Below are 55279 nucleotides of genomic sequence, written 5' to 3'. Positions count from 1 at the left end.
CTGTTCACCGGATGCCGGTGGGCCGAAGGACCGGCCTGGTTTGCGGCCGGCCGTTATGTGGTCTGGTCCGACATTCCCAACAACCGAATGCTGCGCTACGACGAGACCGACGGCAGCGTCAGCGTGTTCCGGCAGCCGTCGGGCAATTCCAACGGCAACACCGTCGACCGGCAGGGCCGGCTGGTCACTTGCGAGCATTCGGGCCGCCGCGTCAGCCGCACCGAGCATGACGGCTCGATCACCACCATAGCCGACAAATGGCGCGGCAAGCGGCTGAACTCGCCCAACGATGCGGTGGTCAAGTCAGATGGTTCGATCTGGTTCACCGACCCGACCTACGGCATCGATACGGATTATGAGGGCGACAAGGCCGAGAGCGAGATCGGCGCCTGCCATGTCTACCGGGCCGACCCCGGCACCGGCGAGATCGAAGCGGTGATCACCGACATGATCAGGCCCAACGGGCTTGCCTTCTCGCTCGACGAGAGCGAGCTCTACGTCGTCGATACCGGCCGCACGCATGGCGCGCAGAATCCGGCGCATATGCGCGTGTTCGATGTCGGCGAGGGCGGCAAGAAGGTCTCAGGCGGAAAGGTCTTCGCCGATTGCACGGCCGGCCTGTTCGATGGTTTCAGGCTAGACGACCAGGGGCGGATCTGGACCAGTGCCGCCGACGGCATCCATTGCTACGATCCGGACGGGACGCTGATCGGCAAGATCAAGGTGCCGGAAGTCGTCGCCAATTGCGTGTTCGGCGGCAACAAGCTGAACTGCCTCTACATCGCCGGCACGACCTCGCTCTACATGGTCCGGCTGATGGTCAACGGCGCAAAGACATTTTGAGCGGCCCTGGGGTCTTCGAAGAGGTCGCTGCGCGCGACTGGTTCGGCGGCGAGACCAATGTCGAGACGTTGAGACGGAAGGAAGTTTGCGAGAGGCTGCGGGACAGCGCCCCCCCTCTGCCCTGCCGGGCATCTCCCCCACGTGGGGGGAGATCGGCAGCTTTGTCGCCGACGCCCTTAGCGTTCGCTCCGCCCGGGATAACGAAAGCACGGTGGCCGCCGCTTAACGCGACCGGATGAAATCGGCGAATTCCGAAATGGCGTTGTGCATTGCCAGTTGGCTTGCCGGCTCCGACAGGATTTTGTCCACCTCCGGTGGCCTCTTGCCGAGCAGGGCGATTTCGAGCGCGGTGTCTTCAAAAAGCGCGAAAGACATGGTGCGCATGATCTCGGCCAGAGCCGCGCGGGCAAACAGCGAGCGCGGCGAGGCGTGCACCAGCATGGCCGGCTTGGCGACAGCGGCGTCGCGCGACACCAGCCAGTCGAGCGCGTTCTTCAGCCCGCCCGGTACGCCATGGGCATACTCAGGGCAGGAGACGATCACGCCGTCAGCGGCGGTGACCGCGTCGATCAGCGCGGATGCTTGCGGTGGCGTCCGCTCGCCTTCGTCATCCGGATTGAAAATCGGCAGCCGGCCAAGCCCGTCATAGACGGATACGCGACAGTCCGGCGGCGCGTTTTGCGCGAGCGCCGCGACCAGGGCCGAATTGGTCGAGGCGGCGCGCAGGCTGCCGGAAATGGCGAGGATGTTCAGCAAAGGCTTAGAGGCGGGCTCGGGCGATTCGTGGTCGGGCACACTACCACATGGTGTGTTTGTATTCTTCGTCCAGCCAGCGGTCGGTCGCCTCGGCCGAATCGGCGAGCGCCAGCTGGTCGCGCAGGATCTGGCCGAGCGTCGGCAGCGTCGCGCGGTCGTACCAGGTTTCCGGCTTCCACAGATCGGAGCGCATGAAAGCCTTGGCGCAATGCATGTAGGCGGCCTTGACCGTCACCAGGACGACGCTTTGCGGTTCCTTGCCGTCGACGGCGAGCCGCTCGCGCAGGCCCGCATCGACGGTGATGCGGGCGTCGCCATTGACGCGCAGCGTCTCGTTCATGCCCGGGATGAGGAAGAGCAGCCCGACCGAAGGGTTGAGAAGAATGTTCTCCAGCGTGTCGAGCCGGTTGTTGCCGGGCCGGTCGGGGATGGCGATGGTCTTCTCGTCGAGCACGGCGGCAAAGCCCGGCCTGTCGCCCTTCGGCGTCACATCGGCATTGCCGGCGCCGTCGGAGGAGCCGATCAGCACGAAGGGGCTTTTGCCGATAAAGGAACGGCTGTGGCCATCCAGCGCCTTCAGTTCCTTGCGGATCGAGCCGTCGGTCGGCCGAGGCGTCTTGTAGATCGTTCTCAGCTCTTCGCGCGTGGTGACGAATTCCATGCCGTCTCCTTGATCGTTACTTGCCGGGCCCTTCCGTTCCGGTCTTGCCTTCAAGCGAATGGCGCATGATCAGCGGCATCTGGCTGAAGGTGAAGAGAAGGGTAATGGGCATGATGCCCCAGACCTTGAAGGTAACCCAGGCGTCAGTGGAAAAATTCCGCCAGACGACTTCGTTGACAAGGGCCAGGAACAGGAAAAACAGGCCCCAGCGGAAAGTGAGTTTCTTCCAGCCCTCGGCATCGAGGCTGAAGGCCGAATCGAAGACGTAGCCGAGCAGCGACTTGCCGAAGAACAGGCCGCCGAGCAGCACGCCGCCGAACAGCATGTTGACGATTGTCGGCTTCATCTTGATGAAGATGTCGTCCTGCAGGTAGAGCGTCAGGGCGCCGAAGACGAAGACGACGACGCCCGACACCATCGGCATGATCGGCAAGGTGCGGGTGAGCAGCCAGGACGCGGCCAGCGCGATCGCGGTCGCGGCCATGAACAGGCCGGTGGCGACGAAGATCGGTCCGCCGAATTCGGCCAGCACCGGAAATTTCTGCGACAGCCATGCGCCACGGGCGTTGGCGAAGAAGAACACCATCAACGGGCCGAGCTCCAGCACCAGCTTGAGCAGCGGATTGACGCCTTCCTTCTTCTGTTTCTGCGGGTCGGACGGGTCGCGTTCGAGGATGCGCGGGTTCATAGGCTTTCCTTCTTGCGCATGATCCTGTCCAAAAAGTCTGCAACTTTTTGGGATCAAGCTTGTTATGCCACTCCAGCGATCGCCCTGGCGAACTCGCTTGCGGAGAATGGTTCGAGGTCGTCGACCTGTTCGCCGACGCCGATGAAATAAACCGGCAATTTGTGCTTTGCCGCAATCGCGACCAGAATACCGCCGCGTGCCGTGCCGTCCAGCTTGGTCATCACCAGGCCGTTGACGCCGGCGATATTGCGGAAGATCTCGACCTGGTTGAGCGCGTTCTGGCCGGTGGTGGCGTCGACCGTCTGCAGCACGGTGTGCGGCGCCTCCGGATCGAGCTTGCCCAGCACCCGGACGATCTTTTCGAGTTCCGCCATCAGCTCGGTCTTGTTCTGCAGCCGCCCGGCGGTGTCGATGATCAGCACGTCGGAGCCGGCTTGCCTGGCCTGTTCGAAGGCATCGTAGGCGAGGCCGGCGGCGTCGGCGCCAAGCTTCGAGGCGATGACCGGCGACCTGGTGCGCTCGCCCCAGATCTTCAATTGCTCGATCGCCGCGGCACGGAACGTGTCGCCGGCGGCGAGCATCACCGACAGGCCGCCGTGGGTGAGCTTTGCCGCCAGCTTGCCGATGGTCGTGGTCTTGCCGGTGCCGTTGACGCCGACGACAAGGATGACATGCGGCTTGTGGCTGAGGTCGAGCTCCAGCGGCAAGGCGACATGGGTCAGCACCTTCTCCACCTCGGTCGCCATGATGGCGCGCACTTCCGTCTCGGAGACGTCCTTGCCGTAGCGGCTGGCAGCCAGCGAATCGGTGATGCGCAAAGCCGTCTCCATGCCGAGATCGGCGCGGATCAGCACGTCCTCCAGATCCTGCAGCGTGTCCTCGTCGAGCTTGCGCTTGGTGAAGACGCCGGCGATGTTGCCCGACAGTTCCCGGGAAGAGCGGGCGAGCCCCTCCTTCATGCGCTGGAACCACGAGCGTTTCGGCGCCGGTTCCGGCGCCTTCTGCGGCTCGGCTCTCTGCTCGACCTTCCTGGTGACGGTGACCTTGCCGGGAGCCGGCTTTGGCTCCGGTGGCGGTTGCGGAACGGGCTCGCGCTTTACCTCCCCATCGAGGGGAGGGTGGGGCGCTGGAATGGCTTCAGGTTCGGGCGCAATCTCCGCAAGGACCGGCTTTGCCTCGACTGGCGCCGGCTGGCGAATCGGGGGCGGGATTTCGGCCGCCGGCGTCTCAGGCTCGGGCGCAGTTAAGGGGGTCCCGGCTGGCGGTGCGGCATCTTGCGCAGGTCCGCGCTGCCCCTCACCCTTACCCTCTCCCGGTGAAGGACGGGGAGAGAGGGGCGTCAGCGCAGGCGCTTCTTCTTTGCCGCTTGCAAAAGGAAGCTCGGCGAAACGATCCGCCCCCTCCTCCCCATCACTATACGGGGAGAAGGTGCCGGCAGGCGGATGAGGGGCAGCGCCAGCCTCTGATGCCTGAGGCTCAGTCTGCACGATTTCTGGCTGCGTCAGCTCTGGTTCGGGAGCCGCCGGAATCTCCTCTGGCGCCGGCTCCTCGGCAGGCGGCTGCAACTCCTCGACCGGACCAGGCTCCGGCTGGACGTCCGGCGCGGGGGGAATGATCGGGGCGGGCTCGGCCGCTTCAACAGGCGTCGGTTGCGGCGCGGAAGGTGCCTCTGGTTCGATTGGGGGCGCAGCTTCTGCTTCGGGCCGGGGCTCTTCGCGTTTCAAAAATTCCGGAACGGCCTGCTCCGCCGCCGGTTTCAGCGCCTCGAGCGCGTCCCATTTGATCGGCGGCAGCGGTGCGGTCTCGTCGATCCGCTCCTCGACCACTTCCTTCTTGCCGAACGAAAATATCTTCTTGAAAAAACCAGCCATGTTCTTGCGTCTCAGGCGGCGCGGGCGGCAAACGGCGCCGCGATCAGTCTGACACCGTCATCGCCGGCGATAGCGGCGTCAACGATTTCGCCCGGCGCGCCGGCGGAGACCGCAGCGAGCGTGAACCCTTCGGTGCGGCCGAGCCCGTCGCGCTCGACCAGGATCGACTGGCGTGTTCCGGCGAGCGAGGAAAGGTGGCTGCGATAGGCGGTGTCACCGGCGGCGCGCAGCCGTGCCGCACGCTGCTTGACCAGTTCGCGGCGAAGCTGCGGCATGCGCGCGGCGGGGGTGCCTTCGCGCGGCGAAAACGGAAAGACGTGGAGATGCGTCAGGCCGCATTCCTCGACGATCTCCAGCGATTTTTCGAACATGGCGTCCGTCTCGGTCGGGAAGCCGGCGATGATGTCGGCGCCGAAGACGATGCCGGGACGCAATTTGCGCAAATCCTGGCAAAAACGGATCGACTGATCCCGGTTGTGCCGGCGCTTCATCCGTTTCAGGATCATGTCGTCACCGGACTGCAGCGACAGATGCAGATGCGGCATCAGCCGGGGCTCGGTGGCGATGGCGTCGAGCAGATCGTCGTCAGCCTCGATCGAATCGATCGAGGAAAGGCGCAGGCGTTTCACGTCAGGCACCTGCTTCAGGATTGTCTTGACCAATTTGCCGAGTTTCGGGCTGCCCGGCAGATCGGCGCCGAAACTGGTCATGTCGACGCCGGTCAGCACGATCTCGGCATAGCCATTGCCGCTCAGCCGCTTGACCTGCTCGACCACGGCGCCCATCGGCACCGAGCGCGAATTGCCGCGGCCATAGGGGATGATGCAGAAGGTGCAGCGGTGGTCGCAGCCGTTCTGAACCTGGACGAACGCCCGCGCCCGGCCTTCGATGGCGTCGACCATGTGGCCGGCCGTCTCGCGCACCGAAAAGATATCGTTGACGCGAGCCTTCTCGGTGTCGTTGACGCCGAAATCCGGCAGCGCGCGATAGGAATGCGCCTTCAGCTTTTCCTCATTGCCAAGGACGAGATCGACCTCGTCCATGGCGACGAAATTCTGCGGCTCGGTTTGCGCGGCGCAGCCGGTGACGATGATGCGGGCCTGCGGGTTCTCGCGGCGGGCCTTGCGGATCGACTGTTTTGCCTGGCGCACCGCCTCGCCGGTGACGGCGCAGGTGTTGAAGATGATGGCGCCGCCTTCCAGCGCGCCAAGGCCGGCGCTTTCCGCCTCTCGCCGCATCACCTCGGATTCATAGGTGTTCAGCCGGCAGCCGAAGGTGACGACGTCAACACTTTTGGGAAGAGCGGGACCCTTCTTGGCAAGTGCGGCCATCAGGCGGCGCTTTCGGTGTCGCGGGCCCACACGCCGGTCGCCGGCTCGAAGCTGCCGGAAAATTCCCATTCGGCGGCGCCGGTGAGGATGACGTGGTCGTCGCCGCGCCACTCGACATGCAAGGAGCCACCTCCGGGCGTCACCAGGGAGACGCTGCGTCCGGTCCGCCTGGTGCGCGCGGCAGCGACGGCGGCGGCACAGGCCGCTGTGCCGCATGCCTTGGTCAGGCCGGCGCCGCGCTCCCAGGTGCGGATGACCATCGTCTCGGTCGAGGTCACCCGCGCGATGGTGATGTTGGCGCGTTCGGGGAAGATCGGGTGGTTTTCGAGCAGCGGACCGAAGCGGTCGAGCTCATAGGACCAGACGTCGCGATCGACCCAGAAGATGGCGTGCGGATTGCCCATCGACACCACCGAGGGCGAGTGCAGCACCGGCGCGTCGATCGGGCCGACCTGCAGCTCGATCATGCGGGTATCGCGGAATTCCTCGGCGAGCGGAATATCCTGCCAGCCGAAATGCGGCTTGCCCATGTCGACCGAGATCAGCCCGTCGGCATGTTCTTCAGCGTTGAGAATGCCGGCGACGGTCTCGAAGGCGAATGTCTTCTGGCCGGTCACGGCGGCAAGCGCCTGCACCACGCAGCGCATGCCGTTGCCGCAGGCCTGCGCGCCGGTTCCGTCGGAATTCAGGATGTCGATGAAAAAGGCAGTGCCCGGCGTTCTGGCGTCGTGGATCGCCATGATCTGATCGAACTTCGTCGCGGCATCGGCATTGAGCGCAAGGGCGGCAGCCGGCGCCACCCGGTCGGCGCGACCGCGCATGTCGGCAACGATGATTTCGTTGCCAATGCCGTTCATCTTGGCGAAGGGGGCAGTGCTTGCCATGGATCGAAGGTCTCATGCCGGTTTGGCGCCTATATGGCGGATAGCGGCCGGAATTACCAGTGCGAGACGCCAGCGCGCCGTGCATCGACTTGGACGCACAAAGTACGCTCTGACATTTTTAAACCTGCGCATCGTGCTTTCTGAAAATCGATTCCGATTTTCGGGCCGATGCGGCTAAAGCGCGTCGCGTTTGAGCCGATTCATGCAACGCGCTTTAGGTTCTTGTTTTATCCATGTCGTTATCGCAATACCGCTACGCACTTTTGCGCGACATGCATTACGCCACCGCCAAGACGCCAAGCATGACCAGCAGGAAGATGATCAGCACGATGCCGATGAGAATGCGGGCGCCGGTGGCGGCGGCTCCGGCCAATGCCGGCATGCCGAGCAGGCTGGCCGCGGCCGCGATTATCAGAAGAATGACAATCCATTTGATCATGGGAAATCCCTCGCAGCCGACGGTTGTGGACCACCACCAACGCGTTTACGACGTCCCGAGTTCCCCCGGGGGTCTCTGGGGTCGCCAGCCTAGAGCGCCGGCACGTCCCAGACTTCGCCGGGACGCAGGGCGCGAAAGCGTTCTTGCGGGACACCTTGATCGTCGAGGGCCTCGCCAAGCTTTCTTGCCGGCTCGTCGATCGGCTCGTTGGTGAGCCGGAACGTGCCCCAATGGCAGCCGGCGGCATAGGCGGCGTCGCACAACAGCATGCCTTGCACCGCCTCCTCCGGGTTCTGGTGGTGTGGCGCCATGAACCAGCGCGGCTCGTAGGCGCCGATCGGCAGGATGGCGATGCGGAAGCCGCCGTGCCTTTCGGCCATCAACCGGTAGTTGATGCCATCATGGAAACCGGTGTCGCCGGCGAAATAGACTTTTCCGCCCGGCGTCTCGACCACAAAGCCCGCCCACAGGGCCATGCGCCGATCTCGGGTGCCGCGTGCCGACCAATGGTGCACCGGCTCGACATGGACGGCGACGTCGTTGCCGATCTCGACCCGTTCGCCCCAGTCGTGCACGGAAAGCCGCATGCCGGGAACGCCGACATCGATGATGGCGTCGTTGCCGAGCGGCGTCAGCACCAGCGGGTCGTGCTTTGTCTTCAGCCGCTTCAGCGTGGCGAGGTCGAGATGATCGTAGTGGTTGTGGCTGACCAGCACGAGGTCGATCGGCGGCAGGTTGGAGAAGGCGATGCCCGGCGGATTGACCCGTTTCGGCCCGGCAAAGGCGAGCGGCGAGGCGCGCCGCGACCAGACCGGGTCGGTGAGGATGTTCAGGCCGGCTGTCTGGATGAGCAGCGTGGAATGGCCGACCATGGTCAGCCTCAGTTCGGAGCCGTCGATCCGTTTGGCCGGTGTCGCCTGATGAAACGGACTTGGATTCGCCGACGGCCATTTCGAGCGTTCGCCGCCCAGCTGCCACTTCAAAAGATCGGAAAAGCGGGCAGGCAACTTGCCGTTGGGATTGAAGAACAAGGTGCCGTCGAAATGATCGCTGGGCGGCCCGCTATAGTAGCGGTTGGCCGCCCTTTTCCTCGCAGCCAAGATTTCGCCTCCGGCAAGGTTCGGTTTCATCAGAGATAGGACCGAAGCGGGCTGGCGCAAGCATTTGGCGGCCGGACGCCAAGGGCAGGCCTGTCCTGGCAAACCGCTGCGCAGTCTCGCGTCAGACCCCCAGGGCAGGTTTTCGGGCGGCACGCATTTGTGGCAAAGTTGCAACAGGTGCCGCCGCAAATGCTATTTTAACCATACAGGGTTGAAATTTTGCCACCTTCTCCGTCTTGGTAAAGGAGATATTGTGCGGACGGCAGCCCGGCCGGATCCGACGGAGGTTTGAAATGAATTTTTCGAAAACCGGTCTGCTGGCCGTATCGCTGGCCGCGCTCTTTGCGAGCGGCTGTTCAACGTCACGGTTCTCGCCGATGGACCAGCAGCCGGCGCCGCTGCAAGCCGCGCCCTCCGGCAAGGTGACCGCAAACCAGCTGCCGCCGCCGGCGTCTCCTGGCACCGCCGACCCGTCGAAATTTCCGACGGCGCCGCAAGGCACGCCCCAGGTCGCCTCGCTGCCGCCGGACGGAACGGCTCCGGCCGGAGCCCCGGATCTTACCGCAAGCAGCGTCGCCGGCGTGTGGAAGGCCAGCGTGTCCGGCCAGAGCTGCCAGGTGGCGACGCCGCAAACCAAATTCGGCTCCGGCTATCGGGCTGGACCACTGCATTGCCCGGCACCGATCGACGGCATCAAATCCTGGAACGTCGCCGGCAAGCAGCTGACGCTGTACGACGCGAATGGCGGCACGCTGGCACGGCTCTATTCCTCGGGCGGAGAGAAATTCGACGGCCAGACTTCCAACGGCCTGCCGATCTCGCTTACAAGAGGCTGACCCGCCCGCCCCTATTGTTTTTACGCGATTCCGGGCCGAAAACCGCTACACGCTTTTCCCGGAATTGCTCTCTTTTGTTTTTACGCAATTCCGGACAGAAAACCGCTACACATTTTTCTTGGAATTGCTCCGGAACGACGTGATCGATGCATCTGCGCGACGGCCTTCAGACCCATGCGACCGTCCGGCAGCGCTACGACCATCTGGTTGTGTCAGGCGTGATCGACCGCGATCGGGCGCAGGAGCGGGTCGTTGCGGCACTCGACCGGCTGATCGACGAGATTTCGGCAAAACGGCTGGCGCACAAATCGAGCGCGCTGGGCTGGCTGTTCGCTCGCAAGCGCGAGACGCGCGAGGCCGTCAAGGGCCTCTATATCCACGGCGGCGTCGGCCGCGGCAAGACCATGCTGATGGACATGTTCTTCGAACTGGTGCCGGTCCGGCGCAAGCGGCGTGTGCATTTCAACGATTTTATGGCCGATGTGCAGGACCGCATCCAGAAGCACCGGCAGGCGCGTAAAGAGGGCACCGTCAGGGAAGACGACCCGATCGCGCCGGTGGCCCGCGCGTTGGCCGAGGAAGCCTGGGTGCTGTGCTTCGACGAGTTTTCCGTCACCGACATCGCCGATGCGATGGTCCTGTCGCGGCTGTTCTCGGCGCTGTTTGCCAACGGCGTCGTGCTGGTCGCCACGTCCAATGTCGCGCCGCAGGATCTCTACGGCGACGGCTTGAACCGCAAGCTTTTCCTTCCCTTCATCGGCATCCTGGAGCGGCATGCGCAGGTGATTGCCCTCGATGCCGACAAGGACTATCGGCTGGACAAGCTCAGCCGCCTGCCGGTCTATGTCACCCCTGCCGATGCCGCCGCCGATGCCGTCCTCGACGAGGCCTGGAACGTGATGACGCATGGCAGGCCGACGCAGGCAGCGGCCCTGACGGTAAAGGGCCGGCAGGTCGTCGTGCCGCGCGCCGCCGGCGACGCGGCGCGGTTTTCCTTTGCCGATCTCTGCGAAAACCCGCTCGGCGCCCGCGATTTCCTGGCGATTGCCGGCCGCTTCTCGACCGTCTTTATCGATCATGTGCCGGTGCTTGGCGAAGGCATGCGCAACGAGGCGAAGCGCTTCATCCTGCTGGTAGACACGCTCTACGACCATCATGTGCGGCTGGTGGTGAGCGCCGCCGCACCGCCAGCGGAGCTTTATACGGCCAGGCGCGGCAACGAGGTCTTCGAGTTCGAGCGCACCGCGTCGCGGCTGATCGAGATGCAGAGCCACGAATGGCTGGAAGACTGGGTGGAGCGGCAGAAGGCGACGTTGACCGAAGCGCAGCAGGCTCGGGCCTGAAGATGGTCTCCGGAAGGTCGCGATCCTTCGCGCCCCCCTCCCTCCCGCCGGCAATGGCCATGAGGCAAAATAATCCAGCCTGACCCGGTTCATAGAACACATCTTCGGCGACCCGCATCACAAGCGCGTCATCGCCGGGAAACAGCCTTCTTATTTCCATCTTCATTGCGTAATTTTCCCCAAGTCGGCTTACGAACTTTGACGTTTACGTAAATCCCATCTCATCTAACCGATTGAAAAATCTCACTCCAAAATAATCGTTTGAATATTCTATGCGCCGGGGCTATTGGGTGCGGCGAAATCTTCGCGGCTTCCCCGCCGCATTCCGGCCTCCTTCCTCCGACGCCGTCATCCAATTCGTTAAGGGATTTGGGCGCCGTCACAGTCTAAAGGGAAAACATCCTGACATGGCACGCAACAAGATAGCGCTCATCGGCTCGGGCATGATCGGCGGCACGCTCGCCCACATGATCGGCCTCAAGGATCTCGGCGACGTTGTGCTGTTCGATATCGCCGAGGGCATTCCGCAAGGCAAAGGGCTGGATATCGCGCAGTCGTCGCCGGTCGATGGCTTCGATTCGAGGCTGACCGGCGTCAACGATTATGCCGGCATCGAGGGTGCCGACGTCTGCATCGTCACCGCCGGCGTGCCGCGCAAGCCCGGCATGAGCCGCGACGACCTTTTGGGCATCAATCTGAAGGTCATGGAGCAGGTTGGCGCGGGTCTCAAGAAATACGCGCCGAAAGCCTTCGTCATCTGCATCACCAACCCGCTCGACGCCATGGTCTGGGCGCTGCAGAAGTTCTCCGGCCTGCCGAAGAGCCATGTCGTGGGCATGGCCGGCGTGCTCGACAGTTCGCGCTTTCGCTATTTCCTGGCCGAAGAATTCAAGGTGTCGGTCGAGGATGTCACCGCCTTCGTGCTCGGCGGCCATGGCGATTCCATGGTGCCGATGATCCGCTATTCGACGGTCGCCGGCATCCCGCTGCCCGACCTCATCAAGATGGGCTGGACCTCGAAGGAAAAGCTCGACCAGATCGTGCAGCGCACCCGCGACGGCGGCGCCGAGATCGTCGGCCTGCTCAAGACCGGCTCGGCCTTCTACGCACCGGCCGCCTCGGCGATCGCCATGGCCGAAGCCTATCTCAAGGACAAGAAGCGCGTGCTGCCCTGTGCTGCGCATCTCTCCGGCCAGTATGGTGTCAAGAACACCTATGTCGGCGTGCCGGTGGTGATCGGCGCCGGCGGTGTCGAGCGCGTCATCGAGATCGAGCTCGGCAAAGCCGAGCAGAAGATGTTCGACAATTCGGTGGCGGCGGTGCAGGGCCTGTGCGAGGCTTGCGTCAAGATCGCTCCGCAACTCGCCGCCAAATGATCCGCCGCCAAGTGACCCGCCAGTAAAGTGATCTGGAGACAACGCGCATGAACATCCATGAATATCAGGGCAAGGCGCTGCTGAAGGGCTTTGGCGCACCGGTGGCCGAAGGCGTGCCGGTGTTTAGGGCAAGCGAGGCGGAAGCCGCCGCCAAGGCACTGCCCGGCCCGCTCTATGTGGTGAAAAGCCAGCTCCATGCCGGCGGCCGCGGCAAGGGCAAGTTCAGGGAGCTTGGCCCCGACGCCAAGGGCGGCGTCAGGCTGGCGAAATCGGTGGCCGAGGTCGTCGCCAACGCCAAGGAAATGCTTGGCCACACGCTGGTCACCAAGCAGACCGGCCCCTCGGGCAAGCAGGTCAACCGCCTCTACATCGAGGATGGCGCCGACATCGAGCGCGAGCTCTATCTGTCGCTGCTGGTCGATCGCTCCGTCGGCCGCATCGCTTTCGTCGTTTCGACCGAGGGCGGCATGGACATCGAGGCGGTCGCCCACGACACGCCGGAAAAGATCATCACCGTCGCCATCGACCCGGAAAAAGGCATAACGGCGGATGATTTGAAAGAACTCAACGGCGCGCTGAAGCTCGACGGCGACGCCGCCAGGGACGGCGAGACGTTGTTCCCGATCCTCTACAAAGCCTTCGTCGAAAAGGACATGAGCCTGCTCGAGGTCAATCCGCTGATCGTCATGAAGAATGGCCGGTTGCGCGTGCTCGACGCAAAAGTGTCGTTCGACAACAACGCGCTGTTCCGCCATCCCGACGTGATGGAGCTGCGCGACATCACCGAAGAGGACGAGAAGGAGATCGAGGCGTCGAAATACGACCTCGCCTACGTCGCGCTCGACGGCAATATCGGCTGCATGGTCAACGGCGCCGGCCTCGCCATGGCGACGATGGATATCATCAAGCTCTACGGCGCCGAGCCCGCAAACTTCCTCGACGTCGGCGGCGGTGCGTCGAAGGAGAAGGTGACGGCGGCATTCAAGATCATCACCAAGGACCCGGCGGTCAAAGGCATCCTGATCAACATCTTTGGCGGCATCATGAAGTGCGACATCATCGCCGAAGGCGTTATCGCGGCGGTCAAGGAAGTCGGCCTGCAAGTGCCGCTGGTGGTGCGGCTGGAAGGCACCAATGCCGAACTCGGCAAGAAGATCATCAACGACAGCGGGCTCAACGTCGTCTCGGCCGACGACCTCGACGACGCGGCCAAGAAAATCGTGGCGGCGGTGAAGGGCTGAAGGGCAGTCGATGATCTCGACCCGACTTCTGTGTGCAATTGGACTCGGCTGCTTCGCCATGCCGGCGCACGCGGAAGAGATTACGGATGCAATGGTGCTCTATAAAAACATCTGTATCGCATCAAACGGCGATTTGACCAAAGCGGAGCAGTTGACGACGGAGAATGGATTTTCGATCGATTCTGACGACCATGGCAGGAAGACTTTCGACCGAACGACTGGAACTCTCCTAGCGCCGTTTGTCATACTCCAGTCGGCCGGATCTAAAGGGAATGAGTCTTTGCTCGATATCTGTGCGATCTTCGGAACTACGATTCGAATGGCAGAGTTTGATGGCTACGCTCGCTCGCGGGCTTTGATCGAGGTGCCAAAGGAGGAGGTTCTTGGCGATCTAGCGGACCTAAACTATGTCCGGATTTACGCAAACAAGGAGTGCCAGGCTGCTGGGGACGGCAGCGCCGCATGCATTGTTATCGGGACCATCTGCGACAAGCCGGTAGGCGAAAAGTTCACAGGGGTTTTCCGTTTTGGAACCCCTCGGCCTCGAGTGGGGAATCCTCTATGACCTTACCTCCATCCACAAGCGTGAAGGGCTGATCTGGTGCCTCCGCACAAGATAAACCTGGTCGAGGCGGCGGATCAGAAGATCAAAAAGGTCTTCGATCCGCATATCGCCGGCGACGTCAACGACGCCCAGGTCAAGATCGCCAAATTCGGTGACGTCTTCGACTGGCACGCGCATGACGACGAGGACGAAGCCTTCCTGGTGCTGCGCGGCCGCATCGCCATCGACTTTCGCGACGGCACGGTGGAGCTTGGCAGCGGCGAGTTCATCGTCGTGCCGCGTTCCGTCGAGCACCGGCCGCGCTCGCTGAGCGAGCAGCCGGTGGTGCTGATGTTCGAGCCGGCGACGACACTTAACACCGGCAACGCCAAGAGCGACCTCACCGTCGCCGATCTCAAGCGTCTCTAGACTATGGCGGCTCTGACGATGACCGCGCAGCCTTCCCCGATCAACGGTTTGTAAAAAGGACCACCATGTCCATTCTCGTCGACAAGAACACCAAGGTGTTGGTGCAAGGCCTGACCGGCAAGACCGGCACGTTCCATACCGAACAGGCTCTGGCCTATCACGGGACAAAGATGGTCGGCGGCATCCACCCCAAGAAGGGTGGCGAGACGTGGACCGGCGCCACGGCCGAGAGCTTGCCGATCTTTTCCACCGTCGCTGAAGGCAAGGCGAAGACCGGCGCCAATGCATCTGTCGTCTATGTGCCGCCGGCGGGCGCCGCCGAGGCGATCCTGGAAGCGATCGAAGCAGAGATCCCGCTGATCATCTGCATCACCGAGGGCATCCCGGTGATCGACATGATCAAGGTCAAGGCGCGGCTCGACCGCTCGACATCGCGGCTCATCGGCCCCAACTGTCCCGGCGTTCTGACCCCCAACGAATGCAAGATCGGCATCATGCCCGGCAACATCTTCCGCAAGGGCTCGGTCGGCGTTGTTTCCCGCTCGGGAACGCTTACCTATGAGGCAGTGTTCCAGACCACCAATGTCGGTCTCGGCCAGACCACCGCCGTCGGCATCGGTGGCGACCCCGTCAAAGGCACGGAGTTCATCGACGTGCTGGAGATGTTCCTCGCCGACGACGAGACACAGTCGATCATCATGATCGGCGAGATCGGCGGCTCGGCCGAGGAAGACGCCGCGCAGTTCCTCAAGGACGAAGCCAAGCGTGGCCGCAAGAAGCCGATGGCCGGTTTCATCGCCGGGCGCACGGCCCCGGCCGGCCGCACCATGGGTCACGCAGGCGCGGTGATCTCCGGCGGCAAGGGCGGCGCCGAGGACAAGATCGCGGCGATGGAATCGGCCGGAATAAAGGTTTCGCCGTCGCCGGCTCGGCTCGGCACGACGCTGGTCGAAGCGATAAAAGGTTAAGGCAGTAAGGGAGTAGGGCAGTATGGGAGTAGGGGAATAGGAAGAACGGGACGAACGATGGCTAGTGCCTGGTTTTCCCTACTGCCCTACTCCCTTACTGCCCTACTCCCCTCCAAAACAGGAGACGGAGCCAGGCTCCGCGGAAAAAATGGCAAGACAAGATCAGGCCAACGACCAATTTTCGCTTACCTCTTTCCTCTATGGCGGCAATGCCGATTACATCGACGCGCTCTACGCCGCCTATGAGGACGATCCCGCTTCGGTCGACCCCGAATGGCAGGATTTCTTCGCGGCGCTGAAGGATGACGCCGGCGATGTCCGCAAGAATGCCAAGGGCGCCTCATGGGCCAAGCCCTCGTGGCCGCTGCAGGCCAATGGCGAACTGGTCTCGGCGCTCGACGGCGATTGGGGCATCGTCGAGAAGCACATCGAGAAGAAGGTCCAGAACAAGGCGGTGATGAACGGGGTCACCCTGTCCGACGCCGACGTCCATCAGGCGACGCGCGATTCCGTCCGCGCCATCATGATGATCCGCGCCTACCGCATGCGTGGCCATTTGCACGCCAATCTCGACCCGCTCGGCATCGCCAAGCTCGAGGATTACAACGAGCTGTCGCCGGAAAACTACGGCTTCACATCAGCCGACTACGACCGCCCGATCTTCCTCGACAATGTGCTCGGGCTCGAATTCGGCACCATCCGGCAGATGCTCGACATCCTGACCCGCACCTATTGCTCGACGCTCGGCGTCGAGTTCATGCATATTTCCGATCCCGAGGAGAAGGCCTGGATCCAGGCGCGCATCGAGGGCACCGACAAGGAGATCTCCTTCACCGCCGCCGGCAAGAAGGCGATCCTGCAGAAGCTGGTCGAGGCCGAAGGCTTCGAGCAGTTCATCGACGTCAAGTACAAGGGCACCAAGCGCTTCGGCCTCGACGGCGCCGAGGCGCTGATCCCGGCGCTGGAGCAGATCGTCAAGCGCGGCGGCCAGCTCGGCATGAAGGAGATCGTGCTCGGCATGGCGCATCGCGGCCGGCTGAACGTGCTCTCCCAGGTGATGGCCAAGCCGCACCGCGCCATCTTCCACGAGTTCAAGGGCGGCTCGGCCGCGCCCGACGAGGTCGAGGGCTCGGGCGACGTGAAGTACCATCTCGGTGCTTCGTCGGACCGCGAGTTCGACGGCAACAAGGTGCACCTGTCGCTGACCGCCAATCCATCGCACCTGGAAATCGTCGATCCGGTGGTGATGGGCAAGGCGCGGGCCAAGCAGGACTCTCTGTTCGGCCGCAGCCGCGAAGAGATCGTGCCGCTGGAAGAGCGCGCCAAGGTGCTGCCGCTGCTCCTGCATGGTGACGCCGCCTTTGCCGGCCAGGGCGTGATTGCCGAAATCCTCGGCTTGTCCGGCTTGCGCGGCCACCGCGTCGCCGGCACGCTGCACTTCATCATCAACAACCAGATCGGCTTCACCACCAACCCGCGCTTTTCGCGCTCGTCGCCCTATCCGTCGGATGTCGCCAAGATGATCGAGGCGCCGATCTTCCACGTCAATGGCGACGATCCGGAAGCCGTGGTCCATGCCACCAAGGTGGCGATCGAATTCCGCATGAGGTTCCACAAGCCTGTCGTGGTCGACATGTTCTGCTACCGCCGCTTCGGCCACAATGAGGGCGACGAACCGGCCTTCACCCAGCCGATCATGTATCGCAACATCCGCAACCATAAGACGACGGTGCAGATCTATGCCGACCGGCTGATCGCCGAAGGCCATATCAGCCAGGCCGAATTCGACAAGCTGAAGGCCGACTGGCGGGCACATCTCGAGCAGGAATTCGAGGTCGGCCAGCACTATAAGCCCAACAAGGCCGACTGGCTGGATGGCGCCTGGTCGGGCCTGCGCACAGCCGACAACCAGGACGAACAGCGGCGCGGCAAGACCGCCGTGCCGGTCAAGACGCTGAAGGAAATCGGCAAGAAGCTGACCGAGGTGCCGAAGGAATTCGAGGCGCACAGGACGATCATGCGGTTTCTCGAGAACCGCCGCCAGGCGATCGAGTCGGGCGAAGGCATCGACTGGTCGACGGCCGAGGCGCTGGCCTTCGGCGCCATCCTGCTCGACGGCAATCCGGTCCGGCTGTCTGGACAGGATTCGGAGCGCGGCACGTTCTCGCAACGCCACTCCGTGCTCTACGACCAGCGCGACGAGACACGCTACATCCCGCTCAACAATCTGTCGGCGGCGCAGGCCGGTTTCGAGGTCATCAACTCGATGCTGTCGGAAGAGGCCGTGCTCGGCTTCGAATATGGCTACAGCCTGGCCGAGCCGAAGGCGCTGACGCTTTGGGAAGCGCAGTTCGGCGATTTCGCCAACGGCGCCCAGGTGGTGTTCGACCAGTTCATCTCGTCGGGCGAGCGCAAGTGGCTCAGAATGTCGGGCCTCGTCTGCCTGTTGCCGCATGGCTATGAAGGCCAGGGGCCGGAACATTCGTCGGCCAGGCTCGAGCGATTCCTGCAGCTTTGCGCCGAAGACAACATGCAAGTGGCCTACTGCACGACGCCGGCCAACTACTTCCACATCCTGCGCCGGCAGTTGAAGCGGGATTTCCGCAAGCCGCTGATCCTGATGACGCCGAAGTCGCTGCTGCGCCACAAGCGGGCGGTGTCGACGCTGCCGGAGATGTCGGGCGAAAGCGCATTCCACCGGCTGTTGTGGGACGATGCCCAGCAGCTCCCCGGCCAGGCGATAAAGCTCACCAAGGATTCGAAGATCCGCCGCGTCGTGCTCTGCTCGGGCAAGGTCTATTACGACCTCTACGAGGAGCGCGAGAAGCGCGGCATCAACGACATCTATCTGCTGCGCGTCGAACAGCTCTATCCGTTCCCGGCCAAGGCGCTGATCACCGAACTGTCACGCTTCCGCAACGCCGAGATGGTGTGGTGCCAGGAGGAGCCCAAGAACATGGGCGCCTGGTCGTTCATCGATCCCTATCTGGAATGGGTGCTGGCGCATATCGACGCCAAGCACCAGCGGGTGCGCTATACCGGCCGGCCGGCCGCCGCGTCGCCGGCGACCGGGCTGATGTCGAAGCATCTCGCCCAGCTTGCCGCCTTGCTCGAAGACGCGCTCGGTGAATAGAACAGAGTTCGGCGAATAGAACAGAACCGACAGAAAACGGACAGGCACAATGGCTACCGAAATCCGCGTCCCCACTCTTGGCGAATCCGTCACCGAGGCGACCATCGGCAAATGGTTCAAGAAGGTGGGCGACGCGATCGCCACCGACGAGCCGCTGGTCGAACTCGAAACCGACAAGGTCACGGTCGAAGTGCCGGCCGCGGCCGCAGGAACGCTCAGCGAGATCGCCGTCAAGGAAGGCGAGACGGTCGAAGTCGGTGCTTTGCTCGGCATGATTTCGGCGGGCAATGGGGCGAAGGCGGCAGCACCCGAAGCCGCGAAGCCGTCAACGTCCGAAGCGAAGCAGGACGCGGTATCGCAGGCCTCGGCGCCGACCGCCGCAGCCACCGTCAAGCAAGCCGCGGCCGAGACCGCCAAGATCGCCGGCGATGCCGGGCCGATCGAGGCGCGCGCGATGCCGCCGGCGCCAGCGGCGGCGAAGCTGCTGGCCGAGAGCAATCTCGCGGTCGACCAGATCTCGGGTTCCGGCAAGCGCGGCCAGGTGCTCAAGGGCGACGTGCTCGACGCGATCGCCAGGGGCGCTCCGTCGCAGCCTTCCGAGACGCCGAAGGCCCCTGCACCGGTCGCCGCCCGTGCGCCGTCCTCGGCCGACGACGCGTCGCGCGAAGAGCGGGTGCGCATGACCAAGCTGCGGCAGACCATCGCCCGCCGCCTCAAGGAAGCGCAGTCGACCGCCGCCATGCTGACCACCTTCAACGAGGTGGACATGAGCGCGGTGATGGCGCTCAGAACCAAATACAAGGACGTGTTCGAGAAGAAGCACGGCGTGAAGCTGGGCTTCATGGGCTTCTTCACCAAGGCCGTCACCCACGCGCTGAAGGAAATCCCTTCCGTCAATGCCGAGATCGACGGCACCGACATCATCTTCAAGAACTACGCCCATATCGGCGTCGCCGTCGGCACCGAAAAAGGCCTCGTTGTGCCTGTCGTGCGCGATGCCGATCAGATGGGAATAGCCGAGATCGAGAAGGAGATCGGCCGGCTGGGCATTGCTGCGCGTGACGGCAAGCTTTCCGTGGCCGATATGCAAGGCGGAACGTTTACGATTTCCAACGGCGGCGTTTACGGCTCGCTGATGTCGACGCCGATCCTCAATGCGCCGCAGTCGGGCATCCTGGGCATGCACAAGATCCAGGAGCGGCCGGTGGTGGTCGGCGGCCAGATCGTGATCCGGCCGATGATGTATCTGGCGCTCTCCTACGATCACCGCATCGTCGACGGCAAGGAAGCGGTGACCTTCCTGGTGCGGGTCAAGGAAAGCCTGGAGGATCCGGAACGGCTGGTGCTCGATCTCTAGGCCCGGTCGAGGTGAGCCGGAGAATGGATCTGCGCCACCGAATGAGTTCCTCTCCTTTGCACTCCGGAATGTTTTTCGCAGCTGTGCTCGCGGCCGGCATTGCGCAGACGGGATCGGCAGCCTTTGCCGCATGCCCGCTCGAACTCGCCGTCTATGGCGATGCCGAAAGTGCGGCCGAGATCGATTTCAGGCCGACCGGGGGATCGGCTGTCGTCACCAACACCTTCAAGATGGTGCTCGATAACGATGTCGTTCTCGACGGGATCGTCATGTGGACGCAAGGCGTGGCGCGGCCGCATGGTTCGCTGATGTACAAATGCCCGACAGGCGACGTCACCGGCGACGAGCTCGCCGCCTGCACGCTGTGGGAGGGGGTCGTCTACAGTGCGGATGACAAGGGCAACATCGCTCTGTTGCCGGCCGAAGGGGTAGATGCTCCGAAGACCCTGATCTTTCCCGACCTCGGACCGTCGCTGCAGAGGTCGACCGCCTATGGCGCCAACGGGTTTTCAAAGGTGCCGTGGGATGTTTTTTCGTTGAAGGGCTGTCAGGAATGAGCGCGGCCAAAAAAGTGCTGCTGGTGACCGGCGGCGGCCGCGGCATCGGCGCTGCCACATCCAGGCTTGCCGTCACGGCTGGATACCGTGTTGCGATCAACTACGCATCGAATGAGGCTGCTGCCACGGCGCTTGTCGAGGCAATCGAACAGGCCGGCGGCGAAGCGCTGGCCATCAAGGGCGACGTTGGCAGCGAGGCCGATATCCAGGCGATGTTCGAGAGGATCGATCATGTCTTCGGGCCGCTCGATGCGCTCGTCAACAACGCTGGCGTGGTCGACCAGAGGGCGCGTGTCGACGAAATGAGCGGAGCACGGCTGGAGCGCATGATGCGCATCAACGTCATTGGCCCCATGCTCTGTGCCCGCGAAGCGGTGAAGCGCATGTCGACCAGCCATGGCGGCAACGGCGGCGCCATCGTCAATGTCTCCTCGATTGCAGCGAGAATTGGCGGGCCGGGCGAATATGTCGACTACGCTGCCTCGAAGGGCGCGATCGATTCTTTCACGATCGGCCTGGCGCGCGAGGTAGCCGGCGAAGGCATTCGCGTCAACGCGGTCAGTCCAGGGATTGTCGATACCGAAATTCATGCCTCCGGCGGACAGCCGGATCGCGTCGAGAGGATGCGTCACGGCGTGCCGATGCAAAGGGCGGGGACCACCGAAGAGGTCGCCGCGGCAATTCTCTGGCTCCTGTCGGACGGGGCGTCCTATACGACAGGGGCGAATTTGGAAGTGGGCGGCGGCCGCTAATCCCAGCCAAGGCTGAGTGCAGACCAGAAGGACAAATCATGGCTTATGACGTCGTTATCATCGGATCGGGACCAGGCGGCTATGTCTGCGCCATCAAGGCGGCGCAGCTCGGCCTGAAAACGGCGGTGGTCGAGAAGAACCCGACCTTCGGCGGCACCTGCCTCAATATCGGCTGCATCCCGTCCAAGGCGCTGCTGCATGCCTCCGAGATTTTTTCTGAGGCCGGCCACTCCTTTGATACGCTGGGCGTCGAGATCGGCGCGCCGAAGCTCAATCTGGAAAAGATGATGGCGCACAAGGACGCGACAGTGGCGTCCAACGTCAACGGCGTCGCCTTCCTGTTCAAGAAGAACAAGATCGACAGCTTTCGCGGCACCGGCAAGGTCCTGTCTGCCGAAAAAGTGTCGGTGACCGGCGAGGACGGCAAGGTCGAGGAGATCGAGACCAGGAACATCGTCATCGCCACCGGCTCCGACGTCGCCGGCATTCCGGGGGTCAAGGTCGACATCGACGAGAAGGTAATCATATCGTCGACCGGCGCGTTGTCGCTGGACAAGGTGCCGGGCCACCTGGTGGTGGTCGGCGGCGGCGTCATCGGGCTGGAGCTCGGCTCGGTATGGGCGCGGCTCGGCGCCAAGGTGAGCGTCGTCGAGTTCCTCGACACCATTCTCGGCGGCATGGACGGCGAGGTCGCCAAACAGTTCCAGCGCATGCTGTCCAAGCAAGGCATCGAATTCAGGCTCGGCGCCAAGGTGACCGGTGTCGCCAAGGCCAAGAAGGGCGCCACCGTCACCTTCGAGCCGGTCAAGGGCGGCGCGGCCGAGACGATCGAGGCGGACGCGGTGCTGATCGCGACCGGACGCCGGGCCTATTCGGACAGTCTCGGGCTGAAGGAGGCCGGGGTCGAGATCGACGAGCGCGGCCGAGTCAAGACCGACGGCCATCTCACGACCAATGTCCCTGGCATCTACGCCATCGGCGACGTCATCGCCGGGCCGATGCTCGCCCACAAGGCCGAGGACGAGGGCGTGGCGGTGGCCGAGATCATTGCCGGCCAAGCCGGCCATGTGAATTACGGAGTGATCCCGAACGTCGTTTACACCAGTCCGGAAATCGCCTCGGTGGGCAAGACAGAGGAAGAGCTGAAGTCGGCCGGCATCGACTACAAGGCCGGCAAGTTTCCGTTCAGCGCCAATGGCCGGGCGCGCGCCATGCTGCACACCGACGGCTTCGTGAAGATCCTGGCGGACAAGCAGAGCGATCGCGTGCTCGGCGTCCACATCGTCGGCTTCGGCGCCGGCGAGATGATCCACGAGGCGGCGGTGCTGATGGAGTTCGGCGGCTCGTCGGAAGATCTTGCCCGCACCTGCCACGCCCATCCGACGATGTCGGAAGCGGTGAAGGAAGCGGCACTGGCGACCTTCTTTAAGCCGATCCACATGTAGGCCTTCCCAAGGAACTCCGGCAGCCATCTGACGGCTCAAACAAAAACGGCCCGCTTTTCAGCGGGCCGTTCGTATTTGAAGTCAGCAGCCGATCACTGCGGGGCTGGTGCGGGCGCCGGGGCTGGTGCTGGCTCTGCGGGTGCCGGAGCCGGAGCCGGCGCCGGAGCAGGCGCTGGTTCTGCTGGCGCCGGGGCAGGTGCAGGCTCTGCAGGCGCCGGGGCAGGCGTCGGTTCAGCGGGCGCTGGCGCCGGGGCCGGCGTGGTTGCAGCCGGCGGTTCACCAGGCTCTGGCGCCTCACCGGTTGTTCCAAAAATATAATAAGCGACAATAGCCAGGATAACGACAACCAGGGCAATCAGCCAGCCGGTGCTGCTGCCACCCGACCTGGGAGGGGGTGTCGGGGTGGTGTGCGGGTCGTTTGGATTCGCCATAAAAGTGTCCTCCGTGGATGAAAAGCATCAATCAACACACATCAACGCGCAATCGTTGAACAGGTTTCACGCTAGGGATCGAAAACGCCGAAAACAGGGCATTCTTCGCCGGGAATCGTTTGTCTGCAAGCACTTTATTCGCAAAACCCGCAGTGATCGAGCCAAATTAAACCTTTCGACCGTCCTGTACTGAGACAAACCTCCGGCGACTCGGGCAAAGCCTCGCCTCGAATCACGCCTTGCCGGGCCCGCAACTCAACCGTGCAACTAGTCGACGGCGGTGACAGCGTAGCCGGCCTTGCGGAAATCCTCGACCAGGCCCTCCGCGCCAGGGAGGTGCAGGGCGCCGACCGCCATGAACACGTTGCCCTTGGCGAGGATCGGCCTGGCATGGTCGATCATCACCTTGTTGCGGCTGGTGATCATGATTTCTTCGAAGGCGGCATAGCTTGCCGAATCGTCCTCGTCGCCGGGAAGGACGGCACGAAACAGCGGCCAGAGCATGCCGGTGTCGCCGCGCTGGTAAAGCACGATCATGGTTTCATTGACGTCGTTCACCCTGTCGCCGAGCTTCAGCGTGTCGACGAGGCCCTTCATGTGAAACGCCAGCGGCAGCGAGGCCATGGCGCGAAGCTGGTCGGCGACGGTCTCCAACCCATCGACGGCCTTGCCTGAGGCTTTGGCGTCCTCTGCAAGCTTGATGTCGAGCACCGGCGTGCCGCCGGCCTGGCGGGCCAGTTCACAGGCCGGGAGCGCGACCATGGTCGACAGCATCCACGGCTTCATCTTGGCGACGCTCGCCGGTGGAATGCCGCGCGCGTCGAGCGCCTTGTTCACCGCCGCCGCATCGTCTGGCGACAGCAGCGAGGACAGCGTGGTGCTGTCGGTGAACATCATCAGCTCCGGCTCTTTCAGGAACGCCGCCATCATCTTCTGCTTGTCGAGCACCTCCGTGGTCTCGATGACGACAGTGTCGGCGCCGTCAAAGGCCTTTTGCGCGGCGGGCGGCAGCGTGGTCACGCGCGGGTCGGTCATGTGCATGGTGCCGAACAGGAAGGACGGTCTTTCGCCCGCCTTTTCCAGTTTCCACAACAGGCCCTTGCCGTTCGGTGTCGCGGCCGCTTCCGTCTCGATCTTGCGGTAGGCGGCCGGGTCGTCCTTCTGCAGGGCCGACAGCATGTCGGCGCCGGCGCAGACCTGGGTTTCAGTCCTTGGGGTTTCAGCGCGTGCCTTGCCGGCGGCGAGCAGCGCGATGACGAGGAAAGAGAGGAAAAACAGGACGTTCAGCGCGACGAGCAGCTTCAGCGAAGCAAAGGCCGTCCGGTCGGCGATGGCAAGGACGCGTTTCATGGCTCGCTTTGTAGAGACAAAGAACGGCGAAACGGTTAACCGGCGCGGCAAAATTGTCTCGGACATCGTTCCACGGCGCATATCCTGGCTGCAACTTTGCGAAATCATGCGTCGGTCACGCCCGCGGATGGGCCGCTTCATAGATTTCGAGCAGCCTCGCGGTGTCGACGCCGGTATAGATTTGCGTCGTCGACAGGCTGGCGTGGCCCAAAAGTTCCTGGATGGTGCGCAGGTCGCCGCCGCGCCCAAGCAGATGTGTGGCGAAGGAATGGCGCAACGCATGCGGCGTGGCGGTGTCCGGCAGATTGAGCGCCGAGCGCAGCTTGGCCATGTCGCGCTGGACGATGGCCGGGTTGAGTGGGCCGCCGCGGGCGCCGCGAAACAGCAAACCCTTCGGATCGAGATGATAGGGGCAGAGCCGGCGGTATTGGGCGATCGCCCGCAACGCGATCGGCAGCACCGGCACCAGCCGCGTCTTGCCGCCCTTGCCGGTGACGCGCAGCACCGTTTCATCAGGCGACGACAGATCGCCGCCGGACAGGCCGAGCGCCTCGGAAATGCGCAGGCCCGAGCCGTAGAGCAGCGTCAGCACGGCGGCGTTGCGGGCGGCGATCCACGGTTGCTCCGCCAGCTGGCCTTCCACCGAAACGACGTGTTTCGCATCGCTTGCCGTCAGCGGCTTGGGCAGCGACTTCGGCTGCCGCGGCGCGCGCAGTGCCGCAGCACCCGCCGCATTGACGAGGCCGCGCCGCTCCAGAAAGCGCAGCAGCGAGCGGATGCCGGCAAGCCCCCGCCCGAGCGTGCGGGCGCCGGCGCCTCCGGCGCGGCGGGTCGCCAGAAAGCCGCGCAGATCGGCCGGGCGCAGATCGGCTATATCCGAAATGCCGGGCGAGCCGCCGCAATGGCCGGTCAGGAAGTGCAGGAACTGGCGCGTGTCGCGCTCATAGGCTTCCACGGTTTCCGGCGACAGCCGGCGCTCGCGCGCCAGCATCTTGAGCCAGCTTTCGCGGGCCGCCTGAAGGTCTCGCTCGGCCGGGATGAGGAATTCCTGCATTGCGCTCTTCCGATATGCCGCTCTTCCATTTTCCGGGCGATCTTCCGGCAGCCGGGTTAGGAAGCGGTGAAGAGCCGCGTCATTGAAATGACAAGAGCGTGGAGCTAGAGCAAGGCAAAGGATTTTTCCACCGATGACCAAACCGCAAAACCCTGTCCAGATGGCCGTGATCGGCGCCGCCCATGGCATCAAGGGCGAATTGCGCGTGAAAACCTTCACCGGCGATCCGCTGGCGCTGGCCGACTACGGGCCGCTCTATGCCAGGGACGGCCGCGCCTTCCAGATCGTCGACATCAGGCCGGCCAATAACGTCGTGGTGGTGCGCTTCAAAGGTATCAGCGACCGAAACGCTGCCGAGGCGCTCGCCGGCACGGAATTATTCGTCGACCGCTCGATGCTGCCGGACGACGGCGAAGAGGACGAGTTCTATCATGCCGATCTCGTCGGGCTGGCGGTCCGGGACGATACCGGTGCTGACATCGGCAAGGTCGTCGCCGTGCACAATTTCGGCGGTGGCGATATCCTCGACGTGATATTGGCGGGGCGCAAAGGCGTGCTGGTCCCGTTCACGCAGGCTGCCGTTCCTGACGTGTCGATCAAGGACGGTTTCGTCCGCATCGATCCGGCGGCGGCGGGCTTGATCGATGACGAAGACAGCGATGCTCCTGGCAGCGATGGTTTCGACCCGAAGGGCAGGCCGCGCGGGCCGAAGGACGCCGGGGGCAACCGGTGAGTTTTTCCGCCTCGGTGCTGACGCTCTATCCCGAAATGTTTCCCGGTGCACTCGGCGTGTCGCTGGCCGGCCGGGCGCTGGAGGCCGGCACATGGTCGCTGGAAGCAATCCAGATCCGCGATTTCGCCACCGATCGCCATCGCACCGTCGACGACACGCCGGCCGGCGGCGGCGCCGGCATGGTGATGCGCGCCGACGTTCTGGCCAAGGCGATCGACCATAGCTCGCCACCGGGCGATCCACGGCCACGGCTGCTGATGAGCCCGCGTGGAAAACCGCTGACGCAGGTGCGTGTGCGCGAACTGGCCGCGGGGCCGGGCGCGGTGATCGTCTGCGGACGCTTCGAAGGCGTCGACCAGCGGGTGATTGATGCGCGGGGGCTGGAGGAGGTCTCGGTCGGCGACTTCATCCTCTCCGGCGGCGAGCCGGCAGCGCTGGTGCTGCTCGACGCCGTGGTGCGGCTGTTGCCCGGCGTGATGGGCAATACGGTGTCGGGCGATGAAGAGAGCTTTGAAAACGGCCTGCTCGAACATCCGCACTACACGCGTCCGCAGGAATTCGAGGGCCGGCAAATCCCCGAGGTTCTCACCTCGGGCAATCATCAGAAGATCGCCGCGTGGCGACGCGCCGAATCGGAAAGATTGACGAAAGAGCGGCGGCCGGACCTGTTAGCCGCTCAGCCCTTGGTGAAGTAATAGAAGGCAAGAAACACGCCGACCCCGACGACGAAGCCACGCACGGCAATTTGCGGCACGCGCTTGGCGATCCAGACGCCGGCATAGCCGCCCAGCGCGCCGCCCGGTATCATGACGATCGCCTGCCGCCAGGCGATGACGTCGCCGGAGACGAAGACCAGGATGGCTACTGCCGCGATGACCACGGCCAGCAGGTTCTTCAGCGCGTTGAGGCGGTGATAGTCGCCGGCCTGGGTGAGGCCGAGCGTCGCCAGCATCATGACGCCCATGCCGGCGCCGAAGAAGCCGCCATAGACGGCGGTGGCGAACTGCGCCAGGGAACCGACCAGCGAACCCACCGCGGCCTGACGGCCCGGCTTGGGCGCCGGCTTCAGCCACGGCCCGGCGGCGAACAGCGCGGTTGCCGCGAGCAGCAGCCAGGGCACCAGGACGCGGAACGACGGATTGTCGAGCGCCAGAAGGATGAGCGCACCGGCCAGCGCGCCAAAAGCCGAGATAAGGCCGAGCAGCAACGCGGTGCGCCAGAAATGCTTGATGTCGGACCAGTAGGCCAGCGTCGAGGTGATGTAGCCGGGAAATTGCGTCAGCGACGAGGTGGCGTTGGCGACGATCGGCGGCAAGCCGACCAGCGACATGGCGCCGAAGGTTATGAATGTCCCGCCGCCGGCTATGGCGTTGACGGCACCTGACAGAAAGCCCGCGAAAAAGAGCAGGGCCGCATCGAGAACTGGCATGGAGGGTGTTGCCGCCGGAGGAAAGTCACGTTCTGCCCGGCTTAAAAAGCTTGGGCCTTCAACGCAACCCCTGTGCCGGAAGATTGCGACGTTGACCAACGACCAAAAAAGAACGTGGCAAAGGCGTGACAAAGCGTCGAAATAGCTGTATGTGCGCGCCGAACCGGGAGAAAATCTGCCGGACCCGTCAACAATGACGGTGTAGTCGCCCCTGCCCGATGTTCTCGAACCCAGATGTTCTCGAACAAAGGGCATAGCCGAGCGGTTAATGGAACTGCAAGGCGAGTGTCGGACGCTCTGACTGTCGGAAGAACAAGAAGTGGATTTGTAGAGATGGATATCCTCCGTCAGCTCGAGGCCGAACAGGCCGCCAAGATCGAAGCCAAGCGCAAGCTTCCCGAATTCCAGCCCGGCGACACCGTACGCGTCCAGGTCCGCGTGACCGAAGGCACCCGCACCCGCGTCCAGGCCTATGAGGGCGTCGTCATCGCCCGCGCCGGCGCCGGTTTCCAGGAGAATTTCACCGTTCGCAAGATTTCCTACGGCGAAGGCGTGGAGCGCGTGTTCCCGGTCTTTTCGCCGATGGTCGAGGGCGTCGAGATCGTGCGCCGCGGCAAGGTGCGCCGCGCCAAGCTCTATTACCTGCGCGATCGTCGCGGCAAGTCGGCCCGCATTTCGGAAAACACCGGCGTGCGCGCCCGCAAGCTGAACGATGAGGAGCGCGATGCGCTGAACGCCGAGAAGGCCCGCATCGAGGCCGAGAAGGTGGCAGCCGCCCAGGCGCTTGCCGCCGAGAAGGCCGCGCAGGAAGCCGCCGAGAAGAAGGCCGCCGACGAGGCCGCCAAGGCCGAGGAAGCCGCTGCCGCCGAATAAGGCGAATTCAACAACCATGTTTCGGAAAGGCGGCTTCGGCCGCCTTTTTTTGCCTCGCGGAATGGGTTTCGATTTTGCCGGGCCGCGTTCGGTGCGCAATCGAAACGGACCGTTCCGTAACGTTCTGAATGCATCGAATCCATTTTCGCGCGAAGCCGCATCAAGCCGGCTTGCAAGGCGCCTGCGGAAAGCTAAAGTCGGCGCCGGATTTCCTGCAAGCCTCGACAATGTCGAGGCCGTTCAAATGCACGGGGTGTACCATGATCAAATCGAAACTGCTGTTGGCCGGCCTGTTGGCTCTGGTACTTGCGCCCGTCGCCGCCCTGGCGCAGGCGCTGCCCGATCTGGGCGGCAAGAAGGTGGTGGTGGTGACGGAAAACGCCTATCCGCCGCTGCAGTTCATCGACGCCAAGACCGGCAAGCAAATCGGCTGGGAATATGACGCGATGAACGAGATCGCCAAGCGGCTGAATTTCCAGGTCGAATACCAGAACACCTCCTGGGACGCGATGATCCAGGCAGTTTCCGACAACCAGTACAACATCGGCATGACCGGCATCACCATCAAGGACGATCGCAAGCAGAAGGTCGATTTCTCCGACCCCTATATGCGCTCGGAACAGTTCATGCTGGTGCGCGGCGACGAGAAGCGCTTCACCGACGCCAAGACGCTCGGCGCCTTCAAGGACGGGCTGATCGGCGCGCAAGCCGGCACCACGCCGTTCTACACCGCTGTCTACAGCGTGCTCGACGGCAACGAGCAGAACCCGCGCATAAAACTGTTCGAGACGTTCGGCGCCACGGTGCAGGCGCTGAAGACCGGCGACGTCGATGTCGTGCTGACCGACGGCACTGCCGGCAAGGGCTATGTCGAGGCGTCCAATGGCGGGCTGAAGCTGATCGGCGGACCACTCGGCACCGAGGATTTCGGCTTTATTTTTCCGAAAGGCTCGGATCTGGTGAAACCGGTCAACGCAGCCATCGCCGCGCTGAAGGCCGACGGCACGCTCGACGCGCTCAATAAGAAATGGTTCCTTGATTACAAGATGGGCCAGTGAGCTCGTCTTGCTTGACGATTGCGCGCTAGAACGCTCACTGACTTTGCTCTACGAGACCCCCCTCTGTCCTGCCGGACATCTCCCCCTCAAGGGGGGAGATTGGATGCCGCTTCGGCCTTCGCCAATTTTCAAGCTTGCAGAATGGGCGGCGAAGTCAAAGCTGCCGATCTCCACCCTTGAGGGGGAGATGGCCGGCAGGCCAGAGGGGGGTGCCTCGGCGCGCCGTTGGTTCGTCGGCGCGCCCTGATGGCAACGCCCGCAGCTTCCACCGCCAAGTCCGACTTCCCCTGGTGGCTCGCCGCGGCCGCGGCGCTCGCCCTGGCAGCCGCTATCTTCATCGCCGCGAGCGACCTCTATGCCCAGGTTTTCGCGACCGTGGCCAAGGGCATCGGCATCACCGTGTTCGTCACAATGGTCGCCTTCGCGCTGGCCTCGGCAATCGGGCTCGCCATTGCGCTGATGGGGCTGTCGGGGTCGCGCTGGCTGCGTCAGATCGCGCGCTTTTATGTCGAGATCATTCGCGGCGTGCCAATGCTGGTGCTGTTGTTCTGGATCGCCTTCGCCGGCGCGCCGGCCTTCGTCGCGGGATGGAACGCGCTGACGGCGCCGCTGCAGAGCGCCGGCCTGTTCGGCGAGCTAATGATACGCGACGTATCGTTGCTATGGCGCGCCATCATGGCGCTGACCATCGGCTACTCGGCCTTCATCTCGGAGGTCTTCCGCGCCGGCATCGAGGCGGTCGAGAAGGGCCAGATCGAGGCCGCGAAGGCGCTGGGGCTGACGCGCACCCAGCGTTTTCGGCTGATCGTCTTTCCGCAGGCGATCCGCACCATCCTGCCGCCGCTCGGCAATGATTTCGTCGCCATGGTCAAGGATTCCTCGCTGGTCTCGGTGCTCGGCGTCGCCGACATCACCCAGATGGGCAAGATCTATGCCGCCGGCTCGTTCCGCTTCTTCGAGACCTATTCGATCGTCGCCTATATCTATCTCATCCTGACGGTCGGCCTGTCGCTGGCCCTGCGGGCGGTGGAGAAGCGGCTGCGCCGCCAAGATGAGCGATAGGCGGCAGGCGAGGACGGCGCTACCATGCGGCATATGTCCTGTGTCCGGAGAAAGCAGTGATCGTCGACAAAGCCAATGCGGCGCTGGATGCGGTCTATACGGCCGACACGCCGGAAGCGCTTGCCAAGGCCTACGCCGCCTGGGCTGCGACCTATGACAGCGAAACCGCCGCGCTCGGCTACCTCCTGCCGTTCCTGATCGCCGCCTGGGTGGCGCGCCATGTGCCGTCAGGCGAAGGGCCGCTGCTCGACGCCGGCTGCGGCACCGGCCTGTCGGGACCGTCGCTCAAGGCGCTGGGCTATGAGGACATCGCCGGGCTCGACCTGTCGGCTGAAATGCTGAAAATCGCCGGCAGCCGGCAGGCTTACAGCGAGCTGAAACAGGCGATGCTCGGCGATCCGCTGCCCTGGCCGGACGGGCATTTCCGCGCCTTCTTCTCGACCGGCGTGTTCACCATCAGCCATGCACCGGCCTCCGGCCTGCATGAACTGGTGCGCATCACCAGGAAGGGCGGCCACGCCATCTTCACCGTTCGCGACCAGGTTTTTGCGAGCGGCGGGTTTCAGGCGACGTTCGACGAACTGGAGCAGGCGAAAAAATGGCGGCCGGTCGAAGAAAGCCCGTGGTTCCGCTGCTATGCGATCGCCGAACCTGAGGCGCTGGTGAAGACATTTGTGTTCGAGGTGGTTTGAATACCGGTTTGCAGAACCCAGGTTCTGCGAACGCCGCCGCGATTGCCGAAAAGCCAAAACATTGGTATGAGCCACGCCATGGAACAGCTTTTTGGCGATCCGGCTTACAAGGGGTTCGTGCTGCAGGACAGAAAACGCCTGCCGTCGCGGTTCTCGGCGCGCGTTTCCGGCGCTCTGACCAGCCGACTTCGCTGAGATATCCGGGCTAGGCCGTGTTTGCCGGCTAGCCGGCGCTAGTCGCTTCCCATTTTCATATCGACGGATTTACGCACATGAGCGCACCGCGCACCATCTACGACAAGATATTCGACGACCATGTCGTCGACCGCCAGGACGACGGCACCTGCCTGCTCTATATCGACCGTCACCTCGTCCATGAAGTGACCAGCCCGCAAGCTTTCGAAGGCCTGCGCATGACTGGCAGAAAGGTCCGCCATCCGGAAAAGACGCTGGCCGTGGTCGATCACAATGTATCGACCTCGCCCGAGCGCAAGTTCGGCATCAAGAACGAGGAAAGCCGCATCCAGGTCGAGGCGCTGGCCAGGAACGCCAAGGATTTTGGCGTCGAATACTATTCCGAGAAGGATATCCGCCAGGGCATCGTCCACATCATCGGTCCGGAGCAGGGCTTTACGCTGCCTGGCATGACCATCGTCTGCGGCGACAGCCACACCTCGACGCATGGTGCTTTCGGCGCATTGGCGCACGGCATAGGCACGTCGGAAGTCGAGCATGTGCTGGCCACGCAGACACTGATCCAGCGCAAGGCCAAGAACATGCTGGTGCGCGTGGACGGCGTGCTGCCGGAAGGCGTCACCGCCAAGGACATTATTTTGGCGATCATCGGCGAGATCGGCACTGCCGGCGGCACCGGCTACGTCATCGAATATGCCGGCGAAGCGATCCGCGCGCTGTCCATGGAAGGCCGCATGACCATCTGCAACATGTCGATCGAGGGCGGTGCCCGGGCCGGCCTGATCGCGCCTGACGAGACAACCTTCGCCTATGTCAAGGACAAGCCGCGCGCGCCGAAGGGCGAGGCATGGGACGCCGCGCTCGCCTACTGGAAGACGCTGCAGTCCGACGAGGGCGCGCATTTCGACAAGGTGGTCGTGCTCGACGCGGCGAAACTGCCGCCGATCGTCTCCTGGGGCTCCTCGCCCGAGGACGTCGTCTCGGTCCAGGGCATCGTGCCGAACCCAGACGATATCACCGATGAGAACAAGCGTACGTCCAAGCAACGCGCGCTCGACTATATGGGCCTGACCCCAGGCACCAAGATCACCGATATCGCGCTCGACCGCGTCTTCATCGGCTCCTGCACCAACGGCCGCATCGAGGATCTGCGCGCTGTCGCCAAGGTGGTCGAGGGCAAGAAAGTCAGCCCTCACGTCGATGCGATGATCGTGCCGGGCTCCGGTCTGGTAAAGGAGCAGGCGGAGGCCGAAGGTCTCGACAAGATCTTTGTCGCCGCCGGCTTCGACTGGCGCGAGCCGGGCTGCTCGATGTGCCTTGCCATGAACGACGACCGGCTGAAGCCGCATGAGCGCTGCGCCTCGACCTCGAACCGCAATTTCGAGGGCCGCCAGGGTTTTAAGGGCCGCACCCATCTGGTGTCGCCGGCGATGGCGGCGGCGGCGGCGATTGCCGGCCATTTCGTCGACATCCGCGAGTGGAAATAACCCGCTGACGAGTTGCCAGAACCCGAACCGCGATGCGGTTCGGGTTCTCTTCACGCCGGGCGCCTGACGAATTCGTGGAATTGCTCACGGCGGCCGGGTTCATCCTTTGCCACCACGAGCGCCAGCTGCCGTTCGTCGAACAGCTTGAACCATTCGTCCCATTCGACCAGTTCGTAGCCGCCGGCGTTGGCCGGGCGTTCGGCCTGGTCCTGGTCCTGATAGGCATGCTGGCCGAAAACCAGCCTCAGCATGGCTTGCGTGCCTGTTTCGGGCGATACATCGACGATTGCCGGAAATCCGGCACGTGACGCGGCCCAAGAGCGAATTGCCTCGTGGTCGGTCAGCATGATCGTATCGGCCATGAAAGCGTCTCCATCGATTGCTGCTGGAAAACGCCGGTCGCGGTTTCAAGTTCCGTGCAGCGGCTTCATGGCAGCCTCACGCATATTCGACTTTGCTTAACCGCTTGTTGGGGCTTGCGCCCTAAGGTCTCTCTCACGGAAGCGTGGGGGTTCACGGTCCTTTGGACAACGGTCTGCTGACAGGGTTGCTCAACCCGACGATCGCGCTTGCGCTCGGCGCGGTGTTTCTCGTGCTGTGGTTTTATCAGCGTCACTGCGCCTATCTGGCGGTGCTCGCTGCCAGCTACTGGCTTTCGGCGGCCGGCTTCCTGCTGCAGTACTTCACCCTACCCATCGGCATGGCGCCGACCAAACTGCTCTCCGTCACCTGCTTCGCGATTGCCGCCAGTGGTCTCGCCGGCGCGATCGTGACACGCTATGGACGGCGCGTGCCCTTTGTTGCGATCGGCTTTCTGGCGAGCAGCGGCCTGGCCGCTTTTTGCTGGTTCATGTTCATCCAGCCTGATCTCACCTGGCGAATCCTGGCGATGAATTTCGCTTTCGGCGGGCTCAGCCTGGTTGTCGCCGCCGAACTGCGCGTGGTGCGCGACAGGGGCCCGACGGAAATGATGCTGTTCGTGCTGTCGCTGCTTTCCGGGCTGAATTTCGTCGCGCGCACCCTCGTTATCGTCATCGCGCATGGGCCCTACCAAAGCTATGACGGGTTCTATGCCTCGTCCTACTGGACGACGGCGTTGCTGTCGCATGCGCTGCTGTCGCTGCTCATCGCGCTTAGCCTGTTCTGCGCGGCTGCGCTCGACGTGATGAAAACGCTGAAGGCCGAGGCGTACACCGACCCGCTGTCGGGCCTGCTCAACCGGCGCGGCTTCGAGGAACGCGCCACGCATCTCCTGCGGCACTGCGCCACCGCCAAACTTCCGGTCGCGCTGGTGCTCGCCGACCTCGATCACTTCAAGGCAGTCAACGATCTGCACGGGCATGCGGCGGGTGATCGCGTGATCGCCGATTTCGCCGCCAAGCTTCGATCGGCTGCCGGCACCAGCTGCGTCGCCGGCCGCATCGGTGGCGAGGAGTTCGCCGTGCTTTTGCCACTGAGCGACCTTGGCGCGGCAAGGCTGTTTGCCGAAGCCATTCGCGCGGTCTATTCGGCAGGCAGCGTCGACGGGCTTCCGCTCGGCACAAGAGTAACGGCGAGCTTCGGCGTGGCGGCCCGCACCGGCGAGGAGGGGCTGGAGCCGCTGATGCGCCGCGCCGACGAGGCACTTTACAAGGCCAAACGGAACGGCCGCGACAGCGTGCGGCTATCCTATGAACGGTCGCCCCATGGACGGTCGGAAACGGCGCTGGTCGTGGAGCCGCTCAAAGCCGGCTGATCGTCCAAGTCTAGAGCATTTGCAGCCAAGGGAATCGCTTGGCGCCGCAGAAATCGCGCCAAACAAACAAACAGCGCGGGGTGCGCGGTTCAAATTCGAGCGCATTCCGTCCTACGCCCACGTTAACGTCTTTTTCGGCCGTTCGTGATTTGCTGTCGCAGGGAGTGTGAAAGACCACATGGGCGGCGGCGCAGAGTTCATCCTTGCTATCAACCTGCTCGTCGCCGGCCTGCTGGCGGCCGCCTTCATGACCATATCGTTCAACGACGTGGCGCGCGCGCCGGCGCGCTGGCTGGTCTTCGGTTATCTGCTCGGGATGGCCTATTTCGCCATCGAGTTCAGCATTCCGCTCTTCGACAATGCACGACCCGCAGTCGTCGCGGGCTTCGCCGTTTTCCTGGGCGCCACCATCGCCTTCAATGGCGGGCTTGCCCATAAATACGGCGTGGCGCCGCCTTGGCTGCCGATGCTCGTCTTCCTGTTTGCGGCCGCCGTGGCCGTGTATTTCGTGCAGGATCTGCCGCGCCAGTCGCTTGCCCGCATGATGGCCTACCAGCTTCCCTATGCCGCCATGCAGTTCGTCGGCGTCGGCATCGTCTGGTCGTCAAGGCAAAGACGCGACTGGCTCGATCATGCGCTGATGGCCGTCCTGGCGGCCAGCGCCCTGCAATTCGTGAGCAAGCCGTTCATCGCCCATGCCATGGGCGGCTGGGGAGCCAATCCGCAGGCCTATCTGCAGAGCAACTACGCTCTGGTGTCGCAATCGCTTGGCACGGTGTTTGCCATGACAATCGCGCTTCTCATCCTGATCATTCTGGTCCGCGACGTGCTCGCCGAAGCGACGTCGAAGTCGGAGACGGACACGCTGTCGAGGCTGCTCAACCGTGGCGGCTTCGAGCGTCATGCCGAGCTTGCGATGCGTGACGCCGTGCGCAGGGGTATTCCGGTCGCGCTGGTCATCGCCGACCTCGACCATTTCAAGAGCATCAACGACAGTTTCGGCCATGCATCCGGCGACAGGGTCATCGAGGCCTTTGCCGGCTTCCTGCGTGATGCGGCCGCCGAGCATCACGTCGCCGGCCGCATCGGTGGTGAGGAATTCGCCATCATCCTGCCGGGAACCAACCTCGCCGCCGCGCGGCTCTTCGCCGAAGGCACGCGCAGCGCTTTCGGGGCGTTGCCGATCGACTGTCTGCCGGCGAACCATCGTTGCACCGCCAGCTTCGGCGTTGCCGAGCTCCACCCGACTGAGAATTTTTCCGACCTGCTGCGGCGCGCCGACGAAGCGCTCTATCAAGCGAAGGGCAGCGGACGCAATTGCGTGCGGATCTCGATAGGATCAATCGCCGCCCGGCAGCCGGCTGTCGCCAATGCCGGGCCGAAGATCAGCGGCAGGGGCTAAGCTCCGGCATCTCGCCGTCGGAAAGACCGTACATATAGCTGCGGCCCTTGACGAAAACCGGCGGCCTGTAGCAGTCGCGGCTGCTGACATCGTCCGGTTCGTCTTGATAGACGATCTTGGGCCGGCCGGCGCCGACGTAATCCGACATTTCCTTGGCCAATTCGCCCTCGCCAACGAGGATGCGCTTGTAGCCGGCGGCGCTCTCGATGACGAGATTGCCGAACGAATCGGCATAGACGCGGTCGCGCGTCCCGGCGCGTGCCGGCGCTGCGAAGCCGATGGCCACCGCCACCAGGACGATGGCCATCGAGAGGGGCGCCCGAAGGCGCGATCTGGCTGAATTCGAATGCATGGCGTCCCCATTTGTCAGAGGCCGAGTCTTGCTCGAATCATAATTAACCTTTTATTAACGATTGTTAAGAGGCCAGCCCTGCTGGCCGCCAGGTCTCGGCAAACATGGTTAATATCCGCGGCCATCTTTCGGCCATGCTTGCCGCCACCATCGCAGCCGGCGCCGAGCGCGACATCGGTGATCTTGGCAAGGCATCGCGGCTGGATTGACGCGCAGGGAGGCAGCATATGGCGTTAGGCCGGACGTTTCGGGTGACGCTGGCCCTTTGTCCATTGCTGACCACAATTGCCTGCGTGTCTCAGACCAATGCGCCGAAGGCCGGAAATCCGCTCGCCGATTCACCGCAGCCGCGCACCGCGACCTATACTTGCGCCGACGGCGCCAGGATCACCATCGAAAATCTCGGCACTTCGGTGCGGGTGCTTGGCCCGGACGGCGCCAGCGAGGACCTGCCGGCCTCGCCAGCCAATCAAAACAGCCGCTTTGGCGCGGCGCATGACGCAATCGTGATCGACGGGCGCGACGCGCTGGTGATGAAGGGCGGGAGGACGCCGCTGACCTGCAAGCGCTAGGGGCATGCCGATATTCAGGTGAGGCCGGTCTGCAAACAGGGGTTTCCTGCGCTTCCGGTACTCATGTACCCAAAGGTACGCTCCGTTCCGGTTCTCGGAACCACTGTTTTCGCCACGGCCTGACCTGAATCTCAACATGCTCCAAGCCGTAAGATCGAAACCACATACCGCACCGCAGCGAACCTTGCGCCGGCTTTGGGTCGCGCCCTAATCGATTGAACCCAAACACCGCCTTTTGTCAGACTAAATTACGTTTTCGAAACGATTTTCCGGCTTTGACGCGGTGCAAAAAGAGCATTAGAAACCGGGCTGTCCAAAGTCGCAACCGGAAGCGGTAATGCCGCATTTCCACCTGGGGCTCCAGAGACGCCGAACTGGGGGAGCCATGAGCAAATCACCAGCCACCCGCGAATTTGCCAGACGTGAACGGCCGCTTTCGCCGCATCTGACCGTCTATCGACCGCCGATCACGATGACGATGTCGATCATCCATCGCATCACCGGCGGGGCGCTCTATTTCGGCACGCTGCTGGTCGCGCTGTGGCTGATGGCGGCGGCGAGCTCGCAATCCACCTTCGATGCCGTCAACTGGGCCTTCGGCTCGTGGCTGGGGCGGCTGGTGCTGTTGTTCTATACCTGGGCGCTGATGCACCACATGCTGGGCGGCGTGCGCCATCTGATCTGGGACACCGGGGCCGGTCTTGAAAAGGACACCGCCTCCAGGGTCGCCTGGGCGACGCTGGCCGGCTCGGTCGTACTGACGCTGCTGATCTGGATCGCCGGTTACATGGCGCGGGGAGCCTGATCGTGAGCCACCACAACAACGACATGCGCACGCCGCTGGCCAAGGTCCGCGGCCTCGGCTCCGCCCGCGAGGGCACGGAGCATTTCTGGCGCCAGCGCCTGACGGCGATTGCCAACATTCCGCTGATCCTGTTCTTCGTCGGCTTTCTGATCGCGCTGAACGGCGCCGGCTATGCGCAAGTGCGCGCCGCACTTGCCAACCCGTTCGTGGCGCTGGTCCTGGCCCTGGTGCTGTTGTCCGGGCTCTACCATATGCGGCTCGGCATGCAGGCGATCATCGAGGATTATGTGCATGGCGAGGGCATGAGGCTGGCGCTGCTCGCCCTCAACACATTCTTTCCCGTAGTGGTCGGCGTCGCCTCGATCTTCGCCCTGCTCAAACTGGCATTTGGAGGCTGATATTTTGGCCAAGGACGCGAACAACGCCAACACGGCGTCCGCCTACAGCTATGTCGACCACAAATTCGACGTGGTTGTGGTCGGCGCCGGCGGCGCCGGCCTGCGCGCCACGCTCGGCATGGCCGAACAGGGTCTGCGCACCGCCTGCATCACCAAGGTTTTCCCGACGCGGTCGCACACTGTCGCCGCTCAGGGCGGCATCGCCGCCTCGCTGTCCAACATGGGCCCCGATTCCTGGCAGTGGCACATGTACGACACCGTGAAAGGATCGGACTGGCTCGGCGACGTCGACGCCATGGAATATCTGGTGCGCGAAGCACCCGCCGCCGTCTACGAGCTCGAGCATTACGGCGTGCCGTTCTCGCGCACCGAAGAGGGCAAGATCTACCAGCGGCCGTTCGGCGGCCATATGATGAATTTCGGCGACGGCCCGCCGGTGCAGCGCACCTGTGCGGCCGCGGACCGCACCGGCCACGCCATCCTGCACACGCTCTACGGCCAGTCGCTGAAGAACAACGCGCAGTTCTTCATCGAGTATTTCGCGCTCGACCTGATCATGGAGCCGGACGGCACCTGCACCGGCGTCGTCGCCTGGAACCTCGACGACGGCACCATCCACCGTTTTTCGGCAAAAACGGTGGTGCTGGCGACCGGCGGCTATGGCCGTGCTTATTTCTCGGCGACCTCGGCGCACACCTGCACCGGCGATGGCGGCGGCATGGCGGCGCGGGCCGGGTTGCCGCTGCAGGACATGGAATTCGTGCAGTTCCACCCGACCGGCATCTACGGCGCCGGCTGCCTGATCACCGAGGGCGCGCGCGGCGAAGGCGGCTATCTCGTCAACTCAGAGGGCGAGCGCTTCATGGAGCGCTATGCGCCGTCGGCCAAGGACCTTGCCTCGCGTGACGTGGTCTCGCGCTGCATGACGCTGGAGATTCGTGAGGGACGCGGCGTCGGCAAGAACAAGGACCATATTTTCCTCCACCTCGACCACCTCGATCCGGCCGTTTTGCACGAGCGACTTCCGGGTATTTCGGAGTCGGCAAAGATCTTTGCCGGCGTCGACCTGACCAAGGAGCCGATCCCGGTGCTGCCGACGGTCCACTACAATATGGGCGGCGTGCCGACCAACTACTGGGGCGAGGTGCTCAACCCCACCGCCTTGAACCCGGACCAGGTGTCGCCCGGGCTGATGGCGGTCGGCGAAGCCGGCTGCGCCTCCGTCCACGGCGCCAACCGGCTGGGCTCCAACTCGCTGATCGATCTGGTGGTGTTCGGCCGCGCGGCGGCGATCCGGGCCGGCCAGGTGATCGACCGCAACGCGGCGATCCCGTCGCCCAACGAAGCCTCGGTCGACAGGATCATGGACCGCTTCGACCGGCTGCGCCACGCCAACGGCTCGACGCCGACGGCGGTTTTGCGCGAAAAGATGCAGAAGGCGATGCAGGACGATGCGGCGGTGTTCCGCACCCAGGAATCACTGCAAAGCGGCTGCAAGCGCATTTCGCAGATCTGGGGCGAACTCAAGGACGTAAAAGTGTTCGACCGCTCGATGATCTGGAACTCCGACCTGGTCGAGACGCTGGAACTGGAAAACCTGATGGCCAACGCCATCACCACGGTCTACGCCGCCGAGGCGCGCAAGGAGAGCCGTGGCGCACATGCGCGAGAAGATTTTTCGGCGCGCGACGATGCGAACTGGCGCAAGCACACGCTGTCCCGGCTCAGCGAGGCCGGCGAGGTGTCGCTCAGCTATCGGCCGGTGCACACCGAGCCGCTGCTCAGGGAAGCAGACGGCGGCATCAACCTGGCCAAGATCGCGCCCAAGGCCAGGGTGTATTGATGATGGCCGCCGTAAACGGGACTCGGTCCGGGCTGAAACTCGTCATCCGAAAGGACCTGAGATAATGGTCGAACTCACCCTTCCGAAAAACTCGAAGATCAAGGCGGGAAAAACCTGGCCGAAGCCGGAGGGTGCGACCAATCTGCGGGAGTACCGCATCTACCGCTGGTCGCCGGACGATGACGAGAACCCGCGCATGGACACTTATTTCGTCGACATGGACGATTGCGGGCCGATGGTGCTCGACGCGCTGCTCTGGATCAAGAACAAGATCGACCCGACGCTGACGCTGCGCCGCTCCTGCCGCGAGGGCATTTGCGGCTCCTGCGCCATGAATATCGACGGTTCCAACACGCTTGCCTGCACCAAGGGCTGCGACGACATTTCCGGTGCGATCAAGGTCTATCCGCTGCCGCATATGCCGGTGGTCAAGGACCTGGTGCCAGACCTCACCAATTTCTACGCCCAGCACGCCTCGATCGAGCCGTGGCTGAAGACGGTGTCGCCCGAACCGGCCAAGGAATGGCTGCAGAGCCATGAGGACCGCGAAAAGCTCGACGGGCTCTATGAATGCATCTTGTGCGCCTGCTGCTCGACCTCATGTCCGAGCTACTGGTGGAACGGCGACCGCTATCTCGGCCCGGCGACGCTGCTGCAGGCCTATCGCTGGCTGATCGATTCCCGGGACGAGGCCAAGGGCGAACGGCTCGACAATCTCGAAGACCCGTTCCGGCTCTATCGCTGCCACACCATCATGAACTGCGCCCAGACCTGTCCCAAGGGGCTGAACCCGGCCAAGGCGATCGCCGAGATCAAGAAGATGATGGTGGAGAGAAGGGTTTAGCTTCGGACGGGTTGCTGCAGGGATCATCTCGTCGGTAGTGATCCTTCGCGCCGGCGCTGTCCTGCCGACTTCAAAGGATAGCCGACCCATGACCGATACCGAACTCCCCATCCTCTCTCCCGTCGAAGCGCGCGTGCTCGGTTGCCTGATCGAAAAGAAGGAACTGACGCCCGACATCTACCCGCTGACGCTCAATGCGGCACTTGCCGCCGCCAACCAGAAGACGGCGCGCGAGCCGGTGATGTCGGTCGAGCTTGTCGAGGTGAGACGAGCGCTTGGCCAACTCGAGCACAAGGGGCTGGTCAGGCAGGTCTTTGCCTCGCGTGTCGAGCGCTACGAGCATGTCGTCGCGCAGCGCTTTTCGCTGACCTCGGCGCAGATTGCGCTGCTTGGGCTGCTGTTGCTGCGCGGTCCGCAAACCGCCTATGAATTGCTGGCGCGAAGCGAGCGCATGGCGCGGTTGCCCTCCATCGACGAACTTCGCAGCAACCTCGACCTGTTGATCGGCCGCAAGCCGCCGCTCGTTCAGCAGATCGATCGTGGTCCCGGCCAGCGTGAGGACCGCTATGTGCATCTCCTGGGCGGGCCGGTGCAGCTGTCGGCTGCCGCGGCCCCCTTGCAAGCGCCTTCGCCGGCCTCGGATCTCGAAGCGCGCGTGCAGGCGCTCGAGGAGGAGGTTGCGCAGCTGCGCGCACGCATCGACGCGCTGACCGGCGACGGACGCTGATGACCTTTTGAGGTGTTGGAGGGACGTGAAGGATCGCTTACGTCCCACAAATGAAAACGCCGGCCCTGGAGCCGGCGTTTATCACCTCATGCCATCTGCTCAGCCGAGCTTGGCGTCGAGCGAAACCTTTATGGCGCCGAGCGCCTTCGAGACCGGGCATTCGGCCTTGGCCTTCTCGGCCAGCTCCTGGAATTTCGCCGCATCGATGCCCGGCACCTTGCCGACCACCGTGAGCGCGCTGCCTGTGATCCCCGTGCCAGGGATCAGCGTCACCACCGCCTTGGCGTCGAGTTCGGTGGCGGGGGTGCCGTTCTCGGCCAGGAAGTGAGAGAACTGCATGGCGTAGCAGCCGGCATGCGCCGCTGCGATCAGTTCCTCCGGATTGGTGCCGGCCTTGCCGCTTTCGTCCTCGAACCGCGCCTTGAACGAGTAGGGCGTGGCTTTCAGGGCCGCGCTCTGCGTGTCGAGCGTGCCGTTGCCCTCTTTCAGATTGCCTTTCCAGACGGCGTTTGCGGTGCGGTCCATGAAGTCCTCCTTGATTGTGGTGGCTGAGCCGTGATCGGCGTCTGGTCGACTATAGCGCGCGCGGGCACGAAGGCCACCCGTGCTTTCGCGCCAATGGCGACGCGTAAAAAAAAATCCGCGTGCAAAAAATGTCGACTTCCATCTGCCTCGGCCGTCCTGCGGGCGGCCACGGGTTTCGTGGCCGAATGGAGGACACCATGAATAGTCTGTTTTCTGCTCACTGGAGTGACACCGGCCGAAAGGCGGCTGAACAGGAACCTGACCGGTTGGATCGGCAACCTTCCGGTTTCGGTCGACTGCTTGCTGCGGTCGCCATGATAGGGGTTGCGGTATCCCTTCTCGATCATGCGGCGGTCAAAAGCCCGGCTGGGACCTTGATCGCCAACAGTTCGTCCCAACAAGGAAGATGAGAGATGAAATATGTTTGCCTGGTTTATGGTGAGGAAAAAGACCTTTACGCAATGAGCCCGGAGAGGCTGGCCAGGCTCGACGCCGACTCGCTGGCCTATGACAAATCGGTGGAGCAAAGCGGCCGGCTGATCGTCGCGCAGGCGCTGCAGTCGGTAAAAACCTCGAAAACCGTGCGCCGGCGCAAGGGCAAGCGGCTGATCACCGATGGTCCCTTCGCCGAGACCAAGGAGCAATTGCTCGGCTTCGTCATGATCGAGGCGGGGGATATCGACGAGGCGCTGGAGATTGCCGGCGGGATTCCGCTGGCCGAAATCGGCACCATCGAGGTCAGGGCGATCTACAACGTGCCGGGATCCTGAACATTATTCCGGTTGCGCCCGGCGGAATCGATTTCTTCGGCGGGCGCAACTTTTGCGTGTTGAAGCGAGACAGCACTTCTCCTATCGTCGCTGCGGTTGGGGGATTTCGGGCATGCATATACTGATTGCTGCAATTGGGCTGTTGGGAGTGGCGGCGTTCTGGTGGTATCGGATGAAGGCCATGAACGATGCGGCGCGCGAGGTCGCGGACGTCGTCGGGCGTGTGCAAGGCAACATTCGGCGCAAGAGGTTGCGCAAGCAGGCGGCGCTCTCACCGCTGACGGCGATCGACGATCCGGTCGTGGCGGCCGCGACGCTGATCACCGCCATCATTGCCGAGAACGGCCCTGTCCTGCCGCAGCGCGAAGCCGTGGTTCGGTCGGTGATTTCGGAGATTGCAGACGACGAGAAGACCGATGAGGCCGTGGTCTACGCCAAATGGGCGGCGTCCCAGATCGACGATGCCACGATCGTCATCGACAAACTGGCGCCGTTCCTGCGCGAACGTCTCGATGTGACTGAGCGAAACGATTTGCTGCAGATGGTTAACCGCGCGGCGCAGGCTGGTGAGCAACCCCTAAAAATATCCGACCAGAGAATACTGCGGCTGCGCCAGAAGCTCGGCTTCGAGGTCAACTAAGGGTGTGCTGATATTCAGGTGATGCCGGCCCGTCAGTCGGGTTCAGATCGCCTCGCCCTTGAGCAGTTTCGGCGTGTCGCCGGACAGACCGGACGCTTGGCGGATGAAGAAATCCTTCAGCCGCGGCATGCGTTCGACGAGACCGAGGCCGATGTCGCGGACGGCGCGCAACGGGCCGATGTCGTTGGAAAACAGACGGTTCAGGACATCGGTGGTGATGCCCATCTGCAGCGTGTCGAAGCGCCGCCACTGCTGGTAGCGTTCGAGCACGTCGAGCGCACCGACATCCTGGCCGAGCCGGTCGGCCTCGACCACCACTTCGGCCAATGCCGCGACATCCTTGAAACCGAGATTGAGGCCCTGGCCGGCGATCGGGTGGATGCCGTGGGCGGCGTCGCCGGCGAGCGCAATGCGCGGCGCGACAAAATCGCGGGCGATGGTCAGGCCGAGCGGCCAGGCGCGCGGCCTGTCGGCGACGCGAATTTCGCCGAGCTTCAGGCCAAACCGCTGTTCCAGCTCGTGCTCGAAGACGAGGTCGTCGCCGTCGACCAGTTTTTCGGCGTCTTCCGACCGCTCGACCCAGACGATCGACGAGCGGTGGGTGCCGTCCTTGTCCGACTTGAGCGGCAGCGTGGCGAACGGGCCGGCTGGCAGAAAATGCTCTTCGGCGCGGCCATTGTGCGGCCGTTCATGCGCGACGGTGCAGACGATGCCGGACTGGCCGTAGTCCCATTTCACCGTCTTGATGCCGGCCATGTCGCGCAGCTTCGAGTTGACGCCGTCGGCGGCGATCAGCAGCCGCGCCTTCAGCGTCGCGCCGTCGGCAAGATGCACGGTGATGCCTGCACCGTTGACGTCGAAGGCACTGACGGCGACGCCTTCGATGATGTCGATGCCGAGTGTTTCAGCGCGCCGGCGCAAGGCGCCATTCAAATCCCGGTTGGCGACCATATGCGCAAACGCTTCGCCGGGCGCGACCTCGCCATCGAACGTGAGAAACACCGGGCGCAGCGGATCGGAGGTGCGCGAATCGGTGACGATCATCTCGGTGATCGCCTGCGCCTCGGGGGCGATTTCGGCCCAGACGCCGAGCTGGTCGAGCATGCGGCAAGCGGCAGCGGCAATCGCCGAGGCGCGGCCGTCCTTTTGCCAGATGCCGGCGGGCGCGGCGTCGACGACAGCGACGGCCAGGCTCGGTCGCGCCTGTTTCAGCGATACGGCGGCGGCAAGGCCGACATAGCCGGCGCCGGCGACCAGAATGTCGAGCGCGGTTCGGTTTTTTGCATCCGCCTTGTCGACCATGGCAAATTCCTTTCCGGCCAAATTCCTTTCCGGCCTTGACTGCCCGTCATTCCTGTCGGAAACGCCATAACACTTTTGCGGCTTCTGAAGCTCGCTTCGAGTGAAATATCGAAATTAAGGCGAACTTCGGAATCAAAACGACACGAGGGCGCGAAACATGACGGCGGCCATGGACGAGCTTCTCGGCATTCTCGACCTCGAGCAGCTGGAACACAACCTGTACCGTGGTCGCAGCCCCAAACTCGACTGGCAGCGTGTCTTCGGCGGCCAGACCATCGCCCAGGCGCTGGTCGCCGCCCAGCGAACGGTCGAGCCCGAACGCCACGTGCATTCGCTGCACGGCTATTTCATGCGGCCGGGCGACACCAAGGTGCCGATCATCTACCAGGTCGACCGCATCCGCGACGGCGGCTCCTTCACCACGCGCCGTGTCGTGGCTGTCCAGCACGGCCAGGCGATCTTTTCGCTGGAAGCCTCGTTCCAGCAGGACGAGGTCGGTCTCGAGCACCAGGTGCCGATGCCGCTGGACGTGCCGGCGCCCGACACATTGCTGTCGCAGCGCGAATTGATCGGCAAGTTCGGCGCGGCCGTGCCCGACGGCATCAGGCGCTACTGGGAGCGTGACCGGCCGATCGAGATGAAGCCGGTGATGCTGGAGCATTACACCAGCCGGGAGAAGCTGGAGCCGAAACAGAACATCTGGATCCGCACGACCGGCCCGGTTCCGGGCGATCGCGCCGCGCAGGCGGCCGTGCTTGCCTATCTTTCCGACATGACGCTGCTCGATACCTCCACCTTTGCGCATGGCCGCGCCATCTTCGATAGCGACATCCAGGCGGCGAGCCTCGATCACGCCATGTGGTTCCATCGCAGCCATGCGCTGGACGACTGGATGCTCTACACTCAGGACAGCCCGTCGACGCAAGGGTCGCGGGGGTTCACGCGCGGGTCGCTGTTTGCCCGCGACGGCACGTTGATCGCCTCGGTTGCCCAGGAAGGCCTGATCAGGCTGAAGCGGCCGCCCGCGGAATAGGCAATTTTGCAAAATTGCCTACTTTTTAATCAGCTGCGCTGCCGCGACTATGAACAGTCAGCCGACAAACCTTCCCCAAGTCGTTATTTAACAGCAGCTTAACACCCTGCTTCGGCAACTGGCACGGAGCTTGAATCCTAGCGGGCACTCTCCGGCTCTCATGGGGATCGGCGAAGTCGTGCAAACGCGGGGGACCCGCAACAGTAAAGGGTGAAACCTTATGAAAATCGTGATGGCAATCATCAAGCCGTTCAAGCTCGACGAGGTGCGCGAAGCGCTCACCGCAGTCGGCATCCAGGGCCTGACCGTCACCGAAGTCAAAGGCTACGGGCGTCAGAAGGGCCACACGGAAATCTATCGCGGGGCGGAATACGCGGTCAGCTTCCTGCCGAAGATCAAGATCGAAGTCGCGGTCGGCCTGGACATGGTCGACAAGGCCGTCGAAGCCATCACTGCGGCGGCCAAGACCGGTCAGATCGGCGACGGCAAGATCTTCGTTTTCGGCATCGACCAGGCGGTGCGCATTCGCACCGGCGAAACAGACACCGACGCGCTTTGAGCTGCGGAAACGTATTCCAATGGAGAGTTCAATGAATATTCCTTCTACTTTGAAGTCGGTGGCGCGCACCGCGCTGCTAGGCTCACTCGCTATCGCAGCGCTGGGCACGTTCGCCGCATTCGCGCAGGAAGCGGCGCCGGCCGCACCGGCCGCGCCAGCAGCGCCGGCCTTTACCGTCGACAAGGGCGACACGACGTGGATGATGATCTCCACCATCCTGGTGCTACTGATGACCATTCCCGGCCTTGCCCTTTTCTACGGCGGCCTGGTTCGCGCCAAGAATATGCTGTCGGTGCTGATGCAGGTCTTCACCATCACCAGCGTGGTCATGATCGTCTGGGTTTTCTACGGCTACAGCCTTGCCTTCACCCCCGGCAACGCCTTCGTCGGCGGCCTTTCCAAGATGTTTCTCGCCGGCGTCGACGTGACGACGGTGTCGGAAACTTTTACCAAGGGCGTCGCCATTCCTGAACTGGTGTTCGTCATCTTCCAGATGAGCTTCGCCTGCATCACGCCTGCCCTGATCGTCGGCGCCTTCGCCGAACGCGTCAAGTTTTCGGCCGTGATCCTTTTCACCATCCTGTGGGTCACATTCGTCTACTTCCCGATCGCGCATATGGTCTGGTTCTGGGGCGGCCCGAGCGCTTACAGCGACCCGTCGGGGCTCATCTTCAGCTTCGGCGCCATCGACTTTGCCGGCGGCACCGTCGTTCACATCAATGCGGGCATCGCCGGCCTCGTCGGCGCGCTGATGATCGGCAAGCGCATCGGCTACAACAAGGACGTCATGGCGCCGCATTCGATGACGCTGACCATGGTCGGCGCGTCGCTGCTGTGGGTCGGCTGGTTCGGCTTCAATGCCGGTTCGAACCTCGAAGCCAACGCCTATGCGGTGCTGGCCATGGTCAACACCTTCGTCGCCACAGCCGCGGCGGCAGTGACCTGGATCGTGCTCGAAACGCTGCTGCGCGGCAAAGCCTCCATGCTTGGCGCGGTTTCGGGCGCTGTTACCGGCCTTGTCGCCGTCACGCCCGCCGCCGGCTTTGGCGGACCGATGGGCGTCATCGTGCTCGGCATCGTCGCCAGCTGCGTCTGCTACTTCTTCGTCTCGGTCGTGAAGAACAAGTTCGGCTACGACGACAGCCTCGATGTCTTCGGCATCCACTGCGTCGGCGGCATCATCGGCGCGCTCGGCACCGGCATCCTGGTCAATCCCGCCCTCGGCGGCGCCGGCATCGTCGATTATTCGACGGCCGACTTCGCCGCCGGCTATGCCGGCACGGCGACCCAGTTGTGGTCGCAGTTCAAGGGTGTCCTGGTAACCGTCCTGTGGTCGGGCATCGGCAGCGCCATCCTCTACAAGATCGTCGATATGATCGTAGGCTTGCGCCCGACAGCCGATGCAGAGCGCGAAGGGCTCGACCTCACCGCGCATGGCGAAGCGGCCTATCACCCGTAAGCCAGGCCACCTGTGGGTCTTGTCTGGGGCGGCCTCGGTCGCCCAACACCTTCCCTCCCGTCGTGACGCTCCCGAAAAGGGCTCACGCATTGAGGCCCGGACCGGTTCCGGGCCTCTTTTTCGTGGGATGCACGCCGGTGGCAGTCCAGGCTCGGTCACAATCGCTTGATCGGGCGCCTGATCGATCTTGGGCGATGAAACATCGGCCGGCCAGCGTGCCCGCCATTTGTGTGACCGGTTTCCACTCGGGGAGCGCCGGCACGCACCCATGGTTAATGCGGCCTTAACCTTCCCGCCGATAGTCTGGCATCCGAATCTGCCGGAGTACGTCATGCGTCCGGCCAGTCCATGACAGACGGGGAACGACGAATGCGTTCAGGGGCTTCAGCACCGCTTGCGCTGGCCGATACGGGGCACGGCATCCAGGCGTTCGCGCGGCGTCAGGTCGGCCGGCTGCTCGGCGCCGGCCTGTTTGCGCTGGTCGCCTTCGGCGTCGCCAGCCTCGCCACCTGGAACGTCGCCGACCCAAGCTTCTCCCATGCCACCGACAACATCGTCACCAACGCCATGGGCTATGTGGGCGCTGTCTTCTCCGACCTGGCCATGCAGTTCTTCGGCCTTGCTGCGGTCGCGGCGCTGGTGCCGGCGGTGGTGTGGGGATTTCTGCTGTTTTCGGCGCGCGGCGTCGACAGGCTGCCGAAGCGCGGGCTCGCCTGGTTCGGCTACGCGGTGCTTGCCGCGGCCATGGCCGGTTGCGTGGTGCCGCCCAAGACCTGGCCGCTGCCGACCGGTCTCGGCGGCGTGTTCGGCGACATGGTGCTCAAGATCCCAGGCTTCGTCGTCGGCGGCTATCCGACCGGTCTCATCGCCAGCGTGCTCGCCGTGCTCCTGGCCGCGCCGGCGCTGTGGCTGTTTGCCTACGGCTCGGCGCTGATTGCACGCAAGAACGGTTTCGCCGTCCTGGAGCAACCGGCCGCAGCCGATCCGAGGGACCAGGACGACTTGCTTTTCGACAATGACGAGGATGAGGGCGACGAGGGCATTCTGGCGCTAGGCGCGATCACGCATTGGTGGCTATCGTTGCGAGCCTATCTCCGCCGCCGCGCCGCGCGCCGCCGCGAGCGCGACGATTTCGAACCGGAGATGGAGCGCGCCAGCGCCTGGCGGCGCGCTGCCGAACGGGTCGAATCGGCCGAATTCGCCGAGTCGCGGATGAGTGCCGATGGCCGGGCCCGCGTCGAGCCGGAATTCTTCGCCGCCATGGTCAACGACCGTAGCGCCTCGCTCGACGACGCCGATGTTTTCGACGATGACGATGACATGGATTTTGCGCCGGAGCCTGCGCGCAGCGCTGCGCTCAATGCGAAGGTGCAACCGTTCCGCTCCGATGCAGCCACCCGCGTCGCGGCGCCGGCGCCGCGGCCGGTTCCGGGCGCGCGTGTCCAGCGCGAAGCGCAGTCCTCGCTGATCGGCTCCGAACAATTCGAAATGCCGTCGCTGCATTTCCTGTCCGAGCCGAAGAACGTCGTGCGCGACGCCAGCCTGTCCAAGGACGCGCTCGAGCAGAATGCCCGCCTGCTCGAGGGCGTGCTGGAGGATTTCGGCGTCAAGGGCGAGATCATCCATGTCCGCCCCGGCCCGGTCGTCACGCTTTACGAGTTGGAACCGGCGCCCGGCATCAAATCGTCGCGGGTCATCGGCCTGTCTGACGACATCGCCCGCTCGATGAGCGCGATCGCCTGCCGCGTCGCCGTGGTGCCCGGCCGCAACGCCATCGGCATCGAACTGCCGAACGCCAAGCGCGAGACCGTCTATCTCAGGGAAATCATGGCCAGCCGCGATTTCGAGACCACCAAGGCCAAGTTGGCGCTGGCGCTCGGCAAGACCATCAACGGCGAGGCGGTCATCGTCGACATCGCCAAGATGCCGCACGTGCTGGTCGCCGGCACCACCGGCTCGGGCAAGTCGGTCGCCATCAACACCATGATCCTGTCACTGCTCTATCGACTGACGCCGCAGGACTGCCGGCTGATCATGATCGACCCGAAAATGCTGGAGCTCTCGGTCTATGACGGCATCCCGCATCTTTTGACGCCCGTCGTCACCGATCCGAAGAAGGCGGTGGTGGCGCTGAAATGGACCGTGCGCGAAATGGAGGACCGCTACCGCAAAATGTCGAAGGTCGGCGTCCGCAACATCGACGGTTTCAACGCGCGGGTGCAGCAGGCCGAGAAGAAGGGCGAAAAAATCTCGCGCACCGTGCAGACCGGCTTCGACCGGCAGACCGGCGAAGCGGTCTATGAGACGGAAAACCTCGATCTCGAGCCAATGCCTTACATCGTCGTCATCATCGACGAGATGGCCGATCTGATGATGGTCGCCGGCAAGGACATCGAAGGCGCGGTGCAGCGCCTGGCGCAGATGGCGCGCGCTGCCGGCATCCACGTCATCATGGCGACGCAGCGGCCGTCGGTCGACGTCATCACCGGCACGATCAAGGCCAACTTCCCGACCCGCATCTCCTTCCAGGTGACGTCGAAGATCGACAGCCGCACCATTCTGGGCGAGCAGGGCGCCGAACAGCTGCTCGGCATGGGCGACATGCTCTACATGGCCGGTGGCGGCCGCATCCAACGCGTGCACGGTCCCTTCGTTTCCGATGACGAGGTCGAGAAGATTGTCGCGCATCTGAAGCTGCAGGGCGTGCCGGAATATCTCGATGCCATAACCGAGGATGATGACGAGGACGACGACGAGCCGTCGGGCAAGGGTGGCTCGGGCGGTGGCGGCGGCAATTTCGAGGATTCCGACGATCCCTACGACCAGGCGGTTGCGGTGGTGCTGCGTGACGGCAAGGCCTCGACCAGCTACATCCAGCGCCGGCTCGGCATCGGCTACAACCGCGCCGCCTCGATCATCGAGAAGATGGAGAAGGAAGGCATTGTCGGCCCGGCCAACCATGCCGGAAAACGCGAAATTCTGGTGCCGACGGAGGACGACAAGTTCTGATCCGCTCGCCAAGCCGACGGGATTTTCGCGGCTGCAACCTGACGGCAGCAACTTTGAACCTTCTGGCGCGTTTGCAACGACCAAGCGCTGTTCGGCCGCCAAACTTAAGCCCAACTGGGGGGCCAAACACTGCGACAACAGATGAACCAGACGAGAGTAACCGGCATGAAAAACTCTTCTTTCGCCACGATCAGCGATTTTGCCCCGACCCGCCGCCAACTGCTTGGCCTCGGGCTGGTCCTGGCCGGCGCCGCGGCCATCAATGTCGTGCCCGGGGTCCAGTTGCTGGCGTCGGCGCAAGCGGCGGTGCCAGCCACCGCGCAGAAGATCGCCGACCATTTTTCCTCGGTCAAATCGATGGCCGGCGAATTCGTGCAGTTCGGACCCAAGGGCGAGCAGACCGGCGGCAAGTTCTTTCTGGAACGGCCGGGCAAGATACGCTTCAACTATGATGGGACGTCGAATTTCCGGGTGATTTCCGACGGCAAGTCGGTGGTCATCCTCAACAAGCGGCTGAAAACGTCCGATCTCTACCCATTGTCGAAAACGCCGCTCAAGCTGCTGCTCGACACCAGGATCGACCTCTCCGGCGGCCGCGTCAAAAGCGTCAAGGAAGAGAACGACGTCACCACCATCCAACTCGCCGACAAATCGGTGTTCGGCAGTTCGAAGATCACCATGATGTTCGATCCGAAAACCTACGAATTGCGCCAATGGACGATCACCGACGCGCAAGGCAAGGACACGACGGTGATGATCTTCAACGTCAGGGAAGGCGTAAGCTTCGCCCCCGACACCTTTGCCATCGACTACACGGCCAACCGCGAACTGAACACCAAGTCGCGGTAGGATCCGCTGTTATTCAGGTGAGGCCGGCCTGCGAATGGCGGTTTCCTGCGCTTCCGGTGCTCACGTACCTTAAGTACGCTCCGCTCCGGTTCTCGGAACCCACCATTCTCGACTCGGCCTGACCTGAATCTCAGCGAATCCTGGTGCCAGCCCGGGCCGCGCTTCGGGTGCGGCCGGCTTGTTTTTGCGGTGCGCGGCTGGCAGTAGTTTCCGGGATTGACTTTCCGTCGGAGCCATCTGGCGGACCTTGCGCTGTCCCGGAATCCCAAACATGCCCTTTTCGATCGCGACCTGGAACATCAATTCCGTCCGCCTGCGCATGCCGCTCGTCGAACGCCTGCTTGTCGAACAGGCACCGGACGTGCTCTGCCTGCAGGAAACCAAAGTTCCGGACGAACTGTTTCCTGAGAAGGCGTTTCGCAAGCTCGGCTATCAGCACATCGCCTTCCACGGCCAGAAGGGCTATCACGGCGTGGCGACGGTGGCGCGCCGGCCGATCGCGATTGTCGAAAAGCGCCGCTTCTGCGAGATCGAGGACTGCCGGCATCTGTCGGTCACCGTGCGAGCCGGCGGCAAGGCGATCCTGCTGCACAATTTCTACGTTCCGGCCGGCGGCGACGAGCCCGACCCCGTTATCAACCGCAAGTTCAAGCACAAGCTGGATTTCGTCGCCGAAATGAACGCCATCCGCGCCGAGCACGACGAAGTGTCCGGCTCGATCCTGGTCGGTGACCTCAACATCGCGCCGCTCGAGCACGATGTCTGGTCGCATAAGCAGCTCCTGAAAGTGGTCAGCCATACGCCGGTCGAGACGGAAAATTTCGAGGCGATGCGGCTCGCCGGCGACTGGGTCGACCTGATGCGGCTCAACGTGCCTTACGAGCAGAAGCTCTACACCTGGTGGAGCTATCGCGCGCAGGATTGGCAAGCGTCGGATCGCGGCCGGCGGCTCGACCATGTCTGGTCGTCGCCGAACCTGGTGCCGAGCTTTGCCGGCTACGAGATCCTGCGGCCGGCGCGCGGCTGGCAACGGCCGTCGGACCATGTGCCGGTCATAGCGCGGTTCGACCTGGATTAGGTGTATCGATATTCAGATGAGGCCGGCCTGCGAATGACGGTTTCCTGCGCTTCCGGTGCTCACGTACCCAAAGTACGCTCCGCTCCGGTTCTCGGATCCCATCATTCTCGGCTCGGCCTGATCTGAATCTCGGCACACCTCAGCCCTTGCCGCCCTGATCCGACTGGCTTTCACGGTCTGTCTGAGAGCGAGTTGAAAGCATCCGGGTTCAGTCGTCGAAACGCGGCGCCAGCTTCTCGATGCGGCGGATCATTGCCAGAAAATCCTCGGAGATGCGCTGGTGCAGGTGGACCGCGATATCGGGATATTCCTCCAGGATGCGGTGGAACATCTTGCGGCTGAGCCGCAGCACTTCCGAATCGATCTCGGCAGATGCGCTGGTCAGCCGGTTGGTGTCGGCGATCAGCGCCAGTTCGCTCAGCATCGTACCGGGGCCGGCCGTGCCTATCGGGACGCGGGTGCCATCCTGCTCGCGATACAGCACGATGCGCCCGCTGACCACGATATAGGCGCAATCGGCCTCGTCGTCCTCGCGGTAGAGCTTGTGGTCGGCCTGCAGCCTGGTGGTTTCCGCGCCAAAGGCGAGCAGACGCAGCTGTTCCTCCGTGAAGCTCTCGAAGAGCCTCACGGCGGACAGGATGCGGATGTCGTCATCCAACGCCATCTAGCTGTGTCCCCGAACGGCCAGTCCCATCCCTCCATTGGAGCGCCGAGCGTTCCTTTGGACGCGGCAAAGGACGCTCTAAACGCTTTGAAATCGACGCACCGGGCTTTCCAAAAAACGAATCCGGTTTTTGGGCCGTTGCGTCAGCGAGCTCGATCCAGAACCACCTCCAGTCTCAGGATCGTACCCGAAAGCGGCGCCTCCCCTAACCGCTGATTGAATGATTAAATATTTAAGGAACCAGCTTGTAGCCACCACTTTCTGTCACAAGAATTTCTGCGTTAGAAGGATCGCGCTCGATCTTCTGGCGCAGCCGATAGACATGGGTTTCCAGCGTGTGCGTGGTGACGCCGGAATTGTAGCCCCACACTTCCTCGAGCAGCACATCGCGCGTCACCACCTTCTGGTCGGCGCGATAGAGATACTTGATGATCGAGGCTTCCTTTTCGGTTAGCCGCACCTTGGCCCCGCGCTGGTCGATCAGAAGCTTCTGGCTAGGCTTGAACGTGTAGGGGCCAACCGAAAAGGTGGCGTCTTCGCTCTGCTCATGCTGGCGAAGCTGGGCACGGATGCGGGCCAGGAGAACCGCGAAGCGGAACGGCTTGACCACATAGTCGTTGGCGCCGGCTTCGAGGCCGAGAATCGTGTCGGAATCGGTGTCGTGTCCCGTCAGCATGATGATAGGCGACTTGTAGCCGCCCTTGCGCAGTATCTTCACCGCCTCTCGGCCATCCATGTCGGGGAGGCCGACATCCATGATGAGCAGATCGATGATGCCGCCGCGGGCCGTGGCGATGCCTTTGGCGGCCGTTGATTCCTGCAGGACGTCGAATTCTTCATAGAGAGACAATTGCTCGACGAGCGTGCCGCGCAGGTCGTCATCGTCATCGACGATCAGAATGGTGCGTGAAGTCATGGATCAATCCGTTGTTTTGAAAAGAAAATTCAGTTGACCGCTGCCTGTTTATGCGGAAGCTGACCGGCACAACAGCCGATCACAATGATTTGTTCCGTGGCACGATCATACAAGAAAAAACGCGCGTGCAATGAGGCGAGCGCATTTTTGCGAAAAGGGCTTCGTGTTCTCACCGTGCGCGCCAGGCCCGGCCACCCCAGCCAGGGACTTCTGCAGGCTGGCAAACTGGTGTTTTCCTGTGCGCTGGGGCGCGGCGGCATATCGGCCGGCAAGCGCGAAGGCGATGGCGCCACGCCGCTTGGGTCGATGCGGATACTGTCGGGATATTTCCGCAACGATCATTTTCCCGGCGGCCGCAAAACCCGGCTGGCGATGGCGCCGATCGGTCGCGATCTCGGCTGGTGCGAAGTGCCTGAGGACCGCAACTACAACCGTCCGGTCAAGATCCCCTATGGCGCCAGCCACGAGCGGATGCTGCGCGCCGACCGCCTTTATGACGCCTGCCTGGTGCTCGACTGGAACATTGCGCCGCGTCGCCGCGGACGCGGCAGCGCCATCTTCTTTCATCTGGCCCGCCCCGACTTCACACCGACGCAAGGCTGCGTCGCGGTGACAGCACGCACGATGGCCCGGCTGTTGCCGCTGCTGTCGGACCGCACGGTGATGAGGGTGGTGAGGTAGGGCAATAGGGGAATAGGGGAGTAGGGGAGTAGGGCAGTAGGCAGTAGGCAGTAGGCAGTAGGCAGTAGGCAGTAGGCAGTAGGCAGTAGGCAGTAGGCAGTAGGCAGGAGAAAGTGTCAGTAGGATTGCGCAGGCGCGCCGCTTCCTTTTCGTTTTCCTACTCCCCTACTCCCCTACTCCCCTACCTGCCTCTTATAA

The 55279-nt window shown here is 63.4% G+C and carries 55 protein-coding genes (1 of these 55 cut by a window edge); 38 read left to right on the top strand and 17 right to left on the bottom strand.

Annotated elements, in window-relative coordinates:
* Window positions 1-843, top strand: the 3' portion of a protein-coding gene (locus AC0L2R_RS30050; RefSeq protein WP_473513194.1) for an SMP-30/gluconolactonase/LRE family protein. 75 nt of this gene lie to the left of the window's left edge; the window shows 843 of its 918 coding nt (coding positions 76-918); its start codon lies beyond the left edge, outside the window; its stop codon occupies window positions 841-843.
* Between the two features lie 222 nt (window positions 844-1065).
* On the opposite strand, the gene AC0L2R_RS30045 is transcribed toward AC0L2R_RS30050, so the two are convergent.
* The 8 genes from AC0L2R_RS30045 to AC0L2R_RS30010 all read right to left on the bottom strand — a co-directional run bounded on the left by AC0L2R_RS30045 (window position 1066) and on the right by AC0L2R_RS30010 (window position 8573).
* Window positions 1066-1599, bottom strand: a complete 534-nt coding sequence (locus tag AC0L2R_RS30045; protein WP_473513233.1) for an NADPH-dependent FMN reductase — start codon at window positions 1597-1599, stop codon at window positions 1066-1068.
* A 40-nt stretch (window positions 1600-1639) separates the two neighbouring features.
* The gene (locus AC0L2R_RS30040) at window positions 1640-2260 is read right to left on the bottom strand and encodes a pyridoxamine 5'-phosphate oxidase family protein (RefSeq protein WP_027153702.1); all 621 of its coding nucleotides are present in this window, start codon (window positions 2258-2260) and stop codon (window positions 1640-1642) included.
* Between the two features lie 16 nt (window positions 2261-2276).
* Window positions 2277-2948, bottom strand: a complete 672-nt coding sequence (locus tag AC0L2R_RS30035; RefSeq protein ID WP_473513192.1) for a septation protein A — start codon at window positions 2946-2948, stop codon at window positions 2277-2279.
* A gap of 62 nt (window positions 2949-3010) precedes the next feature.
* Window positions 3011-4819 carry a signal recognition particle-docking protein FtsY gene (ftsY, locus tag AC0L2R_RS30030; protein WP_473513190.1) on the bottom strand — a complete coding sequence of 603 codons (1809 nt, stop codon included), beginning with the start codon at window positions 4817-4819 and terminating at the stop codon, window positions 3011-3013.
* Between the two features lie 11 nt (window positions 4820-4830).
* Window positions 4831-6150, bottom strand: coding sequence for a tRNA (N(6)-L-threonylcarbamoyladenosine(37)-C(2))-methylthiotransferase MtaB (gene mtaB, locus AC0L2R_RS30025; protein ID WP_473513188.1), 1320 nt, complete (start codon window positions 6148-6150; stop codon window positions 4831-4833).
* Window positions 6150-7034 (bottom strand): diaminopimelate epimerase, encoded by an 885-nt coding sequence (gene dapF, locus AC0L2R_RS30020; RefSeq protein WP_473513186.1) that lies wholly within the window; start codon window positions 7032-7034, stop codon window positions 6150-6152. The genes mtaB and dapF overlap by 1 nt, the downstream gene beginning before the upstream one ends.
* Window positions 7035-7311: 277 nt before the next feature.
* Window positions 7312-7473, bottom strand: a complete 162-nt coding sequence (locus AC0L2R_RS30015; RefSeq protein ID WP_023803355.1) for a DUF1328 family protein — start codon at window positions 7471-7473, stop codon at window positions 7312-7314.
* Between the two features lie 89 nt (window positions 7474-7562).
* Window positions 7563-8573, bottom strand: a complete 1011-nt coding sequence (locus AC0L2R_RS30010) for an MBL fold metallo-hydrolase (RefSeq protein ID WP_473513185.1) — start codon at window positions 8571-8573, stop codon at window positions 7563-7565.
* Window positions 8574-8866: 293 nt separating this feature from the next.
* Between AC0L2R_RS30010 and AC0L2R_RS30005 the strand changes: the two genes are divergently transcribed.
* The 12 genes from AC0L2R_RS30005 to lpdA all read left to right on the top strand — a co-directional run bounded on the left by AC0L2R_RS30005 (window position 8867) and on the right by lpdA (window position 22554).
* Entirely contained in the window at window positions 8867-9409 is a 543-nt protein-coding gene (locus tag AC0L2R_RS30005) for a protease inhibitor Inh/omp19 family protein (protein WP_473513183.1), read from the top strand.
* A 146-nt stretch (window positions 9410-9555) separates the two neighbouring features.
* Entirely contained in the window at window positions 9556-10752 is a 1197-nt protein-coding gene (gene zapE / locus AC0L2R_RS30000; RefSeq protein WP_473513181.1) for a cell division protein ZapE, read from the top strand.
* 407 nt (window positions 10753-11159) lie between these two features.
* Window positions 11160-12128 (top strand): malate dehydrogenase, encoded by a 969-nt coding sequence (gene mdh, locus AC0L2R_RS29995; protein ID WP_027153710.1) that lies wholly within the window; start codon window positions 11160-11162, stop codon window positions 12126-12128.
* Between the two features lie 47 nt (window positions 12129-12175).
* Window positions 12176-13369 carry an ADP-forming succinate--CoA ligase subunit beta gene (gene sucC, locus AC0L2R_RS29990; protein WP_473513179.1) on the top strand — a complete coding sequence of 398 codons (1194 nt, stop codon included), beginning with the start codon at window positions 12176-12178 and terminating at the stop codon, window positions 13367-13369.
* Window positions 13370-13379: 10 nt separating this feature from the next.
* Complete coding sequence (locus AC0L2R_RS29985; RefSeq protein ID WP_473513178.1) at window positions 13380-13934, top strand: hypothetical protein; 555 nt, start codon at window positions 13380-13382, stop codon at window positions 13932-13934.
* 36 nt (window positions 13935-13970) lie between these two features.
* Window positions 13971-14342: a cupin domain-containing protein gene (locus AC0L2R_RS29980; protein ID WP_287057015.1), complete on the top strand. Its 372-nt coding sequence runs from the start codon at window positions 13971-13973 to the stop codon at window positions 14340-14342.
* Between the two features lie 65 nt (window positions 14343-14407).
* A complete protein-coding gene (sucD, locus tag AC0L2R_RS29975; RefSeq protein WP_473513176.1) occupies window positions 14408-15310 on the top strand; it encodes a succinate--CoA ligase subunit alpha in 903 nt (300 codons plus the stop codon).
* Window positions 15311-15458: 148 nt separating this feature from the next.
* Window positions 15459-18443, top strand: a complete 2985-nt coding sequence (locus AC0L2R_RS29970; protein ID WP_473513174.1) for a 2-oxoglutarate dehydrogenase E1 component — start codon at window positions 15459-15461, stop codon at window positions 18441-18443.
* Between the two features lie 49 nt (window positions 18444-18492).
* On the top strand, window positions 18493-19800 hold the full coding sequence (gene odhB / locus AC0L2R_RS29965) for a 2-oxoglutarate dehydrogenase complex dihydrolipoyllysine-residue succinyltransferase (protein WP_473513172.1): 1308 nt from the start codon (window positions 18493-18495) through the stop codon (window positions 19798-19800).
* Window positions 19801-19868: 68 nt separating this feature from the next.
* Window positions 19869-20357, top strand: a complete 489-nt coding sequence (locus tag AC0L2R_RS29960) for a hypothetical protein (RefSeq protein ID WP_091592210.1) — start codon at window positions 19869-19871, stop codon at window positions 20355-20357.
* Entirely contained in the window at window positions 20354-21109 is a 756-nt protein-coding gene (locus AC0L2R_RS29955; RefSeq protein WP_128170452.1) for an SDR family oxidoreductase, read from the top strand. The genes AC0L2R_RS29960 and AC0L2R_RS29955 overlap by 4 nt, the downstream gene beginning before the upstream one ends.
* Before the next feature lie 38 nt (window positions 21110-21147).
* Complete coding sequence (lpdA, locus tag AC0L2R_RS29950; RefSeq protein WP_473513170.1) at window positions 21148-22554, top strand: dihydrolipoyl dehydrogenase; 1407 nt, start codon at window positions 21148-21150, stop codon at window positions 22552-22554.
* Between the two features lie 698 nt (window positions 22555-23252).
* On the opposite strand, the gene AC0L2R_RS29945 is transcribed toward lpdA, so the two are convergent.
* Both AC0L2R_RS29945 and AC0L2R_RS29940 read right to left on the bottom strand, forming a co-directional pair.
* Window positions 23253-24335, bottom strand: a complete 1083-nt coding sequence (locus AC0L2R_RS29945) for a TraB/GumN family protein (RefSeq protein ID WP_287222728.1) — start codon at window positions 24333-24335, stop codon at window positions 23253-23255.
* A gap of 115 nt (window positions 24336-24450) precedes the next feature.
* Complete coding sequence (locus AC0L2R_RS29940) at window positions 24451-25389, bottom strand: tyrosine recombinase XerC (RefSeq protein ID WP_473513168.1); 939 nt, start codon at window positions 25387-25389, stop codon at window positions 24451-24453.
* 133 nt (window positions 25390-25522) lie between these two features.
* Between AC0L2R_RS29940 and rimM the strand changes: the two genes are divergently transcribed.
* Together rimM and trmD are read left to right on the top strand one after the other, a co-directional pair.
* A complete protein-coding gene (rimM, locus tag AC0L2R_RS29935; RefSeq protein ID WP_287222732.1) occupies window positions 25523-26122 on the top strand; it encodes a ribosome maturation factor RimM in 600 nt (199 codons plus the stop codon).
* Window positions 26119-26817 (top strand): tRNA (guanosine(37)-N1)-methyltransferase TrmD, encoded by a 699-nt coding sequence (gene trmD, locus AC0L2R_RS29930; RefSeq protein WP_023800593.1) that lies wholly within the window; start codon window positions 26119-26121, stop codon window positions 26815-26817. The genes rimM and trmD overlap by 4 nt, the downstream gene beginning before the upstream one ends.
* Here trmD and AC0L2R_RS29925 read toward each other — a convergent pair.
* On the bottom strand, window positions 26799-27551 hold the full coding sequence (locus AC0L2R_RS29925) for a sulfite exporter TauE/SafE family protein (RefSeq protein WP_091592219.1): 753 nt from the start codon (window positions 27549-27551) through the stop codon (window positions 26799-26801). The two genes, trmD and AC0L2R_RS29925, sit on opposite strands and share 19 nt — an antisense overlap.
* Before the next feature lie 333 nt (window positions 27552-27884).
* Here AC0L2R_RS29925 and rplS point away from each other — a divergent pair, with 333 nt between their 5' ends.
* The 5 genes from rplS (at window position 27885) to leuC (ending at window position 32918) form a co-directional block, all read left to right on the top strand.
* A complete protein-coding gene (gene rplS / locus AC0L2R_RS29920; protein WP_023800592.1) occupies window positions 27885-28424 on the top strand; it encodes a 50S ribosomal protein L19 in 540 nt (179 codons plus the stop codon).
* Between the two features lie 260 nt (window positions 28425-28684).
* Window positions 28685-29482, top strand: coding sequence for a transporter substrate-binding domain-containing protein (locus AC0L2R_RS29915; protein ID WP_023800590.1), 798 nt, complete (start codon window positions 28685-28687; stop codon window positions 29480-29482).
* 246 nt (window positions 29483-29728) lie between these two features.
* Window positions 29729-30544 (top strand): amino acid ABC transporter permease, encoded by an 816-nt coding sequence (locus AC0L2R_RS29910; RefSeq protein WP_473513166.1) that lies wholly within the window; start codon window positions 29729-29731, stop codon window positions 30542-30544.
* A 56-nt stretch (window positions 30545-30600) separates the two neighbouring features.
* On the top strand, window positions 30601-31236 hold the full coding sequence (locus AC0L2R_RS29905; protein WP_473492600.1) for a class I SAM-dependent DNA methyltransferase: 636 nt from the start codon (window positions 30601-30603) through the stop codon (window positions 31234-31236).
* A 272-nt stretch (window positions 31237-31508) separates the two neighbouring features.
* Window positions 31509-32918: a 3-isopropylmalate dehydratase large subunit gene (gene leuC, locus AC0L2R_RS29900; protein WP_473513164.1), complete on the top strand. Its 1410-nt coding sequence runs from the start codon at window positions 31509-31511 to the stop codon at window positions 32916-32918.
* A gap of 50 nt (window positions 32919-32968) precedes the next feature.
* Here the strand turns inward: leuC and AC0L2R_RS29895 are convergent, their stop codons facing one another.
* Complete coding sequence (locus tag AC0L2R_RS29895; protein WP_023800585.1) at window positions 32969-33280, bottom strand: hypothetical protein; 312 nt, start codon at window positions 33278-33280, stop codon at window positions 32969-32971.
* 161 nt (window positions 33281-33441) lie between these two features.
* On the opposite strand from AC0L2R_RS29895, the gene AC0L2R_RS29890 reads away from it, so the two are divergent.
* Together AC0L2R_RS29890 and AC0L2R_RS29885 are read left to right on the top strand one after the other, a co-directional pair.
* Window positions 33442-34653, top strand: coding sequence for a GGDEF domain-containing protein (locus tag AC0L2R_RS29890; protein ID WP_473513162.1), 1212 nt, complete (start codon window positions 33442-33444; stop codon window positions 34651-34653).
* A gap of 178 nt (window positions 34654-34831) precedes the next feature.
* On the top strand, window positions 34832-36055 hold the full coding sequence (locus tag AC0L2R_RS29885) for a GGDEF domain-containing protein (RefSeq protein ID WP_473513161.1): 1224 nt from the start codon (window positions 34832-34834) through the stop codon (window positions 36053-36055).
* Here AC0L2R_RS29885 and AC0L2R_RS29880 read toward each other — a convergent pair.
* Entirely contained in the window at window positions 36039-36407 is a 369-nt protein-coding gene (locus AC0L2R_RS29880) for a hypothetical protein (RefSeq protein WP_473513159.1), read from the bottom strand. The two genes, AC0L2R_RS29885 and AC0L2R_RS29880, sit on opposite strands and share 17 nt — an antisense overlap.
* A 227-nt stretch (window positions 36408-36634) precedes the next feature.
* Here AC0L2R_RS29880 and AC0L2R_RS29875 point away from each other — a divergent pair, with 227 nt between their 5' ends.
* The 6 genes from AC0L2R_RS29875 to AC0L2R_RS29850 all read left to right on the top strand — a co-directional run bounded on the left by AC0L2R_RS29875 (window position 36635) and on the right by AC0L2R_RS29850 (window position 41596).
* Window positions 36635-36979: a hypothetical protein gene (locus AC0L2R_RS29875; RefSeq protein ID WP_023800582.1), complete on the top strand. Its 345-nt coding sequence runs from the start codon at window positions 36635-36637 to the stop codon at window positions 36977-36979.
* Between the two features lie 385 nt (window positions 36980-37364).
* Complete coding sequence (gene sdhC, locus AC0L2R_RS29870) at window positions 37365-37784, top strand: succinate dehydrogenase, cytochrome b556 subunit (RefSeq protein ID WP_023800581.1); 420 nt, start codon at window positions 37365-37367, stop codon at window positions 37782-37784.
* A 23-nt stretch (window positions 37785-37807) separates the two neighbouring features.
* Window positions 37808-38182 carry a succinate dehydrogenase, hydrophobic membrane anchor protein gene (gene sdhD, locus AC0L2R_RS29865; protein ID WP_268929907.1) on the top strand — a complete coding sequence of 125 codons (375 nt, stop codon included), beginning with the start codon at window positions 37808-37810 and terminating at the stop codon, window positions 38180-38182.
* Between the two features lie 4 nt (window positions 38183-38186).
* A complete protein-coding gene (sdhA, locus tag AC0L2R_RS29860; RefSeq protein WP_473513158.1) occupies window positions 38187-40025 on the top strand; it encodes a succinate dehydrogenase flavoprotein subunit in 1839 nt (612 codons plus the stop codon).
* A 64-nt stretch (window positions 40026-40089) separates the two neighbouring features.
* Complete coding sequence (locus tag AC0L2R_RS29855) at window positions 40090-40869, top strand: succinate dehydrogenase iron-sulfur subunit (protein ID WP_473513156.1); 780 nt, start codon at window positions 40090-40092, stop codon at window positions 40867-40869.
* A gap of 88 nt (window positions 40870-40957) precedes the next feature.
* The gene (locus tag AC0L2R_RS29850) at window positions 40958-41596 is read left to right on the top strand and encodes a YceH family protein (RefSeq protein ID WP_027153735.1); all 639 of its coding nucleotides are present in this window, start codon (window positions 40958-40960) and stop codon (window positions 41594-41596) included.
* A gap of 99 nt (window positions 41597-41695) precedes the next feature.
* On the opposite strand, the gene AC0L2R_RS29845 is transcribed toward AC0L2R_RS29850, so the two are convergent.
* The gene (locus tag AC0L2R_RS29845; protein WP_091592234.1) at window positions 41696-42121 is read right to left on the bottom strand and encodes an OsmC family protein; all 426 of its coding nucleotides are present in this window, start codon (window positions 42119-42121) and stop codon (window positions 41696-41698) included.
* A gap of 197 nt (window positions 42122-42318) precedes the next feature.
* On the opposite strand from AC0L2R_RS29845, the gene AC0L2R_RS29840 reads away from it, so the two are divergent.
* The 3 genes from AC0L2R_RS29840 (at window position 42319) to AC0L2R_RS29830 (ending at window position 43531) form a co-directional block, all read left to right on the top strand.
* The gene (locus AC0L2R_RS29840) at window positions 42319-42531 is read left to right on the top strand and encodes a hypothetical protein (protein WP_473513154.1); all 213 of its coding nucleotides are present in this window, start codon (window positions 42319-42321) and stop codon (window positions 42529-42531) included.
* Between the two features lie 3 nt (window positions 42532-42534).
* Window positions 42535-42891, top strand: a complete 357-nt coding sequence (locus AC0L2R_RS29835; RefSeq protein WP_473513153.1) for a YciI family protein — start codon at window positions 42535-42537, stop codon at window positions 42889-42891.
* A gap of 112 nt (window positions 42892-43003) precedes the next feature.
* Window positions 43004-43531: a hypothetical protein gene (locus tag AC0L2R_RS29830; protein ID WP_473513151.1), complete on the top strand. Its 528-nt coding sequence runs from the start codon at window positions 43004-43006 to the stop codon at window positions 43529-43531.
* Between the two features lie 42 nt (window positions 43532-43573).
* Here AC0L2R_RS29830 and AC0L2R_RS29825 read toward each other — a convergent pair whose 3' ends face one another.
* Window positions 43574-44833, bottom strand: a complete 1260-nt coding sequence (locus tag AC0L2R_RS29825) for a ubiquinone biosynthesis hydroxylase (RefSeq protein ID WP_473513150.1) — start codon at window positions 44831-44833, stop codon at window positions 43574-43576.
* A gap of 157 nt (window positions 44834-44990) precedes the next feature.
* Between AC0L2R_RS29825 and tesB the strand changes: the two genes are divergently transcribed.
* The 6 genes from tesB (at window position 44991) to AC0L2R_RS29795 (ending at window position 52820) form a co-directional block, all read left to right on the top strand.
* On the top strand, window positions 44991-45866 hold the full coding sequence (tesB, locus tag AC0L2R_RS29820) for an acyl-CoA thioesterase II (protein WP_091592239.1): 876 nt from the start codon (window positions 44991-44993) through the stop codon (window positions 45864-45866).
* A 220-nt stretch (window positions 45867-46086) separates the two neighbouring features.
* The gene (locus tag AC0L2R_RS29815; RefSeq protein WP_023800571.1) at window positions 46087-46425 is read left to right on the top strand and encodes a P-II family nitrogen regulator; all 339 of its coding nucleotides are present in this window, start codon (window positions 46087-46089) and stop codon (window positions 46423-46425) included.
* Window positions 46426-46456: 31 nt separating this feature from the next.
* Entirely contained in the window at window positions 46457-47884 is a 1428-nt protein-coding gene (locus AC0L2R_RS29810; protein ID WP_287056968.1) for an ammonium transporter, read from the top strand.
* Window positions 47885-48253: 369 nt separating this feature from the next.
* Window positions 48254-50893 carry an FtsK/SpoIIIE family DNA translocase gene (locus AC0L2R_RS29805; protein WP_473513147.1) on the top strand — a complete coding sequence of 880 codons (2640 nt, stop codon included), beginning with the start codon at window positions 48254-48256 and terminating at the stop codon, window positions 50891-50893.
* A gap of 165 nt (window positions 50894-51058) precedes the next feature.
* A complete protein-coding gene (locus tag AC0L2R_RS29800) occupies window positions 51059-51742 on the top strand; it encodes an outer-membrane lipoprotein carrier protein LolA (protein WP_027155917.1) in 684 nt (227 codons plus the stop codon).
* 271 nt (window positions 51743-52013) lie between these two features.
* Window positions 52014-52820 carry an exodeoxyribonuclease III gene (locus AC0L2R_RS29795; protein WP_027155918.1) on the top strand — a complete coding sequence of 269 codons (807 nt, stop codon included), beginning with the start codon at window positions 52014-52016 and terminating at the stop codon, window positions 52818-52820.
* A gap of 208 nt (window positions 52821-53028) precedes the next feature.
* Here AC0L2R_RS29795 and AC0L2R_RS29790 read toward each other — a convergent pair whose 3' ends face one another.
* Complete coding sequence (locus tag AC0L2R_RS29790; RefSeq protein WP_287056962.1) at window positions 53029-53484, bottom strand: cyclic nucleotide-binding domain-containing protein; 456 nt, start codon at window positions 53482-53484, stop codon at window positions 53029-53031.
* Window positions 53485-53716: 232 nt separating this feature from the next.
* Window positions 53717-54400, bottom strand: coding sequence for a response regulator transcription factor (locus AC0L2R_RS29785; protein WP_027155919.1), 684 nt, complete (start codon window positions 54398-54400; stop codon window positions 53717-53719).
* A gap of 84 nt (window positions 54401-54484) precedes the next feature.
* On the opposite strand from AC0L2R_RS29785, the gene AC0L2R_RS29780 reads away from it, so the two are divergent.
* Window positions 54485-55081, top strand: a complete 597-nt coding sequence (locus AC0L2R_RS29780; protein ID WP_027155920.1) for a L,D-transpeptidase family protein — start codon at window positions 54485-54487, stop codon at window positions 55079-55081.
* Window positions 55082-55279: the final 198 nt, after the last annotated feature.

This window comes from Mesorhizobium sp. WSM4820, from assembly GCF_055811075.1.
The sequence above is the reverse complement of the archived record's forward strand: the minus strand, read 5'-3'. Positions and strand labels throughout refer to the sequence as shown.

Excerpts from the sequence above, each read along its gene's own strand:
- AC0L2R_RS30040 (WP_027153702.1), bottom strand. The coding sequence starts at position 2,260 with ATGGAATTCGTCACCACGCGCGAAGAGCTGAGAACGATCTACAAGACG.
- AC0L2R_RS30035 (WP_473513192.1), bottom strand. The coding sequence starts at position 2,948 with ATGAACCCGCGCATCCTCGAACGCGACCCGTCCGACCCGCAGAAACAG.
- ftsY (WP_473513190.1), bottom strand. The coding sequence starts at position 4,819 with ATGGCTGGTTTTTTCAAGAAGATATTTTCGTTCGGCAAGAAGGAAGTG.
- mtaB (WP_473513188.1), bottom strand. The coding sequence starts at position 6,150 with ATGGCCGCACTTGCCAAGAAGGGTCCCGCTCTTCCCAAAAGTGTTGAC.
- dapF (WP_473513186.1), bottom strand. The coding sequence starts at position 7,034 with ATGGCAAGCACTGCCCCCTTCGCCAAGATGAACGGCATTGGCAACGAA.
- AC0L2R_RS30015 (WP_023803355.1), bottom strand. The coding sequence starts at position 7,473 with ATGATCAAATGGATTGTCATTCTTCTGATAATCGCGGCCGCGGCCAGC.
- AC0L2R_RS30005 (WP_473513183.1), top strand. The coding sequence starts at position 8,867 with ATGAATTTTTCGAAAACCGGTCTGCTGGCCGTATCGCTGGCCGCGCTC.
- zapE (WP_473513181.1), top strand. The coding sequence starts at position 9,556 with ATGCATCTGCGCGACGGCCTTCAGACCCATGCGACCGTCCGGCAGCGC.
- mdh (WP_027153710.1), top strand. The coding sequence starts at position 11,160 with ATGGCACGCAACAAGATAGCGCTCATCGGCTCGGGCATGATCGGCGGC.
- sucC (WP_473513179.1), top strand. The coding sequence starts at position 12,176 with ATGAACATCCATGAATATCAGGGCAAGGCGCTGCTGAAGGGCTTTGGC.
- AC0L2R_RS29985 (WP_473513178.1), top strand. The coding sequence starts at position 13,380 with ATGATCTCGACCCGACTTCTGTGTGCAATTGGACTCGGCTGCTTCGCC.
- sucD (WP_473513176.1), top strand. The coding sequence starts at position 14,408 with ATGTCCATTCTCGTCGACAAGAACACCAAGGTGTTGGTGCAAGGCCTG.
- AC0L2R_RS29970 (WP_473513174.1), top strand. The coding sequence starts at position 15,459 with ATGGCAAGACAAGATCAGGCCAACGACCAATTTTCGCTTACCTCTTTC.
- odhB (WP_473513172.1), top strand. The coding sequence starts at position 18,493 with ATGGCTACCGAAATCCGCGTCCCCACTCTTGGCGAATCCGTCACCGAG.
- AC0L2R_RS29960 (WP_091592210.1), top strand. The coding sequence starts at position 19,869 with ATGTTTTTCGCAGCTGTGCTCGCGGCCGGCATTGCGCAGACGGGATCG.
- AC0L2R_RS29955 (WP_128170452.1), top strand. The coding sequence starts at position 20,354 with ATGAGCGCGGCCAAAAAAGTGCTGCTGGTGACCGGCGGCGGCCGCGGC.
- lpdA (WP_473513170.1), top strand. The coding sequence starts at position 21,148 with ATGGCTTATGACGTCGTTATCATCGGATCGGGACCAGGCGGCTATGTC.
- AC0L2R_RS29945 (WP_287222728.1), bottom strand. The coding sequence starts at position 24,335 with ATGAAACGCGTCCTTGCCATCGCCGACCGGACGGCCTTTGCTTCGCTG.
- AC0L2R_RS29940 (WP_473513168.1), bottom strand. The coding sequence starts at position 25,389 with ATGCAGGAATTCCTCATCCCGGCCGAGCGAGACCTTCAGGCGGCCCGC.
- rimM (WP_287222732.1), top strand. The coding sequence starts at position 25,523 with ATGACCAAACCGCAAAACCCTGTCCAGATGGCCGTGATCGGCGCCGCC.
- AC0L2R_RS29925 (WP_091592219.1), bottom strand. The coding sequence starts at position 27,551 with ATGCCAGTTCTCGATGCGGCCCTGCTCTTTTTCGCGGGCTTTCTGTCA.
- rplS (WP_023800592.1), top strand. The coding sequence starts at position 27,885 with ATGGATATCCTCCGTCAGCTCGAGGCCGAACAGGCCGCCAAGATCGAA.
- AC0L2R_RS29915 (WP_023800590.1), top strand. The coding sequence starts at position 28,685 with ATGATCAAATCGAAACTGCTGTTGGCCGGCCTGTTGGCTCTGGTACTT.
- AC0L2R_RS29910 (WP_473513166.1), top strand. The coding sequence starts at position 29,729 with ATGGCAACGCCCGCAGCTTCCACCGCCAAGTCCGACTTCCCCTGGTGG.
- leuC (WP_473513164.1), top strand. The coding sequence starts at position 31,509 with ATGAGCGCACCGCGCACCATCTACGACAAGATATTCGACGACCATGTC.
- AC0L2R_RS29895 (WP_023800585.1), bottom strand. The coding sequence starts at position 33,280 with ATGGCCGATACGATCATGCTGACCGACCACGAGGCAATTCGCTCTTGG.
- AC0L2R_RS29885 (WP_473513161.1), top strand. The coding sequence starts at position 34,832 with ATGGGCGGCGGCGCAGAGTTCATCCTTGCTATCAACCTGCTCGTCGCC.
- AC0L2R_RS29880 (WP_473513159.1), bottom strand. The coding sequence starts at position 36,407 with ATGCATTCGAATTCAGCCAGATCGCGCCTTCGGGCGCCCCTCTCGATG.
- AC0L2R_RS29875 (WP_023800582.1), top strand. The coding sequence starts at position 36,635 with ATGGCGTTAGGCCGGACGTTTCGGGTGACGCTGGCCCTTTGTCCATTG.
- sdhC (WP_023800581.1), top strand. The coding sequence starts at position 37,365 with ATGAGCAAATCACCAGCCACCCGCGAATTTGCCAGACGTGAACGGCCG.
- sdhD (WP_268929907.1), top strand. The coding sequence starts at position 37,808 with ATGCGCACGCCGCTGGCCAAGGTCCGCGGCCTCGGCTCCGCCCGCGAG.
- AC0L2R_RS29855 (WP_473513156.1), top strand. The coding sequence starts at position 40,090 with ATGGTCGAACTCACCCTTCCGAAAAACTCGAAGATCAAGGCGGGAAAA.
- AC0L2R_RS29850 (WP_027153735.1), top strand. The coding sequence starts at position 40,958 with ATGACCGATACCGAACTCCCCATCCTCTCTCCCGTCGAAGCGCGCGTG.
- AC0L2R_RS29845 (WP_091592234.1), bottom strand. The coding sequence starts at position 42,121 with ATGGACCGCACCGCAAACGCCGTCTGGAAAGGCAATCTGAAAGAGGGC.
- AC0L2R_RS29840 (WP_473513154.1), top strand. The coding sequence starts at position 42,319 with ATGAATAGTCTGTTTTCTGCTCACTGGAGTGACACCGGCCGAAAGGCG.
- AC0L2R_RS29835 (WP_473513153.1), top strand. The coding sequence starts at position 42,535 with ATGAAATATGTTTGCCTGGTTTATGGTGAGGAAAAAGACCTTTACGCA.
- AC0L2R_RS29830 (WP_473513151.1), top strand. The coding sequence starts at position 43,004 with ATGCATATACTGATTGCTGCAATTGGGCTGTTGGGAGTGGCGGCGTTC.
- AC0L2R_RS29825 (WP_473513150.1), bottom strand. The coding sequence starts at position 44,833 with ATGGTCGACAAGGCGGATGCAAAAAACCGAACCGCGCTCGACATTCTG.
- tesB (WP_091592239.1), top strand. The coding sequence starts at position 44,991 with ATGACGGCGGCCATGGACGAGCTTCTCGGCATTCTCGACCTCGAGCAG.
- AC0L2R_RS29815 (WP_023800571.1), top strand. The coding sequence starts at position 46,087 with ATGAAAATCGTGATGGCAATCATCAAGCCGTTCAAGCTCGACGAGGTG.
- AC0L2R_RS29810 (WP_287056968.1), top strand. The coding sequence starts at position 46,457 with ATGAATATTCCTTCTACTTTGAAGTCGGTGGCGCGCACCGCGCTGCTA.
- AC0L2R_RS29805 (WP_473513147.1), top strand. The coding sequence starts at position 48,254 with ATGCGTTCAGGGGCTTCAGCACCGCTTGCGCTGGCCGATACGGGGCAC.
- AC0L2R_RS29800 (WP_027155917.1), top strand. The coding sequence starts at position 51,059 with ATGAAAAACTCTTCTTTCGCCACGATCAGCGATTTTGCCCCGACCCGC.
- AC0L2R_RS29795 (WP_027155918.1), top strand. The coding sequence starts at position 52,014 with ATGCCCTTTTCGATCGCGACCTGGAACATCAATTCCGTCCGCCTGCGC.
- AC0L2R_RS29790 (WP_287056962.1), bottom strand. The coding sequence starts at position 53,484 with ATGGCGTTGGATGACGACATCCGCATCCTGTCCGCCGTGAGGCTCTTC.
- AC0L2R_RS29785 (WP_027155919.1), bottom strand. The coding sequence starts at position 54,400 with ATGACTTCACGCACCATTCTGATCGTCGATGACGATGACGACCTGCGC.
- AC0L2R_RS29780 (WP_027155920.1), top strand. The coding sequence starts at position 54,485 with ATGATTTGTTCCGTGGCACGATCATACAAGAAAAAACGCGCGTGCAAT.